Source organism: Gottfriedia sp. NPDC058432 (assembly GCF_042721555.1).
In the GTDB taxonomy this organism is placed as follows: Bacteria; Bacillota; Bacilli; order Bacillales; family Bacillaceae_G; genus Gottfriedia.
Genome location: NZ_JBHXLC010000001.1, coordinates 326,614 through 384,284 on the forward strand (window position 1 = coordinate 326,614; position 57,671 = coordinate 384,284).

Annotated in this window: 52 protein-coding genes, 2 tRNA genes, 1 riboswitch and 2 other annotated features (1 of these 57 running past the window's edge); of the genes, 46 read left to right on the forward strand and 8 right to left on the reverse strand. The window is 33.1% G+C overall.

Annotation, left to right across the window (positions count from 1 at the left end):
* Positions 1-29 precede the first annotated feature (29 nt).
* A complete protein-coding gene (gene racE, locus ACFWM3_RS01685) occupies positions 30-821 on the reverse strand; it encodes a glutamate racemase (protein WP_390309859.1) in 792 nt (263 codons plus the stop codon).
* A 230-nt stretch (positions 822-1,051) separates the two neighbouring features.
* A riboswitch (TPP riboswitch) is annotated at positions 1,052-1,161 on the forward strand.
* 88 nt (positions 1,162-1,249) lie between these two features.
* Between racE and ACFWM3_RS01690 the strand changes: the two genes are divergently transcribed.
* Genes ACFWM3_RS01690 through ACFWM3_RS01710 form a run of 5 tightly spaced genes read left to right on the forward strand, consistent with a single transcriptional unit; the run spans position 1,250 to position 4,812 of the window.
* Positions 1,250-2,242, forward strand: coding sequence for an ABC transporter substrate-binding protein (locus tag ACFWM3_RS01690; protein ID WP_390309860.1), 993 nt, complete (start codon positions 1,250-1,252; stop codon positions 2,240-2,242).
* A gap of 12 nt (positions 2,243-2,254) precedes the next feature.
* Positions 2,255-2,545 carry a thiamine-binding protein gene (locus tag ACFWM3_RS01695; RefSeq protein WP_056472450.1) on the forward strand — a complete coding sequence of 97 codons (291 nt, stop codon included), beginning with the start codon at positions 2,255-2,257 and terminating at the stop codon, positions 2,543-2,545.
* On the forward strand, positions 2,545-3,312 hold the full coding sequence (locus ACFWM3_RS01700) for an ABC transporter permease (protein ID WP_056472454.1): 768 nt from the start codon (positions 2,545-2,547) through the stop codon (positions 3,310-3,312). The genes ACFWM3_RS01695 and ACFWM3_RS01700 overlap by 1 nt, the downstream gene beginning before the upstream one ends.
* Entirely contained in the window at positions 3,309-4,040 is a 732-nt protein-coding gene (locus ACFWM3_RS01705; RefSeq protein WP_390309863.1) for an ABC transporter ATP-binding protein, read from the forward strand. The genes ACFWM3_RS01700 and ACFWM3_RS01705 overlap by 4 nt, the downstream gene beginning before the upstream one ends.
* Positions 4,041-4,044: 4 nt before the next feature.
* A complete protein-coding gene (locus ACFWM3_RS01710; RefSeq protein ID WP_390309865.1) occupies positions 4,045-4,812 on the forward strand; it encodes a TatD family hydrolase in 768 nt (255 codons plus the stop codon).
* A gap of 287 nt (positions 4,813-5,099) precedes the next feature.
* Here ACFWM3_RS01710 and ACFWM3_RS01715 read toward each other — a convergent pair whose 3' ends face one another.
* On the reverse strand, positions 5,100-5,324 hold the full coding sequence (locus tag ACFWM3_RS01715; RefSeq protein WP_056472461.1) for a helix-turn-helix domain-containing protein: 225 nt from the start codon (positions 5,322-5,324) through the stop codon (positions 5,100-5,102).
* Between the two features lie 200 nt (positions 5,325-5,524).
* Between ACFWM3_RS01715 and ACFWM3_RS01720 the strand changes: the two genes are divergently transcribed.
* The 6 genes from ACFWM3_RS01720 to ACFWM3_RS01745 all read left to right on the forward strand — a co-directional run bounded on the left by ACFWM3_RS01720 (position 5,525) and on the right by ACFWM3_RS01745 (position 9,029).
* Positions 5,525-6,568, forward strand: coding sequence for a GerMN domain-containing protein (locus ACFWM3_RS01720; protein ID WP_390309867.1), 1,044 nt, complete (start codon positions 5,525-5,527; stop codon positions 6,566-6,568).
* A 185-nt stretch (positions 6,569-6,753) separates the two neighbouring features.
* Positions 6,754-7,494 carry a ribonuclease PH gene (rph, locus tag ACFWM3_RS01725; protein ID WP_056472467.1) on the forward strand — a complete coding sequence of 247 codons (741 nt, stop codon included), beginning with the start codon at positions 6,754-6,756 and terminating at the stop codon, positions 7,492-7,494.
* A gap of 24 nt (positions 7,495-7,518) precedes the next feature.
* Positions 7,519-8,139, forward strand: coding sequence for an XTP/dITP diphosphatase (locus ACFWM3_RS01730; protein ID WP_056472469.1), 621 nt, complete (start codon positions 7,519-7,521; stop codon positions 8,137-8,139).
* The gene (locus tag ACFWM3_RS01735; RefSeq protein WP_390309870.1) at positions 8,139-8,642 is read left to right on the forward strand and encodes a YfcE family phosphodiesterase; all 504 of its coding nucleotides are present in this window, start codon (positions 8,139-8,141) and stop codon (positions 8,640-8,642) included. Before ACFWM3_RS01730 ends, ACFWM3_RS01735 begins: the two co-directional genes overlap by 1 nt.
* 236 nt (positions 8,643-8,878) lie before the next feature.
* A tRNA-Gly gene (locus tag ACFWM3_RS01740) sits at positions 8,879-8,952 on the forward strand.
* 3 nt (positions 8,953-8,955) lie between these two features.
* A tRNA-Arg gene (locus ACFWM3_RS01745) sits at positions 8,956-9,029 on the forward strand.
* 583 nt (positions 9,030-9,612) lie between these two features.
* Here the strand turns inward: ACFWM3_RS01745 and ACFWM3_RS01750 are convergent.
* Positions 9,613-11,835, reverse strand: coding sequence for an MMPL family transporter (locus ACFWM3_RS01750; protein WP_390309871.1), 2,223 nt, complete (start codon positions 11,833-11,835; stop codon positions 9,613-9,615).
* A gap of 394 nt (positions 11,836-12,229) precedes the next feature.
* On the opposite strand from ACFWM3_RS01750, the gene ACFWM3_RS01755 reads away from it, so the two are divergent.
* The 8 genes from ACFWM3_RS01755 (at position 12,230) to yihA (ending at position 23,055) form a co-directional block, all read left to right on the forward strand.
* Positions 12,230-12,739, forward strand: coding sequence for a TetR/AcrR family transcriptional regulator (locus ACFWM3_RS01755; RefSeq protein WP_390309975.1), 510 nt, complete (start codon positions 12,230-12,232; stop codon positions 12,737-12,739).
* 175 nt (positions 12,740-12,914) lie between these two features.
* Entirely contained in the window at positions 12,915-13,472 is a 558-nt protein-coding gene (locus ACFWM3_RS01760) for a DUF4240 domain-containing protein (RefSeq protein WP_390309873.1), read from the forward strand.
* A 152-nt stretch (positions 13,473-13,624) separates the two neighbouring features.
* Positions 13,625-14,608, forward strand: a complete 984-nt coding sequence (locus ACFWM3_RS01765) for a hypothetical protein (protein ID WP_390309875.1) — start codon at positions 13,625-13,627, stop codon at positions 14,606-14,608.
* A gap of 426 nt (positions 14,609-15,034) precedes the next feature.
* The gene (tig, locus tag ACFWM3_RS01770) at positions 15,035-16,315 is read left to right on the forward strand and encodes a trigger factor (RefSeq protein ID WP_390309877.1); all 1,281 of its coding nucleotides are present in this window, start codon (positions 15,035-15,037) and stop codon (positions 16,313-16,315) included.
* A 353-nt stretch (positions 16,316-16,668) separates the two neighbouring features.
* A complete protein-coding gene (gene clpX / locus ACFWM3_RS01775; protein WP_056472482.1) occupies positions 16,669-17,940 on the forward strand; it encodes an ATP-dependent protease ATP-binding subunit ClpX in 1,272 nt (423 codons plus the stop codon).
* Positions 17,941-18,128: 188 nt separating this feature from the next.
* Positions 18,129-19,826, forward strand: coding sequence for an ATP-dependent protease LonB (lonB, locus tag ACFWM3_RS01780; protein ID WP_056472485.1), 1,698 nt, complete (start codon positions 18,129-18,131; stop codon positions 19,824-19,826).
* 323 nt (positions 19,827-20,149) lie between these two features.
* Entirely contained in the window at positions 20,150-22,474 is a 2,325-nt protein-coding gene (gene lon, locus ACFWM3_RS01785; protein ID WP_056472488.1) for an endopeptidase La, read from the forward strand.
* Positions 22,471-23,055 (forward strand): ribosome biogenesis GTP-binding protein YihA/YsxC, encoded by a 585-nt coding sequence (gene yihA / locus ACFWM3_RS01790; RefSeq protein WP_056472491.1) that lies wholly within the window; start codon positions 22,471-22,473, stop codon positions 23,053-23,055. Before lon ends, yihA begins: the two co-directional genes overlap by 4 nt.
* Before the next feature lie 380 nt (positions 23,056-23,435).
* Here yihA and ACFWM3_RS01795 read toward each other — a convergent pair whose 3' ends face one another.
* Positions 23,436-23,918, reverse strand: a complete 483-nt coding sequence (locus tag ACFWM3_RS01795; protein ID WP_056472493.1) for a LiaF transmembrane domain-containing protein — start codon at positions 23,916-23,918, stop codon at positions 23,436-23,438.
* Positions 23,919-24,136: 218 nt separating this feature from the next.
* Between ACFWM3_RS01795 and hemA the strand changes: the two genes are divergently transcribed.
* The 8 genes from hemA (at position 24,137) to ysxE (ending at position 33,970) form a co-directional block, all read left to right on the forward strand.
* Entirely contained in the window at positions 24,137-25,489 is a 1,353-nt protein-coding gene (gene hemA, locus ACFWM3_RS01800; RefSeq protein WP_390309881.1) for a glutamyl-tRNA reductase, read from the forward strand.
* A gap of 10 nt (positions 25,490-25,499) precedes the next feature.
* The gene (gene ccsA, locus ACFWM3_RS01805; RefSeq protein ID WP_056472500.1) at positions 25,500-26,333 is read left to right on the forward strand and encodes a cytochrome c biogenesis protein CcsA; all 834 of its coding nucleotides are present in this window, start codon (positions 25,500-25,502) and stop codon (positions 26,331-26,333) included.
* A 12-nt stretch (positions 26,334-26,345) separates the two neighbouring features.
* Positions 26,346-27,278, forward strand: a complete 933-nt coding sequence (gene hemC, locus ACFWM3_RS01810) for a hydroxymethylbilane synthase (RefSeq protein ID WP_056472503.1) — start codon at positions 26,346-26,348, stop codon at positions 27,276-27,278.
* Positions 27,271-28,035: a uroporphyrinogen-III synthase gene (locus ACFWM3_RS01815; protein ID WP_390309884.1), complete on the forward strand. Its 765-nt coding sequence runs from the start codon at positions 27,271-27,273 to the stop codon at positions 28,033-28,035. Before hemC ends, ACFWM3_RS01815 begins: the two co-directional genes overlap by 8 nt.
* Positions 28,036-28,066: 31 nt before the next feature.
* Positions 28,067-29,053, forward strand: a complete 987-nt coding sequence (hemB, locus tag ACFWM3_RS01820; RefSeq protein WP_390309886.1) for a porphobilinogen synthase — start codon at positions 28,067-28,069, stop codon at positions 29,051-29,053.
* 6 nt (positions 29,054-29,059) lie between these two features.
* The gene (hemL, locus tag ACFWM3_RS01825) at positions 29,060-30,346 is read left to right on the forward strand and encodes a glutamate-1-semialdehyde 2,1-aminomutase (RefSeq protein WP_390309888.1); all 1,287 of its coding nucleotides are present in this window, start codon (positions 29,060-29,062) and stop codon (positions 30,344-30,346) included.
* A 631-nt stretch (positions 30,347-30,977) separates the two neighbouring features.
* Complete coding sequence (gene spoVID, locus ACFWM3_RS01830; RefSeq protein WP_390309890.1) at positions 30,978-32,852, forward strand: stage VI sporulation protein D; 1,875 nt, start codon at positions 30,978-30,980, stop codon at positions 32,850-32,852.
* 86 nt (positions 32,853-32,938) lie between these two features.
* The gene (ysxE, locus tag ACFWM3_RS01835) at positions 32,939-33,970 is read left to right on the forward strand and encodes a spore coat protein YsxE (protein ID WP_056472520.1); all 1,032 of its coding nucleotides are present in this window, start codon (positions 32,939-32,941) and stop codon (positions 33,968-33,970) included.
* Positions 33,971-34,089: 119 nt separating this feature from the next.
* Here ysxE and ACFWM3_RS01840 read toward each other — a convergent pair whose 3' ends face one another.
* The gene (locus tag ACFWM3_RS01840) at positions 34,090-34,854 is read right to left on the reverse strand and encodes a sporulation protein (protein ID WP_056472523.1); all 765 of its coding nucleotides are present in this window, start codon (positions 34,852-34,854) and stop codon (positions 34,090-34,092) included.
* Between the two features lie 227 nt (positions 34,855-35,081).
* Positions 35,082-35,317: a binding site (T-box leader), on the forward strand.
* A gap of 55 nt (positions 35,318-35,372) precedes the next feature.
* Between ACFWM3_RS01840 and ACFWM3_RS01845 the strand changes: the two genes are divergently transcribed.
* The 13 genes from ACFWM3_RS01845 (at position 35,373) to ACFWM3_RS01905 (ending at position 50,337) form a co-directional block, all read left to right on the forward strand.
* Positions 35,373-38,015, forward strand: a complete 2,643-nt coding sequence (locus ACFWM3_RS01845; protein ID WP_390309892.1) for a valine--tRNA ligase — start codon at positions 35,373-35,375, stop codon at positions 38,013-38,015.
* Between the two features lie 105 nt (positions 38,016-38,120).
* Entirely contained in the window at positions 38,121-39,422 is a 1,302-nt protein-coding gene (locus ACFWM3_RS01850; RefSeq protein ID WP_390309894.1) for a bifunctional folylpolyglutamate synthase/dihydrofolate synthase, read from the forward strand.
* Positions 39,423-39,446: 24 nt separating this feature from the next.
* Entirely contained in the window at positions 39,447-41,162 is a 1,716-nt protein-coding gene (locus ACFWM3_RS01855; RefSeq protein ID WP_390309896.1) for a diguanylate cyclase, read from the forward strand.
* Between the two features lie 171 nt (positions 41,163-41,333).
* On the forward strand, positions 41,334-42,299 hold the full coding sequence (locus tag ACFWM3_RS01860; protein WP_390309897.1) for a hypothetical protein: 966 nt from the start codon (positions 41,334-41,336) through the stop codon (positions 42,297-42,299).
* Positions 42,300-43,032: 733 nt separating this feature from the next.
* Positions 43,033-43,593: a Maf family protein gene (locus ACFWM3_RS01865; protein WP_056472540.1), complete on the forward strand. Its 561-nt coding sequence runs from the start codon at positions 43,033-43,035 to the stop codon at positions 43,591-43,593.
* A gap of 21 nt (positions 43,594-43,614) precedes the next feature.
* The gene (radC, locus tag ACFWM3_RS01870; protein WP_056472543.1) at positions 43,615-44,301 is read left to right on the forward strand and encodes a RadC family protein; all 687 of its coding nucleotides are present in this window, start codon (positions 43,615-43,617) and stop codon (positions 44,299-44,301) included.
* 130 nt (positions 44,302-44,431) lie between these two features.
* Complete coding sequence (locus tag ACFWM3_RS01875) at positions 44,432-45,472, forward strand: rod shape-determining protein (protein ID WP_390309899.1); 1,041 nt, start codon at positions 44,432-44,434, stop codon at positions 45,470-45,472.
* 171 nt (positions 45,473-45,643) lie between these two features.
* On the forward strand, positions 45,644-46,498 hold the full coding sequence (mreC, locus tag ACFWM3_RS01880; protein ID WP_390309900.1) for a rod shape-determining protein MreC: 855 nt from the start codon (positions 45,644-45,646) through the stop codon (positions 46,496-46,498).
* 7 nt (positions 46,499-46,505) lie between these two features.
* On the forward strand, positions 46,506-47,024 hold the full coding sequence (gene mreD / locus ACFWM3_RS01885) for a rod shape-determining protein MreD (RefSeq protein ID WP_390309901.1): 519 nt from the start codon (positions 46,506-46,508) through the stop codon (positions 47,022-47,024).
* Positions 47,025-47,071: 47 nt separating this feature from the next.
* Positions 47,072-47,758: a septum site-determining protein MinC gene (gene minC / locus ACFWM3_RS01890; protein WP_056472554.1), complete on the forward strand. Its 687-nt coding sequence runs from the start codon at positions 47,072-47,074 to the stop codon at positions 47,756-47,758.
* A gap of 2 nt (positions 47,759-47,760) precedes the next feature.
* Positions 47,761-48,555 carry a septum site-determining protein MinD gene (gene minD, locus ACFWM3_RS01895; RefSeq protein ID WP_056472557.1) on the forward strand — a complete coding sequence of 265 codons (795 nt, stop codon included), beginning with the start codon at positions 47,761-47,763 and terminating at the stop codon, positions 48,553-48,555.
* Between the two features lie 158 nt (positions 48,556-48,713).
* Positions 48,714-49,484 (forward strand): peptidoglycan DD-metalloendopeptidase family protein, encoded by a 771-nt coding sequence (locus ACFWM3_RS01900; RefSeq protein ID WP_390309902.1) that lies wholly within the window; start codon positions 48,714-48,716, stop codon positions 49,482-49,484.
* Positions 49,477-50,337 carry a site-2 protease family protein gene (locus ACFWM3_RS01905; RefSeq protein WP_335409506.1) on the forward strand — a complete coding sequence of 287 codons (861 nt, stop codon included), beginning with the start codon at positions 49,477-49,479 and terminating at the stop codon, positions 50,335-50,337. Before ACFWM3_RS01900 ends, ACFWM3_RS01905 begins: the two co-directional genes overlap by 8 nt.
* 133 nt (positions 50,338-50,470) lie before the next feature.
* Here ACFWM3_RS01905 and ACFWM3_RS01910 read toward each other — a convergent pair whose 3' ends face one another.
* Positions 50,471-51,037: a glycosyltransferase family A protein gene (locus ACFWM3_RS01910; RefSeq protein WP_056472570.1), complete on the reverse strand. Its 567-nt coding sequence runs from the start codon at positions 51,035-51,037 to the stop codon at positions 50,471-50,473.
* 203 nt (positions 51,038-51,240) lie between these two features.
* On the opposite strand from ACFWM3_RS01910, the gene ACFWM3_RS01915 reads away from it, so the two are divergent.
* The 6 genes from ACFWM3_RS01915 (at position 51,241) to obgE (ending at position 55,910) form a co-directional block, all read left to right on the forward strand.
* A complete protein-coding gene (locus ACFWM3_RS01915) occupies positions 51,241-52,698 on the forward strand; it encodes an Rne/Rng family ribonuclease (protein ID WP_390309904.1) in 1,458 nt (485 codons plus the stop codon).
* A 61-nt stretch (positions 52,699-52,759) separates the two neighbouring features.
* Positions 52,760-52,837, forward strand: a sequence feature (ribosomal protein L21 leader region).
* 13 nt (positions 52,838-52,850) lie between these two features.
* Complete coding sequence (rplU, locus tag ACFWM3_RS01920; RefSeq protein WP_025672164.1) at positions 52,851-53,159, forward strand: 50S ribosomal protein L21; 309 nt, start codon at positions 52,851-52,853, stop codon at positions 53,157-53,159.
* 9 nt (positions 53,160-53,168) lie between these two features.
* A complete protein-coding gene (locus ACFWM3_RS01925; protein ID WP_056472574.1) occupies positions 53,169-53,504 on the forward strand; it encodes a ribosomal-processing cysteine protease Prp in 336 nt (111 codons plus the stop codon).
* Between the two features lie 16 nt (positions 53,505-53,520).
* The gene (rpmA, locus tag ACFWM3_RS01930; RefSeq protein WP_025672162.1) at positions 53,521-53,811 is read left to right on the forward strand and encodes a 50S ribosomal protein L27; all 291 of its coding nucleotides are present in this window, start codon (positions 53,521-53,523) and stop codon (positions 53,809-53,811) included.
* Between the two features lie 254 nt (positions 53,812-54,065).
* Positions 54,066-54,608 (forward strand): Spo0B C-terminal domain-containing protein, encoded by a 543-nt coding sequence (locus ACFWM3_RS01935; RefSeq protein WP_390309906.1) that lies wholly within the window; start codon positions 54,066-54,068, stop codon positions 54,606-54,608.
* Positions 54,609-54,623: 15 nt separating this feature from the next.
* Positions 54,624-55,910 carry a GTPase ObgE gene (gene obgE / locus ACFWM3_RS01940; protein ID WP_056472581.1) on the forward strand — a complete coding sequence of 429 codons (1,287 nt, stop codon included), beginning with the start codon at positions 54,624-54,626 and terminating at the stop codon, positions 55,908-55,910.
* Positions 55,911-56,334: 424 nt separating this feature from the next.
* Here obgE and ACFWM3_RS01945 read toward each other — a convergent pair whose 3' ends face one another.
* Both ACFWM3_RS01945 and ACFWM3_RS01950 read right to left on the reverse strand, forming a co-directional pair.
* Positions 56,335-56,877, reverse strand: a complete 543-nt coding sequence (locus ACFWM3_RS01945) for a transcription repressor NadR (RefSeq protein WP_056472585.1) — start codon at positions 56,875-56,877, stop codon at positions 56,335-56,337.
* Between the two features lie 8 nt (positions 56,878-56,885).
* Positions 56,886-57,671: the 3' portion of an IscS subfamily cysteine desulfurase gene (locus ACFWM3_RS01950; RefSeq protein ID WP_390309908.1), read on the reverse strand. It continues 369 nt past the right edge of the window; 786 of the gene's 1,155 nt are visible here — the last part of the coding sequence; the start codon falls outside the window, past its right edge; it ends in the stop codon at positions 56,886-56,888.

Sequence of the window (57,671 nt, forward strand, 5' to 3'; positions counted from 1 at the left end):
ACTTTGTTGGTTTTTTCATTTAGAATGGTCTATAGTTTTATATATTTTACGTTTTCCATCGGTTCTTGGAATAAAGATGACGCTATTTTACTAAAAATGGTTGGATCCCCAGTTGTAAAAAATTCATGTGAAGTGATTTCGGAGGTAGATAAGATATTTTGTTGATCTAGTATTGCACTTACCTCTAAAGCTGTTTCATCGCCAGAGCTAATAAGTTGGATCGATGGTCCCATCACTTTTTGAATGATTGGACCGAGTAATGGGTAATGAGTACACCCTAGTATTAGAGTATCAATATTTGAATCAATAAGCGGTGCAAGAGTGTGCTTAACAATATCAAATATTTCAGGTTTATTGTAGTCTCCATTTTCAACAATCCCAGCAAACTCTGGACATGCCAAACCTTCGATTAAAACTTTGTCGTTAATCCGCTTTAATGCAGAATGATATGCTTTACTATTAATAGTAGCATTCGTTCCGATGACACCGATTTGGTCATTTTGTGTTAATTTTATTGCTGCTCTGGCACCTGGGCGAACAACACCAATGACCGGGATATGAAGTTTTTCCCGCATTTCATTTAAGACGACTGAAGTTGCAGTATTACAGGCGATGACTAACATTTTTATATCTTTTTCCAGTAGAAAATTAGTCATTTCCCAAGTGAATTCCCTAATTTCCGTATATGGTCGTGATCCGTATGGACATCTTGCTGTATCGCCTAAGTATAAAATGTCCTCTTTAGGTAATTGTCTTATAATTTGTTTGGCAACTGTTAAGCCCCCAACACCTGAGTCAATGACTCCGATTGGTTTATTCAAAAAATCCCCTCATTTTACTTAAATATTGTTGATGTAGTATATTCTTTATTCATATAAGATTTTACTATAAGAAATGATATTTTTGTTTATCATTCTCTTTTTAAAAATGTTATAATTTCATAGTTTTATTACGCCTATTAACTGAGTATTAAAACAATTAAACGCAAGTTAAAAATAATTCGTAAATTCAACCATTATCTGTTATATTAATGAGGAAAAGTTTATATATGAGAAAAATGTGGAGGAGCCGGTGTTGCTGGCTGAGATAGCGTCCTTAAGATGTTGACTCTTAGAACCTGATCTGGGTGATGCCAGCGTAGGGAACAGTATCTCTTTTAAGATATGTTTTTTACAGCGCATTCACGTCCGGGTTAATATCCGGGCGTTTTCTTTTTGTATAAACAAAGAACAAAAAGGAGATATAGATAATGAAAAAATTAGTAGTATTTTTAGTGGCTATTTGTTTAATGTTAACTGGATGTGGTCAAAACAAAACTACCACTACTAAAAAGACAAAGCAATTAAAAAAGGTGACTGTCGTACTAGACTGGACCCCGAATACAAATCATACTGGGTTATTTGTTGCTAAGGATAAAGGTTACTTTAAGGAACAAGGACTTGATGTAGATATAATCAACCCGGGAGAAACAGGAGCAGACCAATTGGTGGCATCTGGTAAAGCAGATTTTGGGGTTTCTTATCAAGAGTCAATTACACAAGCAAGAGTTCAAAATGTACCGATTGTTTCAATTGCAGCAATTATTCAACATAATACTTCTGGGTTTGCATCACCAGTGAAAAAAGAAATTAAATCTCCAAAAGATTTCGTTGGAAAAACTTATGGTGGATGGGGTTCACCGGTTGAAAAGGCTATTTTAAAATCACTTATGTCAGAAGAAAATGCGAATGTTAATAAGTTAAATATCGTTAATATGGGCGATGCAGATTTCTTTACTGCAGTAAAAAGAGATATCGATTTTGCGTGGATTTATCAAGGATGGACAGGAATTGAAGCTGAGCTTCGTGGAGAAAAATTAAACATGATTTATTTAACAGATTATAGTAAAAAGCTAGATTACTATACTCCAGTTTTAGCTACGAATGAAAAAATGATTAGTAAAAATCCTAAAATTGTAAAAGCGTTTGTTGCTGCAGCGTCAAAAGGATATAATTTTGCGATTGATAACCCAAAAGAAGCTGCATCAATTTTAATAAAGGATAATCCGGATTTAGATAAAAAATTAGTTGAAAAAAGCCAAGAATGGTTAGCATCTAAATATAAAGATGATGCAAATCGTTGGGGTGAGCAAAAATTATCAGTTTGGAAAAACTATGCAGATTTCTTAGCTGAAAATAAATTATTAGAAGGAAACTTTAAGCCAAAAGAAGCATTTACGAATGATTTCTTACCAGCGAAATAAGGAGGAGTTAATATGCAAACTACTTTAATGAGTGTCCAAATTATACCGAAAACAAATAATATTGAGGATGTTATTCCAGCAGTTGATGAAGCGATTAAAATTATTGATGAATCAGGTGTAAAATATCAAGTTCAGCCTTTAGAAACAACTATGGAAGGTGACTTGAATCAATTGTTAAATGTTGTTCAAAAAATGAATGAAAGAATGATTGAAATAGGTTGCCATAATGTTATAACTCAAATGAAAATACTTTACCAACCACAAGGTATCACTATGGATGTATTAACGGAGAAGTACCGTTAATGAAATCTAAAAATATAAAAGGATGGCAACCAATCGTTGTCATCCTGCTTTTTTTAATCTGTTGGCAGCTAAGTATTAAAATTTGGAAAATCGAATCTTGGTTATTGCCAGGGCCGATCTCAATCTTTAAAGAAGGAATGAAATCATCTGATTCACTACTTCCTCACATTTCTTCTACAATTCAATTAACGATTATTGGTCTGTTAATTGGTAGTTTATTAGGATTTTTAATAGCATTTCTATTGCATTTAATACCTGGTGTTAGGGAAGCTTTTTACCCGTTATTAATTCTTTCGCAAAATGTACCAATTATCGTTTTGGCACCGCTTTTAATTATTTGGTTTGGATTTGGTGTATTACCTAAATTAATTATAATTTCTCTTGTTTGTTTTTTCCCTGTTACAGTTTCAGCGTTGGATGGTTTCAGACAAACACCAAGTGAACTAATAAATTATATGAAAATGGCAGGAGCATCTAAATCACAAATTTTTTGGAAAGTTGAGTTACCTTTTTCTCTACCTTCCATTTTTTCCGGCTTAAAGATTTCAGCAACTTATAGTGTTATGGGAGCAGTCATATCTGAATGGCTAGGAGCGAAATCTGGAATTGGTGTATATATGACTTTAGCTTCATCTTCATTTAGAACAGATCGAGTATTTGTTTCAATTTTTATCATTATGTTTTTAAGTATGCTTTTCTTCTTCCTAATAGTCGTAATTGAACGTTTTACTGTTAAATGGAAAGTTAAAGGGGAGAAACGGAAATGACATTACAAGTAGAACAATTATCAAAGAGTTATAGCGGGCATCAAGTGTTAGATAATATTTCGCTTTATGTAAACGAGGGTGAATTTGTATCAATTTTGGGTCCATCTGGTAGTGGGAAAAGTACGTTGTTTCATCTTATAGGTGGTTTACTAAAACCTGATTCTGGAGAAGTAAGGTTAAATGGGTCGATAATAAATGGAGAACTTGGTCATATTAGTTTTATGCCTCAGGATCATTCATTACTACCTTGGAGAACAGTATTAAAAAATATTGTTTTGTCACAGGAATTAAAACATAAACCTGATGAAAAATTGGCAAGAGACTGGCTTAAAAAAACTGGTTTAGAAAACTATGAGAATGCATACCCTCATGAATTATCTGGTGGAATGAAACAACGAGTTTCATTTTTAAGGTCATTACTAGCACCGCAGTTGTTTATGTGTATGGATGAGCCTTTTTCAGCTTTAGATGAGTTCACAAGACTTGAAATGCAACAATGGCTTTTATCAATTTGGGAAGAGCAACGACGATCAATATTATTGGTTACACATAATATTGATGAAGCGTTGTTAATGTCTGATCGAATCTATATATTTTCTGACAAACCTGCCAAAATCAAAGAAGAAATCATTGTGCCATTTCCAAGACCACGCAAAAAAGAATTATTATTAAGTGACGAATTTATGGAATATAAAAGAAAAATCTATTTGGCTTTAGAGAAGGAGTAGTACGATGAAAATGATAGATGCTCATATTCATTTAGATTCTTATGATACTAGTCAAAGAGAAGAAATATTAACTAATATAGAAAGACACGAAATCGAGGCGATCATTTCGGTTTCGATGGATTTAAAATCTAGTAAGAAAAATTTAGAGTTAAAAAAACAAAATAATAGTGTATATCCAGCATTCGGATTTCATCCTGAACAACAAATTCCATCTGATGAAGAGGTTGATAAATTAATTGAATGGATTAAGATGCATCAGGATGAAATGGTCGCAATCGGAGAGGTTGGATTACCATATTATAAGAATTTGGAAGAACAGATTAATTACGTACCTTATATTAGGTTACTAGAAAAATTTATCTCACTTGCAAAAGAGTTAAATAAACCGATCATATTACATGCAGTGTATGAGGACGCCGAAACCGTATGTAATCTATTAGAAAAATATTTTATTCAAAAAGCTCATTTTCATTGGTTTAAAGGAGACGATCATTCAATTAAACGGATGATAAAAAATGAGTATTTTATCTCAATTACACCAGATGTATTATATGAAAATGAGATTCAAGATTTAGTAAAAAAGTATCCTTTAGAATTAATGATGGTAGAAACTGATGGTCCTTGGCCATTTGAAGGGCCTTTTGAGAATGAGTGGACACATCCTAAATTTATGCATCAATCGGTTGCAAAGATAGCTGAGTTAAAAGACATAGATTTATTAGTTGCATATAAAACTTTATATGAAAATACTAAGAAGTTTTATAGTATCTAAAATAAGAAGATCGTTTTCTAAATGGAAACGATTTTTTTATTTTAAATAGTTAAAAAGAGTTAAAATAAAATCCCCCTATAGTAGAGTTTCTATCCTAATATACGGATAGGCTTTTTTATCTACTATAAGTAGGATATAAAGTGAAAATTTCATTTCAGATAAACAGATTCTTACAAGCTAGAAAATAGAGAAAAATAAAACTTAAGTTTCAATGTAAATACCAAAACCGGCATGTCGATTAGAATGCCGGCAGTATGTTGGTTTGTAGAAGTGTTTCTACAAAATAACTACAGTTCAAGCTCTCCCATACGAAGAAGCTCAATAACTGCTTGTGATCGCCCCTTAACCCCAAGCTTCTGCATTGCATTTGAAATATGATTTCTCACAGTTTTTTCACTTATAAAAAGTTCTTCAGCAATTTCTCTTGTAGTCTTATCTTGAACAAGAAGCTCGAATACTTCTTTTTCACGCTTTGTGAGTGTGTGCTTTGTTTGATAGTCTCTATCCTTCAACTGTGCTAACCCTCCTTGCTTGACCGAGCTGTTCTTCGGATGGGTATTCATTTAGTCTTTTTATCATATGAACGATAGGTCTTTTAGGTGAATATTTCCAGTAAATTTAGAGCTAGATTTAAATTATTTATTTTTTTCTATTTAGCTTGTTCTAAAAAATGTACATGCTCGTATAAATAATAAAAAAGCGTGGGGGGAGTATGGTGATGAAAAAAAGATTGTTAGTAACAGCAGCAGCGGTATGTGGAATTGCAACAATGAGTGGATGTAGTTTACTTCCAACAAAATCTTCAACTGACATTGATCCACCTAAAACTGTAGTTTATAAAAGTGATCAACCTTCAAAAGAAGTAGCAAAGAAGGAAGAAACGGTAAAAAGGGAATTATATTTAATTGACCGTAACGGGTATGTTGTACCGCAAACTTTCCAATTACCTAAGTCTACTAGCTTGGCTAAACAAGCGTTAGAGTACTTAGTAAAAGATGGTCCTGTTACAGATGAATTACCAAATGGTTTCCAAGCAGTTTTACCTCCGAATACAGAAGTTTTAGGTGTTCAAACTCAAAAGGATGGTACGATTATTGCTGATTTTTCACCAGAATTTAAGCAATACCGTGCTGAAGATGAATTAAAAGTGTTTCAAGCTGTTACTTGGACTTTAACTCAATTTGATAATGTGACAAAGGTGAAAATTCGAGTAAACGGAAAAGAGCTTGCATCAATGCCAGTAAATAAGGCTCAGATTGGTGATGGGTTAACAAGAGATGATGGAATTAACTTTGATAAGGGTGACATTGTAGATATTATGAACTCAAGACCAGTTACGTTATATTATGTTTCTCAAGGGGAAATGGGAGACACTTATTATGTACCTGTAACGGCAAGGATTTCTAATGCTGAAACGGATGCATATTCAGCAATCGTAAATGAACTTGTAAAAGGTCCATCCGAATATTCAAATTTAGTTTCCGATTTTGGAACTGATACGAAACTTGTTAGTCAACCTGTTTTCAAAGGCGGTAAGTTAGTACTTAATTTTAACGATGGTATCTATGGAAATATAGCAAAAAATATGATCAATAATGATGTATTACAGCCACTTGTTCTTTCTTTAACAGAGCAAAAAGGAGTTAAGTCTATTGAAATTCAAATCAATGGTAAATTAACTGCGCTAGACCAACAAGGTAAGCCTTTAAGCCAACCTGTTTCTAGGCCTAAGGATGTAAATACGAAAAAGTTGTAAGCTGGTAGTTAGGAAAAAATCATAATTGCCTTTTAAAAAATGTTAAAATATCAACCTTGTACAAAAATTATGATGATTTTTGTACAAGGTTTTTAATTTTATCTTTAAATTACACTTAATAAGTAGAAATGAAATCATATTTTTGTCTATACTAGTATTTGGAAGATTTTGTAGGAGGAACGAACATGACAAGAACAGATGGAAGATTAAATAATGAACTTAGACCAATAGAGATTATTACTCACTATACAAAACATGCAGAAGGTTCTGTACTTATAAGTATTGGTGATACGAAGGTAATTTGTAATGCAACAGTTGAAGACCGTGTACCACCATTTTTGAGAAATAGCGGAAAAGGTTGGATTTCAGCAGAATATTCTATGTTACCTAGGGCTACTCAAGAGCGTACAATTCGTGAATCATCTAAAGGGAAAGTAACTGGTCGAACAATGGAAATTCAACGATTAATTGGAAGAGCTTTAAGAGCAGTTGTTGATTTAGAGGCACTTGGTGAAAAGACAATTTGGATCGACTGTGATGTAATTCAAGCAGATGGAGGAACAAGAACTACTTCAATTACTGGTGCATTTGTTGCTATGATGCTAGCTTTTGATAAATTAATTAAAATGGATAAATTAAAATCGTATCCGGTAAAAGATTATTTAGCAGCAACTTCAGTTGGTATTTTAGATGAGCTTGGACCAGTACTAGATTTATATTATGTAGAAGATTCGGCTGCAAGTGTTGATATGAATATTATTATGACTGGAAAAGGGCAGTTTGTTGAACTTCAAGGGACTGGTGAAGAAGCAACATTTTCAAGAGAAGAATTAAATGAATTATTATCTTTAGGTGAATTAGGAATTAAATCTCTAATTGAAAAACAAAAAGAAGTGTTATTACAAGAAGGTATTAAATTTCAATAATTATTTCGAGGAGAGACTTTCAGGATGGAAACAATCATTATTGCGACTAATAATCAAGGCAAAGTGAAGGATTTTGAAGCGCTTTTTAACCCGATGGGATTTCAAATTAAATCTTTAAAAGACTTTCCTGAAATTCAAGAAGTTGAAGAAACAGGAACTACATTTGAAGAAAATGCGATTTTAAAAGCTGAGTATTTAGCAAGAGAGCTAAATACGCCTGTAATTGCAGATGACTCTGGATTAATAGTGGATGCACTTGATGGTAGACCAGGCGTTTATTCTGCTCGATATGCTGGATTACATAAAAGTGACGAAGATAATTTACAAAAAGTATTAAATGAATTAGAAGGCGTTTTTCCTGGCAAAAGAACTGCGCGATTTTATTGTGCTTTAGCTTTAGCAGTTCCTGGTAAAAAAACAATCACTGTTTATGGTACAGTTGAAGGGTATATTGCCAATGAAAAAAGAGGAACAAACGGATTTGGCTACGATCCAATATTCTTTTTGCCAGAATTAGATAAAACCATGGCTGAATTAACAACAGATGAAAAAGGTGGCTTAAGTCATCGTGCAAATGCAATTAAATCATTAATGAATGTTATAAATAAAGAAGATAAAGACTTGTTATTTAGAGGATCAAATTAATGAAAGTACTAATTGCAAGTGATAGCCATGGATTGACGAAACCATTGCAAGAAATCGCCGACCGATATCGTGACAGTGTAGATTTAATGATACACTGTGGAGATTCGGAATTAGAAGTAAATGCTAAGGAACTAAAGGATTATAATGTTGTAAGAGGAAATTGTGATTTCAGAGGAGAATTCCCTCAAGAATTTATTCACCGTGGGAATGAATATACAATCTATGCAACACATGGTCATTTACATGGAATAAAACAGTCATTACAAAAGCTGTATTATCGTTGTAAAGAGGTTGGAGCAACAATTGCTTGTTTCGGTCACTCACATGTATTAGGAGCCGAGGTAATTGATGGTGTGCTTTTTATAAACCCTGGCAGCATTTTATTACCGAGAATGCGTAAAGAAAAGACTTATGCTATTCTTGAAACAATTGGTAAGAAAGCTAATGTTACTTTTTATAATACAGATGGAACGGAGCTTATAACTACTTCATTTGAATTATAATGAATAAAGGGAGGTTAGTAGCTTAACATGCTACTAACCTTATCTAAAAACAAAAAATTTCTAAGTACTAAAAGCCGAAAAACCCTAATAAACTAAGGTAATTATATAACTTATAAATTTTTTCCTTTATTTTGGAAAAAAAGTTTTAAAATAGTGTTGACTTTAATTTGCATAGTGACTATAATAAATATTGTCGACAGGGTGATGTCGCAAAGAAATAAAAAAACAAAACATATGCGGGTGTAGTTTAATGGTAAAATAGAAGCCTTCCAAGCTTCGGTCGTGGGTTCGATTCCCATCACCCGCTCCATATGTCCTGGTAGCTCAGCAGGATAGAGCAACGGCCTTCTAAGCCGTCGGTCGGGGGTTCGAATCCCTCCCAGGACGTCCAAAAGACACTTGTTTTACGAAATGTAAAATAAGTGTCTTTTTTTTGTCTACATACCAAATGAATCGCTATATATCATCCTTCTAGGACCCCGAATGAAACGGTCAGTGCATCGATCAAAACCGGAAACGACTCGAAATTAGGCATAAGCTAGAAGGTTATTTTTGTTATGACGAAAAAGAAAAGTATTTTATAAATTTCAGATGATTTAAGCGGTTTGTTCTCGGAAAATCTTACCCCACGTACAACGGTCGATTTAGACCGAATGACTATCAAACAGGCACTCACAACGATTACTCGCCAATTGGAGATCAGCGGAAACCGATCACGATTGAACTAACAATTGAGTAGAGGTGAAGTTAATGCTGTATGAGTTTGTTTTAACAATGCTTCTTACTTTGGCAATAGTTACAACCATTATATTTGAAGTAACTAGACTTTTAACAAACAAGACAAAGAGAGAGAAAACAGTGTACGGAGTTCTTCACAAACTATACTAATTGCATTTTTTCTTACCTGGGTTCCATAGATGTACTCAAATAGATGAAGGAGGACTTATACCTTCTCTTAAAAAAACCGCTCCTATTTTATAGGAAGCGGGTTCTGTTTATATATCTTTTCACTTTTGTTGTCCATGCGTTGTATAATGCTTTCTCCTTCAACATCAATGTTAGGCAAAATTTTATCTAGCCATTTTGGCAAGTACCAGGCTGACTTACCCATAAGAGTCATAACCGCAGGTACGATTGTCATTCTCACAATGAATGCGTCAAAGAAAACACCGAACGTAAGAGACATGCCTATGGATTTAATGATAGTATCAGGTGCTAACATGAATCCAATAAATACAGACATCATAATTAATCCTGCTGCGACTACGACTCTCCCGCTCTCCCGCATTCCTTCTAAAATAGCTCTCTTTGGATCGCCAGTATGCGTATATACTTCCCGCATCTTGCTCACTAGGAACACCTCATAGTCCATTGCGAGTCCGAAAAGGATCCCAATGAGAATGACAGGCAAGAAGGCTAAGATCGGACCGGCAGCCGGGAAACCAAATATATTTTGGAAATGCCCATCCTGCACGAAAAATACCACGGCTCCCAATGTAGCATCAAGAGAAAGTAGAAACCCTAAAACTGCTTTTAATGGAATGAGCAGAGACCTAAACACAAGAACTAAAAGTATATATGCAAGTCCCACAATGAGGGCAGCGAAAACCGGCAAGGCGTCACTCAGCTTTTGTGAAATATCAATATTCATCGCTGCTGAGCCCGTTACCATTAGTTCAATTCCATTTTCTTTCTCTGTCTGGTTCGATTTGTCCCGGATTGCTTTTACCAAATCCTTCGTCTTTGTATCGTCTGGTCCTGTTTTTGGTGTGACGGAAATCATATAAATCTTTCCAGAAGGCCCAGGGATAGCTGGTGTCACACTTTTTACATCAGATAGTGTACCCAATTCTTTTGAAATGGTGTTCAAAGCATTTTGAGTTTCAGTTGTTGCTTGCTCTGATTTTGCCACTACCACTAAAGAGGCATGAAATCCTTCACCATAAGCTTCCGTCAATAAATCATATGCTCTTCTTTCTGTCGTTGCTGTGGATTTTGTTGTTCCATCCGAAGGCAGTCCAAGGTTCATATGGAAAAATGGAATCGTAATTACTGCAAGTAGTCCGATTGCGAAAATTGTAACAATAAGAGGACGCTTTGTGACAAATTCCCCCCATTTATTTGAACCAACATGTTTCTTACCTGCCCCACTAATCTTTTGTAAGAATCGATTTTGTTTAGATGGGGCAATTTTATCGCCGACAAGTCCCAATATGGCTGGTAATATAACGACGGAAACCAACACAGCTACGAGCACAGTAAAGGCCGCGGATACGCCCATCGTTGACAGGAATGGAATCTTTGTAACAGACAGTCCTAAAAGACCAATAATAACTGTTAATCCTGCAAAGATTACTGCACCTCCTGCTGTTCCCGTTGCGATAGCAACAGATTCTGGAACAGAATCTCCTTTTGCAAGCTGTTGTCTAAAGCGATTGATAATGAAGAGCGCATAGTCAATGCCCACTGCAAGTCCCAGCATGGCTGCTAAAGATAAGGAAACAGATTGGATTTCCACATAATTTGTCCCGAGCATGATTCCTAGCATTCCAATCGCTAATCCGATTATCGCAGTGAGAATCGACAGTCCAGCTGCTAGGAAAGACACAAAAGTAAAAGCCAAGACTATGAAGGCAACAAGTACTCCGACAATTTCAGTCATACCTGAAGTCTCTGAGTCAGAAAGTTGGATATCGCCTCCTGATAATTCCGTTTGAATGCCGGCATCCCTTGTTGTTTCAATACTATTTAAAATCTTATCCTTAGAAGCTTTTGTGACCTTTTCCGCTTTCACTTTGTACGTTACAACTGCATATCCGATTTTCCTATCTTTACTGAGGTTTTGCAACTGCATCGGTGCTGCCACAGAATCAACAGCTGAATCTTTTTTAATCTCATCTATAACTTTTGCAATTTTCTGTTGTACTTCCGCTGACTCCAAGGTTTCGTTTTTGGGTGCTTTAAACACCACTTTTACTTGGGCACCTGCTGGTTGCATCGCTTTAAACTCTTTTTCAATTACTTTTCCTGCTTTATCTGCCGGTGTATTCGGAATCCTCAGCTCACCCATGAAGGAGGAACCCATGTTGACTGCAAAAAGCACTAATGTAATAAGAATTGCGAGTGCGCTGAAAACAACCTTTTTCCTATGATTTACTGACCAATGTCCTAACTTATACAGATATTTTGCCAATTGAATCTCACCCTATTCTTATTGATAATTTGTCTTGTTCTTACGTTGTAATCTAGAAACGCATATACACCAAATCATAGATTATTCATATTAAAAAATTAAAAATGTATATTATAACTTGTATCTGAATATCTCTCCCTTTTAATAGCTTGTAGAATGGCGGCAAATCGCCAGTAGGAAACAAAGAAAATGGTACACATTGACAGCCATGATGTCCTTTTATACAATGACATTATCATTACACTAACAATTGTACTTACACGTGTAAGTATAGCAGTGAATTTTCATCTTTCAAGCACTATGTGATGATTTACACTTAAAACGAACAGAATGAGGGGATGTGTTAGCTTTGAGGAATTCAAGAGAAGATAGTGTACACTCTCAGAGATACATTATGGAGGCATTGAGCGCACTGTTGCATGAACATAAACTGCAAGATATAACCGTAACAGCTATTTGCAAAAAGGCTGGAGTTGCCAGAGTCACATTCTATAAATACTACCGCAACGTTTACGACGTTGTGCAAGCATCTGTGGATGAAATTGTTCAACAATTCTTGAAAGAGGTTGATAGTTTGGATCCGTATGATAGTATGCAGCTAATTATTGAATATATCATAGAGGGCTTTGTGTCTGCATATAAGCCGTCAGAAAACTTAATTGATGCAAATATATCAAGTATGCTGCTTGATTATTTGAATTATGCAATGGAAAAGGTCTTTCAAGCAGATATTACGCGCAATCATGACATGAGCAGAATGCAAATCCTATTTTTAGCAGGCGGTATCTTTAATATTGTTACCGATTGGATTAAAAGAGGGGCAAGGGAATCTCCCAAGGCACTTGCTGCAAAAATATACGAGATTCTTCCATATGGGACAACAGATACAAGGAATTTGGGGTAAGTGTTTTTTTGTGTTTTTAAATACTTTTAATTTAAGAACCTTAGAAATAAAATGATGAATTACGTTTACTATATAAATTAGTAAGGATTCCTTTCAATTATTAGAAATCTTAGATCATCATAAAATTTATACTAGATATGTTATTCTAGTATAAAAAAAGAGTGGAGTGATATAAATGAACGAAAAAGAATTTTGGAGTTTAATATCCAAAATGCATATTGTTGAAGAACCATATGAATGGGTAATAAATCATTTAGCTAAACAATCAGAGGAAGAGATAGCTAGTTTTGAAATTCAATTTGAAACTTTTTTTTCGAAAGCGTATACCACAAATCTTTTAGGAGCTGCATGGATCATCATGGATGGCTGTTCTGAGGATTCATTTGCACATTTTAGAGCGTGGTTAATCGGTCAAGGAGAACAAGTTTACAAGAAAACGTTAAATGACCCGGATTATTTAGCTGAATACATCTTTCCTATTTATGAAGAAGAGGGACTTACGCCAGAATTAGAAGATATGTTAGATCTAGCTTTACAAGCATATACAATCAAGCGTAAAGGCGATGATGATTGGGATGATCAATTGTGGAATGAGTTCAATTCACTAATTGAAAGCAAAGGCTATGATTATCCTGAACAACAATTAACGATCGATTGGAAGTCGAAAAACGAATTAAAAGCTAAGTTTCCAAAGTTATGGAAAAGATTTGGCAATAAACCATTAGGATACTAAAAAATAGCTAAATGCAGTAGTTGGAATAAATGGTAACTTAAAAACTGATTCATCCATATGCGTATCTTTAATATTTTAAATAATTTTAATTCATGATACACTTTTTCATAACTAGTTTGTGCAGGAAATAACAAATGTTAGGGGAGAGTAACATGGAAGACAATATTGTCTTTTTTCCTAAACTGAAGGATCGGATCATAAATTTAGGTAAAAAAGCATTAGAAGAAAAAAATTATAGTAAAGCTTTAATGTTATGTAATCAATTAAAAGAAATGAATGAGCATAATTCACAAACAGAACTTGCTGCAGTCGCGTGTCTTTTAGAAGGGAATCAGGCTAGGGAAGCTAAGGAGAGATGTGAGGATTTAGTTTTCGGGCCATTTGAGAGTGATGAAGCAATTGAAGTATACATAAGCATTTTATTCCAATTAAAAGAATATGAAGAATTACAAAAAAATATAAAAAGACTACTCACTCAAAAACGGATTGATGAAAATCAAATGGATAAGTTTCAGGCGATGCTCTCATTATCAAAGAAAGTAATTTCAGATCGTGAAGGCATTAAGGGTGAAGTTCTTAATTTACATATGATAGTTGAAAACTCTGAGCCCATTGATAAACAGCTCGAATTAATTAATGAATTAAGGGGATTGGATTGTAACCTTGTTATCGACCAAATTAGCGAAATATTAAAAAGCCCCAGAGCAAATCCGTTAATTCAAAGTTTTATTTTGTTTATTTTACAAGAACAATCAATCGATAAAGATTTTGAACTTAACAAAGTAAACCAAAGAATGGTTTGGAATACATCGGTTTCAGTCGAAGAACATAAAACATTTGTAGATGCTATATTAAAAAAATTAAGTGACGTATTAGAAAGTGAAGACCCTTCTGCTTTCGAAATCGCAAAAACACACTTCCAGCACTTTATTACAATTTACTTCCCTTTTATCCCAATACCAGCGGATATCAATACATGGGCAGCTTGTTTCTATTGCATCGTTCAACAATTTTTTGATCGTAGCGTAGATGAAGAGGAACTAAAAGACTTATTTAATGTAGAATATTTTCCTGTAAAAAGTGCAATTGCTTTAGTAAAACGCTTTGAAGATGAAGGATACTTTAACATAAAATAACATAGTTGGAAAAACATAGATGGTCCATTCGGTCTTCTATGTTTTTTAAGTTAAAAAAGGAATGGAAAATAAGTACTATAAAGGAAGTTTGGTTGATATGAATTCTAGGTCTTCTTCCTACGGGCGATGTAAGAAGACCTAGAATTCATAAGAGCAAACTTGACTAGAAGGATTAGGTCGCGGCCTACTATAAAAGTAATCTAAAAATAAAAATGATTTACTTCCTAAATTAAAAAATCCTAATATTTTCTCCTTATAAAAATAGGAAATATTGAAACAAAAAAGGAATGTGTTATAATAGAATGGTTGTAACGACTATTTACTTAATTATACATGCATTTTCTTTATTAAATATGGACAGGCATGTATAGTACGAAAATACGTAAACACATATATTTTTTTAGATAATTTTGGAGGGAACTAACAATGACTGCTAAATGGGAAAAATTAGAAGCTAACGTTGGTCTATTAACTGTAGAAGTTGAAGCTTCTGAAGTAGATAAAGGTTTAGATGCAGCTTTCAAAAAAGTTGTAAAAACTATCAATGTACCGGGATTCCGTAAAGGTAAATTACCTCGCCCAATTTTCGAACAAAAATTTGGTATTGAAGCACTTTATAATGATGCTTTAGATGTAATTTTACCAGAAGCTTACGGCAAAGCTGTTGAAGAGGTTGGTATTGAGCCAGTTGACCGTCCAGAAGTTGACGTTGAGCAAATGGAAAAAGGTAAAACTTTAATCTTCAAAGCAAAAGTTACTGTAAAACCTGAAGTAAAATTAGGCGAATACAAAGGCTTAGAAGTTGAAGAAATGGATGCAACTGTAACTGACGAAGACGTACAAGCTGAATTAACTACATTACAAGAGCGTCAAGCTGAGTTAGTAGTTAAAGAAGATGGTACTGTTGAAAACGGAAATACAGCTGTAATTGATTTCGAAGGTTTCGTTGATGGCGTAGCTTTCGAAGGTGGAAAAGGTGAAAACTATCCACTAGAAATCGGTTCAGGTTCTTTCATTCCTGGATTTGAAGAAGCTTTAATCGGCACTAAATCTGGTGTAGAAACTGATGTTAATGTAACATTCCCAGAAGAATACCACAGTGCTGAATTAGCAGGAAAAGCTGCTACTTTCAAAGTGACTGTTCATGAAATTAAAGCGAAAGAACTTCCTGAGTTAAACGACGAGTTTGCTAAAGACGTAAATGACGAAGTAGAAACTTTAGAAGATCTTAAAGCTAAAATCAAAAATGATTTAGTTGAATCTAAAAAATCTCAAGCTGAAGGTAGCTTACGTGATGCTTTAGTTCAAAAAGCAGCTGAAAATGCTGAAATCGAAATCCCAGACGTAATGTTCGAAAGCCAAGTTGACCGTATGGTTAAAGACTTTGAACAACGTATTGCACAACAAGGATTAAACTTAGAACTTTACTACCAATTCACTGGTACTAAAGAAGAAGATCTTCGTGCTCAAATGCGTCAAGATGCTGAAGCTCGTGTAAGAATCGACTTAACAATCGATGCAATCATTGAAGCTGAAAAAATCGATGCAACTGAAGAAGAAATGAATGAAGAATTAGCTCGTTTAACTGCAATGTATAACATTCCTTCTGAGCAATTAGTAACTATGCTTGGTGGAACTGACGCTGTACGTGATGATATTCAAATCCGTAAAGCTGTTGAGTTATTAGTTGATAGCAGAAAAAAATAAGCGTTAAATAAACAAATATTGACTTAAACAAGGCGCGAGATTTTTCGTGCCTTGTTTTTAAATAATGAAATATTTGGTAAAGAGAACTGTTTCCTTTAAAATACACATATACATATGTTAGAATCTGTTATACAGATTTTAAAAAATTATTGTGGCTATACTAAAAATAATTCTTCAAAAGAAGGATTATTAGCTTTAGATTAGAATATATATATTCTAAAAATTTAAACAATTTTAGAGTAGTATTTAATTGCTTTGTTTGTTTTGTATGCTATCATATAGCTACAAGATACATATTTTTGGGATTACATACATATTGAGTGTTTTTAGAAATTTTTAGAGGGAGTGAACATATGTTCAAATTTAACGAAGAAAAAGGACAGCTAAAATGTTCGTTCTGTGGGAAGTCACAGTCTCAGGTAAGAAAATTAGTTGCAGGACCTGGTGTATATATTTGTGACGAGTGTATTGAGCTTTGTACTGAAATTGTTCAAGAAGAGCTAGCAAAAGAAGAGGAAGTAGAGTTTAAAGACGTTCCGAAACCGAAAGAAATTTGCGAAATTCTTGATGAATACGTTATCGGTCAGGATAATGCGAAAAAAGCTTTATCTGTTGCTGTTTATAATCATTACAAACGTATTAATTCAAATAGCAAAATTGATGAGGTTGAGTTATCAAAAAGTAATATTGCAATGATTGGGCCAACTGGTAGTGGTAAAACATTATTAGCTCAAACTTTAGCACGAATTTTAAATGTACCATTTGCGATTGCGGATGCAACTTCATTAACAGAAGCTGGATATGTTGGGGAAGATGTTGAAAACATTCTTTTAAAATTAATCCAAGCAGCTGATTATGATGTAGAACGCGCTGAAAAAGGTATTATTTATATCGATGAAATTGATAAAGTTGCACGTAAGTCTGAAAACCCTTCAATTACACGTGATGTGTCTGGTGAAGGTGTTCAGCAAGCGCTTTTAAAAATTCTTGAAGGAACTGTTGCAAGCGTACCTCCTCAAGGTGGTCGTAAGCATCCTCATCAAGAATTCATTCAAATTGATACGACAAATATTTTATTTATTTGTGGTGGAGCATTTGATGGCATCGAACAAATTATCAAACGCCGTTTAGGTAAAAAGGTAATTGGTTTCAGTGGTGATTCTGAAAAGAGCGATTTAAGCTCAAAAGAAATTTTAAACCACGTATTACCAGAAGACCTATTACGCTTTGGTTTAATTCCAGAGTTCATTGGTCGTTTACCAGTTTTAGCTAATTTAGAGCAACTTGATGAAGCATCATTAGTTGAAATTTTAACTAAACCAAAAAATGCTTTAATTAAGCAATATCAAAAATTACTAGAGCTTGACCAAGTTGATCTTGAGTTTGAGGATAACGCATTAACTGAAATTGCTAAAAAAGCAATTGAGCGTAAAACTGGAGCTCGTGGACTACGTTCGATCATTGAAGGGATTATGTTAGATATTATGTTTGAATTACCTTCACGTGAGGATATTCAAAAATGTATTATCTCAGCAGAAACTGTAAAAACTGGTGCAGCTCCTAAGCTTGTATTAGAAGATGGAACAGAATTAGATTTAAAGAAAAAAGAAAATAAATTAGCATAAGTAAAAAACCAAATGCATTTGCATTTGGTTTTTTATTTTGACTTTATTTAAGTGAGTTTTTTTAATCTTTCTTAAATGATTAAAAACTTTACTCGGTAAACCTTGCCTTTAATTTTAAAAATTTGGTTTATCCTTCCATTTAGAGGGCGATACTAAAATTAATTTCTACTTCAGTGGAGGGGTAAATAATGAGTTTAACAACTATTATATTATTAGCTCAATTAGCATTAGGTACAATCGTTGCATTGTATTTTATTCATTTATTAAAAGGTCAACGAACAACTAAAGTTTCGATTGACAGAGAATCAAAAAAAGAAATGGAGCAGTTACGTAAATTAAAGTCAATCTCTTTAACTGTTCCGTTAGCAGAGAGAGTTAGACCAACTACTTTTGATGATATAGTTGGCCAAGAGGATGGAATAAAAGCGTTAAAAGCTTCACTTTGCAGTGCTAATCCTCAACATGTGATCATTTATGGGCCACCTGGTGTCGGAAAAACGGCAGCAGCTAGACTTGTATTAGAAGAAGCGAAAAAGAGCCCGAATACTCCTTTTAAACAAGATGCAGTATTTATAGAATTAGACGCTACAACTGCTCGATTTGATGAAAGAGGGATTGCGGACCCTTTAATTGGTTCAGTTCACGATCCAATTTATCAAGGTGCAGGGGCGATGGGGCAAGCAGGCGTTCCTCAACCTAAAAAAGGAGCAGTAACCGACGCGCATGGCGGGATTTTATTTATTGATGAAATTGGCGAGCTTCATCCAATTCAAATGAACAAAATGCTTAAGGTACTTGAAGACCGAAAAGTAAAATTTGAGAGTGCATACTACCAAGAAGAAAATCCTTCTATACCCGCACATATTCATGAAATTTTCAAACACGGTTTACCAGCGGATTTCAGGTTAGTTGGTGCAACAACAAGATCACCAGAAGATATCCCACCAGCAATTCGTTCACGTTGTTTAGAAATATTTTTTAGAGAATTAGAACAGGATGAAATTCAAGCAGTAGCTAAACGTTCTGCTGAAAAAATTGAATTAAGCCTCTCGGAAAAAGCTTTAGAATTAGTCGGTACATATGCAAAAAATGGTCGTGAAGCGATTAACTTAATTCAGTTAGCTGGCGGAATGGTTTTAACTTCTGGTCGAAAAGAATTAATAGAAGATGATATTGGTTGGGTTGTTTCTGTAAGTCGTTTATCACCAAGACTTGTTAACAAAATTCCAGAAGCACCAACTGTAGGATTAGTAAACGGTTTAGCTGTTTATGGTGCAAATATTGGTGCATTGCTACCGATTGAAGTAAGTGCAATGAAGGCAAAAGAAATCGGTAAAGGTTCAATTACAATTACTGGAATTGTTGAAGAAGAAAGCTTAGGTAATCAAGCTAAATCTATTCGAAGAAAAAGTATGGCAAAAGGCTCTTTAGAAAATGTTACGACAATCTTACGTAAAATTGGTGTACCAATCGATGATTTTACGATTCACATTAATTTTCCAAGTGGCGCATTAATTGACGGCCCATCTGCAGGGATTGCCATGGTAGTAGGCATTTTTTCAGCGGTTAATAATGTTCCAGTATTAAATACAATCGCTTTGACTGGCGAAATGAGCATTCAAGGTGATGTAAAACCAGTTGGTGGTGTTCCAGAAAAAGTAAAGGCAGCTGTTAAAGCAGGAGCAACTAAAATTATTGTACCGAAAGAAAACGATCAAGCTACATTACATCAATATAAAGATGTAGAAATATTAGCAGTAGATCGCATTGAAAAAGTTCTTCATGAAGTCTTTAAAGATAATTGGAAATTTGAAGTACCAACTCAAACAAAAACTGATTTCCAACAATTAACATTGTTTGAAGAGAATCAATCGCAATCTATGTAGATAAAAATAAGTGTTCGAATCATTTCATTTTGAATAAATAAAGAATACAAACTATTTTTGCATTCTATTTTTCAATGAAGTGATCGAACACTTTTTATTTTGTGGAAATACATTCTATATGATTTAATCTTATTACGAGTCTTACTGCGTATTTTTAGTAAAAATCAAGATTATCGCTAAAAACATTTATTTATGGTATGTTTCTAGGCAGTTGTTGATTGATTATATTGCTTCTTTATTTCTTTTAATGCATATCATTGTAAATGATATATATGTTAAGGTAAAATAACTAAATAGAATGAAAAACATGGAGGTGTAACGTGATGAATGTTACAAAAGAAAAAGTTGTACCCCTCCTACCTTTAAGAGGAATTAGTGTATTTCCTGCCACTATTGCACATCTAGATGTAGGAAGAACGAAATCGATAAAAGCTATACAAGAAGCTGATGAGTTAGATCATTTAATTTTTGTTGTTACTCAAATAGATGCAGATACTGAAAATCCAAAGATCGATGAATTATACCAATTTGGAACTTTAGCTAAATTAACACAAAAAATTACACTTCCAAATGGTACTGTTCGTATTACTGTCGAAGGATTACACAGAGGAAAAATCAAATCAATTATTGATCAAAATGATTTCTTAACTGCAAAGGTAGAAGAATATCCAGATGTAGAAGATGAATCTAAAGAGCTTCGTGCTTTAATGAGAACTTTATTGCAGCATTTTAAACAATACAGTAAATTATCAAAGCGAATTTTGCCAGAGACAATTGCATCAATTGTTAAGCAAGACCATCCAGGTAAACTTGCAGATGCAATGATCGATTCAATTCCATTAAGGGAAGAAGAAAAACAAAAAATATTAGCAACAATTGATGTTACTGAACGAATACATATTATCTTAAATTTCCTTCAAGATGAAAAAGAATTACTAAAGCTTGAGGAAAAGATTGGTCTACAAGTTAAGAAAAATATTGATAAAACTCAAAAAGAATATTTCTTAAGAGAGCAATTAAAGGTTATTCAACGCGAATTAGGTGATCGTGAAGGTAAAACTGAAGAAGTTGATAAGTTTTTAACAAAAATCGAAGAGGCAAATATGCCTGAAGAAACAAAGGAAGTAGTACTAAAAGAGTTAGCTAGATATGAGAAACTACCTCCTAATGCTGCAGAAGCAGGTGTAGTTCGTACATATTTAGATTGGATGGTAGCTCTACCATGGTCTAAGCAAACAGAAGACACACTGGATATACATCGTTCTGAAAAGATACTGAATAATGAACATGAAGGTCTTGAAAAAGTAAAAGAAAGAATATTAGAATATCTAGCTGTTCAACAACTTACGAATTCATTACGTGGTCCAATTTTATGTTTAGCAGGTCCTCCTGGAGTTGGTAAAACATCTTTAGCGAAATCAATCGCAAACGCTCTGTCTAGAAACTTTGTACGTGTATCTCTAGGTGGTGTAAGAGATGAATCAGAAATAAGAGGTCATAGAAGAACATACATCGGAGCTATGCCAGGTCGAATTATCCAAGGGATGAAGAAAGCAGGAACAAATAACCCTGTATTCTTACTTGATGAAATTGATAAAATGTCGAGCGATTTTAGAGGGGATCCGGCATCAGCAATGTTAGAAGTATTGGACCCTGAACAAAATCATACATTTAGTGATCATTACATCGAAGAGCCATTTGATTTATCTCAAGTTTTATTTGTAGCAACTGCAAATGATTTATCAACTATTCCAGGTCCATTACGTGATCGAATGGAGATAATTACTTTATCTGGATATACTGAACTTGAAAAAGTTAATATAGCTAAAAAACATTTATTCCCTAAAAAATTAGCAGAGCATGGCTTAAATAAATCTACTGTACAAATTCGCGAAAGTGCCCTGAGTGCAATTATTCGTCATTATACACGTGAAGCTGGAGTAAGATCGTTAGAGCGAGTTCTTGCGACACTATGTAGAAAAGCTGCTAAGTTGATTGTTTCAAACGAAAGACAAAAAATAATATTTACCGATAAAAACATTGAAGAATTTTTAGGTAAGAAAACATTCTCTTATGGTCAAATGGAAAGCGAAGACCAAATTGGTGTAGCGACAGGTTTAGCGTATACTGCATTTGGTGGAGACACACTTTCTATAGAAGTATCACTATATCCTGGAAAGGGTAAGCTAACTTTAACTGGTAAGCTAGGGGATGTAATGAAGGAGTCAGCACAGGCTGCGTTTAGCTATATTCGCTCAAAAGCAGAAGAGCTGAATATTGACCAAAACTTCCATGAGAAATATGATATTCATATTCATGTTCCTGAAGGTGCAGTTCCAAAAGATGGCCCTTCAGCAGGTATAACGATGGCAACAGCATTGATTTCAGCATTAACAAATAAACCAATCCGCAAAGAGGTTGGAATGACTGGTGAAATCACATTACGTGGTCGCGTATTACCAATAGGTGGATTAAAAGAAAAAATGCTTAGTGCGCATCGAGCAGGCTTAACGACTGTTATCATACCAAAAGAAAATGAAAAAGATTTAGAAGATGTACCACCAATGGTGAAAGAAGGTTTAACTGTTATACCTGTTTCCCATTTAGATGAAGTGCTTGTGCATGCAATAGTAGGAGTGAAAAAATGAAAGTAACAACAGCGGATATTGTCATTAGTGCAGTCCGACCAAATCAATATCCAGAAACACAGTTTCCTGAAATCGCTTTGGCAGGTCGTTCAAATGTTGGGAAATCTTCATTTATAAATAAAATGTTAAATCGTAAGGCATTAGCCCGAACATCATCAAAACCTGGAAAAACTCAAACATTAAATTTCTTCCTAATTAATGAACAGCTTTTCTACGTTGACGTACCAGGTTATGGTTATGCTAAAGTTTCCAAAAAGGAACGAGAAGCATGGGGGAAAATGATCGAAACATATATTACAACTCGTGAGCAATTAAGAGCTGTTATTTTATTAGTTGATCTACGTCATTCACCAACAGAAGATGATGTCATGATGTATGATTTCTTAAAGCATTACGGAATCCCAGTCATTATAGTAGGAACAAAAGCAGATAAAATCCCTAAAGGAAAATGGGATAAACATGCAAAAGTGGTTCGTGAAAAGTTAAAGATTGAAGAAGGCGATGAATTAATTTTATTCTCATCTGAAACTGGTATGGGTAAAGAAAAAGCATGGTCAGTAATTGATCGTATGTGTAAATAAAAAATGCTGGTGGCTAAAAGGCCACCAGCATTTTTTTGTGTCCAGGTCTCGAGCAACCTGTTAGTATTTTTAGTTTAAAATAATCCTTAATAAAAGCTTTTTTAGTTATCTTTTTTAATAAAATTTTCCTAGCAATAAATTAACAATTAGTAGAATTCAATTTACATTCCCTTAGCTTTGGAATATTTAATTGTTCATTTAAATTTGGAAAGGTTTCTAGTTCTAAAATATGTATAGTTATTGAACCAAAAGAAACAATTAGAATAGATAGAATTATAATTGAAGCATAATTAAATGATACAAATTTTTTCCAAAGTACAAGGAAGTATACAAAGATATTCCTCTTTTTAAAACGGCTAGTTATGTATAAAAAAGAATGTTTATTTTTTAGAAAATAGAAGATATAAACCGACAACAGCAATTAATATTGGCCAATATTGCTGGAAATAAGAGACTTGTGATTGAAGCGAACTAAGCATTGTTGCAAGCTTTTCATTAAAAAGGAAAAATAGAGACATAATAAATAATAGTAAACCTGGTAATAGCTCACCTTTTCCATTTCGAGATTGTAGCAACATTCCGATTGAAATGATGAGTGTAAGAACCGACCAATGGTTTGGCCAAGTTTGAAAATGTTCGATGGCATAAAAATGAATGCCAAATCCAAGGACGACTATTCCTGGAAATACATAATGGTATTCTCTTCCTTTAAAAGCTTGAACGAGAAGTGCAATTCCAGTAATCAAGATCGGAGTCGTCCAAAATGTAAAAATGTGTAAAGCTGGGACTTGCCATTTTGAAATAAGATAATAAATGCCAAAGCCAATTAATAGGATTCCAATAAATAATCGATTTTTTTTCATAACAACTCCTGTTTAACATTATTTGTAATCACTTTTATTTTAAAATTATTGTATAATAAAATTTGTGAACATTTAATAGTATAAATCGGATTAAAAATTCTACAAAATATTACATTTATGATAGCATATTGATGTAGAACATAGATATGATATTTTGATAAGTAAAGATAGATATAAAAACACAAGTTTGTACAAAGTTTTTAGGGGGGCTTTAGGGCATGCACATCATAACAATAGGGATTAATTATAAGACTGCCCCAGTTGAAGTGCGAGAAAGGGTAGCATTTGCTCCAAATGAACTACAGGACGCAATGAACTCATTAAAAAATGAAAAAAGCATTTTGGAAAACATTATTGTTTCTACTTGTAATCGTACGGAGATTTATGCAGTTGTCGATCAAATTCATACTGGTCAATATTATATGAAACGCTTTTTATTACAACGTTTTGGCTTAAAAGACGAGGAATTATCACCATATTTAATCATTAAAACCGGAGATGATGCAATCAACCATTTATTCACTGTAACAAGTGGTTTAGATTCAATGGTAATTGGTGAGACTCAAATTCTTGGACAAGTAAAAGATAGTTATTTACTTGCTCAAGAGAATAATGTAATTGGTACGATTTTTAATCAATTATTTAAGCAAGCAATTACATTTGCAAAAAAAGTTCACTCAGAAACTGGAATCGGTGAAAATGCTGTATCTGTAAGTTATGCTGCTGTAGAGCTTTCAAAAAAGATTTTTAGCAATTTAAAAGGCTGCAATGTACTGATTGTTGGAGCTGGGAAAATGAGTAACTTAGCTTTACAAAACTTGTATTCTCAAGGTGTAGGGAAAGTTACAGTTATTAACAGAACTGTTGAAAATGCAGTTAGACTTGCAGACCAATTTAATGGAATCGGAAAAGGGTTAGAATCACTTGAAAATGCTCTAAAAGAAGCAGATATAGTTATTAGTTCAACTGGATCAAAAGAATACGTGATTACGGAAAAAATGATTCGTCGAATTGAAAAATCAAGAAAAGGTAACCCGCTATTCTTAGTCGATATCGCTGTTCCAAGAGATATTGAACCATCAATTCATCATATTGATAGTGCATTCTTGTATGATATTGATGATCTTCAAGGAATTGTTGCAGAGAATTTAGCAGAACGTGAACGCGAGGGAGTAAAAATTAAAAAGTCAATAACTGAAGAAATTGATATTTTCCAATCTTGGTTATCAATGTTAGGTGTTGTTCCAGTAATCTCTGCATTACGTGAAAAGGCGTTAGATATTCAAGCAGATACAATGAGTAGTCTAGAGAGAAAGCTACCTCATTTATCCGAAAGAGATTTAAAAATTATTCAAAAGCACACAAAAAGTATCGTAAATCAACTTTTACGAGATCCAATTATGAAAGCTAAAGAAATGGGTACATCTAAACACTCAGAAGCACAAATTGCCCTTTTTAAAGAAATTTTTAGTCTAGATGAAATTTTCCAAGAATCTAAAGATGAAAAACACATGCAAACTAACAAAGAAAAAGAGACTATTTCTTTAAAACAAAATTTAGGTTTTTTATGAGGTTTAGCTAGTGGCGCTTTTGGAAAGTAGTTTTATCTATCATTTATTAATCTTATTGTTTGCATGGAGTATCGTTTTTTCTTTTATAGATTTTATAGATTCAAATAGGATGGCAAGTCGAGTAGCATTTTATTTGCTAGCGATTGTTTGGGTGTTTTCTTCTGTTTTAATGATTTACACTATTAGCCAATACAGTTTATACTCCTTTATTACTTCCAGGGAAGGGCTATATATTTATGTATGGATCATAATATCACTTTCAATGGTTATTAATTGGGTAGTAAAACTAGAGTACTTAGTTTTCTTTACAAATGTTGTTTCATTTTTAGTATTTTCATTATCAATTTTAATTCCGAAGGCGGGTAAAACAGCTACTTTAGTCGATCAGTTAAAATCGGAGTTATTATATATCCATATTGGACTTGCTTTCTTAGCATACGGTGCTTTTACCCTGTCCTTTATTTTTTCAGTTATGTACATTTTTCAATATGTATTACTAAAAAAGAAGAAATGGTCAACACATTTAAAGAAATTGGGGAGTTTAGGTAAGTTGGAAAAAATGTTTATTACATTTAACTTATTTGGAGTTCCACTAATGCTAACTTCCCTTATTTTAGGTGTTATTTGGGCGAGTATTCGAGTACACACATTTGTTTGGTATGATATGAAAGTAATAGGCTCATTTTTCGTTTTAATCATGTATAGTACATTTATGTATTTAAAGGTAAGCAACCGTTTCTATGGCAAATCTCTTTGCATATTTAACATCTGTTGCTTCTTAGTTTTGTTCGGAAATTATGTTGTTTCAAATCTATATTCAAAGTTTCATTTATGGAGTACGTAAGGAGATGTAACAATGCGTAAAATAATAGTTGGTACAAGAAGAAGTAAACTAGCATTAACACAAACTAAATGGTTTGTAGAGAAACTAAAAGAAGTAGCACCCGATTATGAATTTGAGTTAAAGGAGATCGTTACAAAAGGTGATGTAATACTTGATGTAACGCTTTCAAAGGTTGGAGGAAAAGGTTTATTCGTTAAAGAAATTGAACATGCAATGCTAACGAGTGAAATTGATTTAGCTGTACATAGTATGAAGGATATGCCGGCTATTTTACCTGAAGGTTTGATGATTGGATGTACTCCAAAACGTGTTGATCCTAGAGATGCGCTACTTTCAAATAGTGGAAAAGGTTTAATGGAACTTGAAGAAGGAGCAATTGTCGGTACAAGTAGTTTAAGAAGAAGTGCTCAAATTAAAGCAGTTCGTCCAGATCTACAAATCAAATGGATTCGTGGAAATATCGATACACGTATTCAAAAGCTAAAGGATAATGAATATGATGCGATTATTCTTGCAGCAGCTGGTTTAACTAGAATGGGTTGGGCTGAAGAAAGTATAACTGAATACATTGATGAAACAATCTGTGTACCAGCAGTAGGCCAAGGTTCACTTGCAATCGAATGTCGTGAAAATGATACAGAAATCCGTGAATTACTAAATAGACTGAATGATGAATTAACATATACAACAGTAGAAGCTGAACGTGTATTTCTTCATAAAATGGAAGGTGGTTGCCAAGTTCCTATTGCTGGATTTGCAACGATCGATGAAAAAGATGAAATCTCGCTAACAGCATTAGTAGCTAAACCAGATGGAACAATTATCTTAAAAGAAACTGTTAAAGGTACTGATCCTACTGAAATTGGTGAAAAAGCTGCAAATCTATTAATTGAACGTGGAGCAAAGGATATTATTGATTCTGTAAAAGAGGCAGCGGATGAATAATTCCTTAAATGGAATGAAAATATTAGTGACAAGGGCAGAGCACCAAGCTGATGAATTCAATCAATTAATTCATCAGTTTGGTGGTTGTCCTATTAATCTTCCACTTCAAAAAATAGTTAAAAGTGATATTTCAATGAATGAATTGGAAAAATTAGTACTTGATACAGAATGGATTTTATTCACAAGTGTTAATTCAGTAAATTACTTTGTACAAAACGTTACAAAGGATCTTAAACAAAAAATTCTTCAAAAAAAAATTGGTGCTGTCGGGGAAAAAACAAAGAATCGATTAATTGAAGAAGGATTTGAAGTAGCTTTCCTTCCAAGTCAATTTACTGGTAAAACATTTGCTTCTGAGTTAAGTTACATAGTAGAAAAAGGAACAAAATTTTTATTTTTACGTGGCTCTTTAGCGAGTGATAACGTACCAAAAATACTAGGAGAAAATGGTCATGTAGTTAATTTATTAACCGTTTATGAAACCATTGCAAATCTAGGGATTAAAAATGAACTGTTAAATTTATTAATAAATAAAAAACTTGATGTGATTACATTTTTGAATCCATTTAGTGTAGAACAGTTTTGTTTTTTGATTGGAAATGCATTTAGTATGGAAGATTTAAAGAACATTCAAATTGCTTGTATCGGCGAAGTAACCGCGCAAAAAGCTAGAGAAAAAGGTTTGAATAATATTATTGTTCCTAGTAAATTTACAACAGAGGCTTTAATTAAAAAAATAGTAGATGATATTGATTAATCAGTTCGTCTTTAAAAAGAAGGAGAAAAAAATGACTTATTCTATTCCGTTTGATCGTCACCGTCGTTTAAGAAGCACACAAGCATTACGCTCTATGGTTAGAGAGACACATTTACATAAAGAAGATTTTATTTATCCTCTTTTTGTTGTCGAAGGACAAGGGGTTAAAAATCCTATTAGTTCAATGCCAGGTGTATTTCAATTTTCGTTAGATGAATTAAAAAAAGAAATGGATGAAATTGTATCATTAGGTATAAAATCTGTCATATTCTTTGGTATTCCTGATGTTAAAGACGCAGTAGGTTCAGAAGCTTATTGTGCAACTGGAATTGTTCAACGTGCGATTTCACAAACAAAAGAACAATATCCTGAAATGATTGTTATTGCAGATACATGTTTATGTGAGTATACAGATCATGGACATTGTGGAGTTTTAGAAGATGGGTATGTTAATAATGATGAATCGTTAATACTATTAGCAAAAACAGCTGTAAGCCAAGCACAAGCTGGCGCAGATATTATTGCTCCTTCAAATATGATGGATGGATTCGTAGCAACAATTCGTCATGCATTAGATGAAGCTGGATTTGATAATATTCCAATTATGTCATATGCGGTAAAATATGCTTCAGCATTTTATGGACCATTCCGTGAGGCAGCTCAAAGTGCTCCAGGACAAGGTGATCGTAAAGCATATCAAATGGACCCTGCCAATCGTTTAGAAGCATTCCGTGAAGCAGAATCAGATACAGTTGAAGGTGCAGATTTCTTAATCATTAAACCAGCTCTTTCATATTTAGATATTATTCGTGATATCAGAAATAACTATCACCAACCAATCGTTGCTTATAATGTTAGTGGAGAATATGCAATGGTAAAAGCTGCTACTATAAATGGTTGGATTGAAGAAGAAAAGGTTGTAATGGAAAAATTAATTAGTATGAAACGTGCTGGTGCAGATATGATTATGACTTATCATGCTAAAGATGCTTGCAGATGGTTATCAGAAGGGAAGTAATAATAAATGAGATCATATAACAAGTCAATTGAAGCGTTTGAAGAGGCTAAACAAGTACTTCCTGGTGGAGTAAATAGTCCTGTACGTGCATTTAAAAGTGTTAATATGTCACCAATTTTTATGAGCCATGGAAAAGGTTCTAAAATATATGATATTGACGGAAATGAGTATATTGATTATGTACTATCATGGGGACCACTAATTTTAGGTCACTCAAATGAGCGTGTAGTTGAAGGCTTAAAGCGAACAGCAGAAACTGGAACTAGCTTTGGGGCACCAACATTAAAAGAAACAGAATTAGCTAAGCTTGTGATCGAGAGAGTACCTTCGATAGAAGTTGTTCGAATGGTAAACTCAGGAACAGAAGCGACAATGAGTGCTTTACGTCTTGCTCGCGGATTTACTGGTCGAAATAAAATTTTAAAATTTGAAGGCTGCTACCACGGACATGGTGACTCTTTATTAATTAAAGCTGGTTCTGGTGTTGCTACACTTGGATTACCAGATAGCCCTGGTGTACCTGAAGGTGTTGCATCTAATACAATCACTGTTCCTTATAATGATTTAGAAAGTATAAGATATGCTTTTGAACAATATGGAGATGACCTAGCAGCGGTTATTGTTGAGCCGGTTGCAGGTAATATGGGTGTTGTTCCACCAGTTGAAGGTTTCTTACAAGGCTTAAGAGAAATTACGACTCAATATGGTACATTATTGATATTTGATGAAGTTATGACTGGCTTCCGTGTAGGTTATAATTGTGCTCAAGGTCATTTTGGTGTAACACCTGATATCACTTGCTTAGGAAAAGTAATCGGTGGAGGATTACCAGTAGGTGCATATGGTGGTAAAGCTGAAATTATGAATCAAATTGCTCCAAGTGGCCCGATTTATCAAGCTGGAACTCTTTCAGGAAATCCTTTAGCGATGACGGCTGGTTTCGAAACATTAAGTCAGCTATCTAAAGAAGATTATGTAGAATTTAACCGTAAAGCTGATCTACTAGAAGCAGGTTATAAAGCTGCAGCTGAAAAATACAATATTCCACATTGTATTAATCGTGCAGGTTCAATGGTTGGATTCTTCTTCACAAACGAAAAAGTTGAAAATTACGAAACAGCAAAAACTTCTAATTTAGAAATGTTTGCTAAATACTATCAACTAATGGCTGAACAAGGTGTCTTCTTACCACCATCACAATTTGAAGGTCTATTCCTATCAACTTCACATACAGACGAAGATATTCAAAGAACGATTGCAGCTGCTGAATACGCATTTTCGCAATTAGTTTAATTTAAAGTGGTGTCCTCTTTTAGAGGCACCATTTTTTGTTATAGCAAAATAGAGTTAGTAAAGTTTTAGTAGAATGATTGTAGAGAAAAATAGAGAAGTTCAAGCCGCCAATAGATGTAGAGAATCGCAAATAAGATGACGATCTGTGCAAAAATAGATAAGGAGAAGTTGCAAATAAGATGACAACCTATGCAAAAAATTGAAGTGAATCTACAAAGAAAAGTAAACTGCAAATAAAATCCTCAAATCGCAAATAAAATCAGAGCATCACTAATATGATTAGCAAAACTGCAATAAAATCTCGAAGAAAAATCTATAAATATAATCCATTATAGTAATTGCGAATAAAAAGCATCCTATGGTTACCCGTATTAGTATTTAGTAATTAATTTTAATGACTTATATTGCCCATTTTTCTCTTTAGTTTTTCTGATACTATTCGTCCAGTGCTTCCCAAATCTTACTTTTGATTTTTCTTTTTCCCATTCCTTTATTACTGTTTTTCTTTAATCCTTCGATTATTAAACCTTTCTTAATATAAAATAACAATCTTTTCTTCATAAATTTTTCGTTTCTTTCATAAAAATGTAATGTCATAGACCAAATTGGACGATGAGAGGAGGACATTAAGGTGTCTTCAGAAAATCAAACAAACATTCGCTTTTCATTGAAAGAAACTGTCTGGTTCCAAAAAGGACAGGAAGTTAAAGAGGTAAGGTCACTCTCGTTAAATCCAGACATTACTATACAGCAATTTGAAGAATATGTTCAGGTGAAGGGTGTCTTAACCTTAGAAGGTAATTACACACCTGATTTGGCGAATCAAGGTGATTATTATTCATTAAGAGAACTAGCACCTTCAAGAATGATTGAAAATGTAATCGCTCTTGAAGATGGAAGTTGTGAATTGAGTCATCAGTTCCCTGTAGATATTTCAATACCATTAACTAGAATTACTGATCTTGAAAATCTATGTGTTTCTGTAGAGACATTTGATTATCAATTAGCTGAAAAAGGAAGTATTCAAATTGCTGCTGATTTATGTATTTCTGGTCTACACGACCATAATAGGGCAGTAGAAACTTATCAAGAACAAAGAGGCTATGAGCAATATAATAACTACTCATACGAAAATGAATATCGCTCAAGTAATGAGGGAAATGAAGGATATGAGTATCAGCCAGAAAGAGAACAAGAAGAACAATTCCAGTTCTTTCATCAACCAACTTCGGAACAGGAAGCAAGTGAACAAAATAATCTTTACGGCAGTGATTGGATTCAATCCCTTGAAGAGAATGATGACCAAGAAGAACAAGACTCATATCCTGGGCAACCTACTTACTTAGAGGTTTTTCAGCCTGAAGAAGTAGTTGAAGATCGAGTCGAAGAAGTTGAAAATGAAGTGGAACATTATTATGAGTTAGTAGAAAGCAATGAACAAAGTTTTGAAGAGGAACAACAAGTAGAAGAACAATTTGATGTTGAAATTATGGCTCAGTCAGAACAGTTAGAAGAACAATCAGAAGCCCAAGAGGAAGAAGAATATGAAGACGTATTTAGAGGCTTTAATATATCAGCCGAAGCAATGGAGCCACAAGTGTTTGAACCACAAGCAATGGAACCACAAGCAATGGAACCACAAGCAATGGAACCACAAGCAATGGAGCCGCAAGTAATGGAACCACAAGCAGTGGAACCGCAAGTAATGGAGCCACAAGCAGTGGAAACAACCCCGAGCTTCTTAATGAATAATAATGATGCAGAAGCTAGTCAAAGTGTAAATGATGCACAGGAATCTAACAGTGTAAATAATACGTATAATGAGCGACCTAGTTTCTTGAATAATGATTTTAATGTACACGGCTATTTAAACAATTCATTAAATAGTAGACCTAGCTTCTTAGATAATGATTTTAGCACTTTACAAAATGCTAGTAATGAAAGTAATGCTCAAAAAGAAATAGAAAAATATGAAGAACTATATAATCGTACTTTAGAGCAAAACTATCAACCATATGTTAACCAACAATTTCAGCAAGCACCATTTGCATATAATCAAAATCAGCAACAATACTATCAAAATCCATTCCCTCAAGTAAATCAAGAAAATTCTTTCGTGAGTCCAAATGATGATGTTCGTCAAACACCACCTTATTATGCGGATTATTATCAAGCTCAAGTAGAGCAACAAGAAGCACCACCTGAATTACCAAAAGTAGAAATAAAAGCTGAATCAGTTGTAAACAAGGAAGTAAAAGAAGAAGTAAGCGAAGCAAGAAGTGTTAAAAGTGACAATCTACTTTCAAGTTTGTTTACAGGCGAAGGAAGAGAAGATTCTTATACAAAATTAAAATTATATTTAGCTCAAAATGGAGATACAATTGAATCCGTAGCTAAAAAATATAACTTACAAACTCAGCAGTTAAATCGTGTTAATAACTTGAATGATGAATTTTTATCAGAAGGGCAAATCATTTATATTCCCGTAACTGCAATAAAACAATAACAATATGGTGAGAGCTTTGTATTAGTTAAGACACTTGTCTACTAATACAAGGCTTTTACGCATTTAGAAAGTGAGAGTGACGCATCTTGTATAGAAAACCTAAAGATGAAATAAGCGTCATTTTAGCACAGTATCATATTGTCCCAAATTATTTTGAAACTGTTGGTAAAGTAGTTAAAATCTATACGAATCAAGGTGTATTCGCACTAAAAGAGGCAAATGTGAATCGAGTTTATAGAAATAATTTGATTGATAATGTTCGTTCTTTACAAGATAAAGGCTTTCGAAATGTTGTGCCAATTTATCATACCCAGAGCGGGGATTATATTGTTGAATTTAATACGAAGCATTACTATTTAATGCCGTGGATTGAGAGTGTTGATGAAAAGTCAGATGAGAATTTACATTTTCAACGAATGTTTACTTCACTAGGTAAAATGCACAACAGTACACAAAAAGAGAAAAAGGTAGATAAAGATCAATTACAAATCCATTATGATACGTTAACAAAAAGATGGAGTAAAGATAAAGATGTATTGGAAAATTTCATTGAAGCTGCTGAAGATAATTGGTATATGTCACCTTATGAACTAAGCTATTGCACGTATTTTCATAAAATATTAAGTGCACATCAATTTGCTAAGGGTCAGTTAGATGAATGGTTTAAAAAAATGAAGGAAACTGAAAATACAAGAGTTGTCATGAACCATGGAAATTTATCTATTTCGCACTTTCTTGTAAATAAAAGAGGTGAAGGTGTCTTTATTAATCTAGAAAATGCACAAGAAACTACACCAATTCAAGACTTAACTAACTATTATAAGAATTCTTTTAAAACCTATCCTATTCAGCAATCTGATCGTAATAATTGGCTTAATATGTATGAAAAGAATTTTTCATTAAGAGAAGAGGAAAGAATGTTATTTTTAAGCTATATGGCATATCCAACTCAGTTTGCTTCCAAAATTTCTAAATATTTAAAGCGATCCGAGGTTAATAATGAAAAAGACAATGTAAGAGATTTATTAAATGCATACTGGCATATGATTAATATTGAATATTTTGTCTCTAAAATTCAAGAGGATATTGAAGCAGCGAAATCTATAGATGATTTATGAATTCAGACTGCTTAATTAAGAGAAAATAAAACATCTATCCAAAAAATGTATCACCGCATTAATGGTAGCAACAACTAATGGTGTTGGAGAATACATGGATAGATGTTTTTTTATATTTATTATTTTACATGACGTTTAATAGCATTAACTACACTCTTACGTACAAAATCCTTGTCCGTAATATGATCCTTTGAAAAAGAGATTCGAACATTATTTTCATCAGTACCAAATAACTTAGAAAACTTACTTGTTGTTTCTTTTTGTTTTTGATTAAGTTGAAGAATTAAGTCGACTGTTTTGTCAAAGCTTAAATAATTAACCTCAACCTCTTCTAATTTTCCACGGAATTCGCCATTCATTGGATAAAATTCAAATTCTTGAATAATTTTTCCATATTTCTTTTTGTTTTCACTATCTCTTAATACAAATCCTTCTTCTTGAAGTGCTTGGATTACCGTTTTTAAGCCAACTGAAGGAACTACTTGAACGCCATCAGCATCATATTGGTCAACAGCTTTTTCTATTTCTAAATGAGTTTTAATCCAAATATGGGATTTGTGAAGTGATACCGGTGTATTTTCAGATAAGGTGAAAAAGAAAGGAATAACAACTTCTTCATTTGCATTTATTATACGATCAACTGATACGATAAATTTTTGTAAAGTACCATTCTTATTAATAATCTTATCATTTGATTCAACTTGATATTCAGTCATTACATGTAAAAAGACGGAATCTAGTTCTTGCTTAACTCGTCCACCTTTTATATATAATTCACCTTTTACTCGTTCACCAGCTTGATATTCTTTTTTTTCAAGCTTTGTATCGATTCTCGTTCCACCGATTCCGAGAACACGAGCTAATGTATTTTTAAATAAACCCATGAATATCCCCCTAAAAATTATATCTACATACTTTATAATTATCGCATAATTAAATAAGTACTAGTATACCAGAATGTTAAATAATCATTACAATTATTTTTCGTATTTTTTTTATATGTTAAAAAATATGGTACTATATTGACACTTATTGAATAATCTACAAAGAAATAAGAAATACTGTTGACTAAGCTTAAGTAAATTTTGTAGACTATTACATATATTCATAATGAAATGCATTGATAGGGAAGAGTACAACGAACTAGTTCTTCAGAGAGGAAACCATTTGGTGAGAGGTTTCTAGAAAATAGAGTTGGAATGTCGCCCTTGAGCAGTGGCTTCGAAAGCTTTTTGTGATTAGAAGTTACCGGATGATCCGTTATCTTTTTTAAGTGTGTCAGCTAAACACAAGTTTTTTCTGACAAAAAAAGGTGGTACCGCGAATTCAACTCCATTCGTCCTTTTCAAGGATGAGTGGAGTTTTTTTATTTTTCAATAATTATTAGAGGAGATGAATCCGAATGGAAACTACAAAAAAATCATTACCAACAAAATATGATCCAAATTTAGTTGAAAAAGATCGTTACCAATTTTGGTTAGATGGGAAATTCTTTGAAGCACAAGTGGAATCAGAAAAGCCAAAATATACAATCGTAATTCCTCCACCAAACGTAACTGGAAAATTACACTTAGGTCATGCATGGGATACAACATTACAAGATATTTTAACTCGTACTAAACGAATGCAAGGTTATGATGTACTTTATTTACCTGGTATGGACCACGCTGGTATTGCTACACAAGCAAAAGTTGAAGCAAAATTACGTGAAGAAGGCTTATCAAGATATGATTTAGGACGTGAAAAATTCCTAGAAAAAGCTTGGGAGTGGAAAGAAGAATATGCTTCTCATATTCGTTCTCAATGGGAAAAAATCGGTTTAGGTTTAGATTACTCTCGTGAACGCTTCACATTAGATGAAGGTCTATCAGATGCAGTAAAAGAAGTATTCGTTAAGCTATACAAAAAAGGATTAATCTATCGTGGTGAATATATCATCAACTGGGATCCAGCAACAAAAACAGCTTTATCAGATATCGAAGTTATTTATAAGGATGTTCAAGGTGCATTCTACCATATGCAATACCCATTAACAGACGGAACTGGAAACATTCAAATTGCAACTACTCGTCCTGAAACAATGCTTGGAGATACTGCAATTGCGGTTCATCCAAAGGACGAAAGATATAAATCAATGGTTGGTAAAACAGTTACACTTCCTATCGTTAATCGTGAAATTCCAATTATTGCTGACGATTATGTTGATATGGAATTTGGTACTGGAGTTGTAAAAATTACTCCTGCTCATGACCCTAATGACTTTGAAGTTGGAAACCGTCATGACTTACCTCGCATTCTTGTAATGAATGAAGATGGGACGATGAATGAAAAAGCAGGAAAATACAATGGTATGGATCGCTTTGAATGCCGTAAACAAATCGTTAAAGATTTACAAGAGATGGGTGTTCTTGTTGAAATCGAAGAACATATGCATTCTGTAGGTCATAGTGAACGTAGCGGAGCGGTTGTTGAGCCTTATTTATCAACTCAATGGTTTGTTAAAATGCAACCACTAGCTGATGCTGCAGTAGCATTACAAAATTCTGATGATAGCGTAAAATTTGTACCAGATCGATTTGAAAAAACGTATCTACGTTGGATGGAAAATATTCGTGACTGGTGTATTTCACGTCAATTATGGTGGGGACATCGTATTCCGGCTTGGTACCATAAAGAAACTGGTGAGATTTATGTAAATCAAGAGCCACCAGCTGATATTGAAAATTGGAATCAAGATAACGACGTTTTAGATACTTGGTTCAGTTCAGCATTATGGCCATTCTCAACTTTAGGTTGGCCAAATGAAGAAAGTAAGGATTTCCAAGCCTATTTCCCAACTAATGTATTAGTAACTGGATATGATATTATTTTCTTCTGGGTATCAAGAATGATTTTCCAAGGAATTGAATTTACAGGTAAACGTCCATTTAACGATGTTTTAATTCATGGCTTAGTACGTGACGAGCAAGGACGTAAAATGAGTAAATCACTTGGTAACGGTGTTGACCCAATGGATGTTATTGAGAAATATGGAGCAGATTCATTACGTTACTTCTTAACAACAGGAAGTTCACCAGGCCAAGATTTACGTTTCAGTATTGAGAAAGTTGAAGCGACTTGGAACTTTGTAAACAAAATTTGGAATGCTTCTCGTTTTGCTTTAATGAATATGGAAGGTTTCACATATGAAAATATTGATTTAACGAAAGAAAAATCTGTTGCTGATGAATGGATTTTAACTCGCTTAAATGAAACAATTGAAAGTGTAACAGCTTTAATCGATCGTTATGAATTTGGTGAAGTAGGTCGTGTACTTTATAACTTCATTTGGGACGATGTTTGTGACTGGTATATCGAAATGGCAAAGATTCCTTTATACGGTGACAATGAAGATGCAAAAAATATGACTCGTTCAGTTCTAGCACACGTATTAGAAAGTACAATGAAGCTTTTACATCCATTTATGCCTTTCGTTACTGAAGAAATTTGGCAATCTCTACCTCACCAAGGTGAATCTATTACAGTTTCTGCTTGGCCAACAGTTAGAGAGGAATTAACAAATAAAGAAGCTTCTGAAACGATGAAAATATTAGTTGAGTTAATTCGTTCAGTTCGTAATATTCGTGCAGAAGTAAACACGCCAATGAGCAAAAAAGTTCAACTAATGATCTCTGCAAAGGATGAAACGATTGCAGCAGCATTAGAAGAAAACCGTTCTTATATTGAGCGCTTCTGTAATCCAGAAGAATTAACAATTTCTACTAACTTAACTGCACCAGAAAAATCGATGTCAGCAGTAATTAGTGGGGCAGAACTTTATCTTCCTCTAGAAGGATTAATTAATCTTGAAGAAGAGAAAAAACGTTTAGAGAAAGAATTAGAAAAATGGACTAGTGAAGTTGAACGAGTTCAAAAGAAATTAAGTAACCAAGGATTTGTAGCGAAAGCTCCTGAAGCAGTTATTGAAGAAGAGCGTCGTAAAGAAAAAGATTATCTTGAAAAACAAGAATCTGTAAGAGCTCGAATTGCAGAACTAAGTAAATAAGTAGTTTAAGCAGTTGATTTAATTGACTGTAATAAAAGTTAGTAAGATAAAAACGGCGAATTGAGTTAATGATTCGTCGTTTTTTACTATAAAGGTAGGGTTATGATGGTTAATACATATGAGGAAGCTCTGAAATGGATGTATAACAGAACAAAATTTGGCATTGTACCTGGATTACAAAGAATGGAAGAAATGCTTGCTAGATTAGGAAATCCCCAGTTAAGTGTTAAAACAATTCATGTCGCAGGTACGAATGGGAAAGGCTCAACAATTACGTTTCTTCAAAGTATTTTATTAGATGCAGGGTATACTGTAGGAACTTTTACATCACCATATATATTAGATTATCGTGAACAAATCATGTTTTGCGGTGAAATGATTAGTGAACAAGAATTTATTCAACTAGTAAACTGTATGATTCCAGTTGTTGAAGAAGTTGAACAGTTACCTTGTGGTGCTCCAACTGAATTTGAAATCATTACGGCAATGGCTTTTTACTATTTCGGTAAAATTAAAGAACCAGACATATTTTTAGTAGAAGCTGGTTTAGGTGGGTTAGAGGATTGCACAAATGTTATGACACCCTTAATTAGTATTATTACGAGTATTGGCCATGATCATCAACAAATTCTTGGTGAAACAATAGAAGAAATTACTAAGCACAAGGCAGGAATCATTAAAAAGGGAATTCCAATTGTTACAGCAGAATTGAAAGATAAAGCTTTAACGATTATTCAAAATACTGCAATCAAGAATGAAGCTGATTATTTTGAATATGGAAAGCATTTTTTTGCTTCTCCTTTGAAAGATTCACTTAATGAAAAATTTAATTACCATGGCATTGACAAGTTAATTGAAAATATTGAGTTATCAATGCTTGGGCAACATCAAATTAGGAATGCTTCTTGCGCAATTTGTGTTGTTCAATTATTACAAACTAAATATGAGATGAAATTTAGTGAAGAGAATATCAAAAGGGGATTAAAAATAGCTCATAAAGCAGGTAGATTAGAAAAAATAGCATCTAATCCTGTCATTTATATTGATGGCGCACATAATGTTGAAGGAATTCAAAGTTTAGTGGAGACGATGAATAGCCATTTTCATGATAAGAAAATAAAGATTCTGTTCTCTGCCTTAAAAGATAAAAAAGTTGAAGAGATGTTAAAAGAATTACGAGAAATAACAAATAATATTGTAATGACAACTTTTGATTTTCCTAGAGCGATGAATAAAGACGAGTTAATTTCGAATGCTAATACACTCGATATAAAATATGAAAGTGATTTATCTACTGCATTAGAGAAGATTATAAAGGATAGTCAGGAAAACGAGATATTGTTAATAACCGGTTCTTTATATTTTATCTCAGTAGTCAGAAGATACTTGCTAAAAAAATTCGCTTAGAATTGTAAAGGAGGGCCCTTAATCTTGATTAGTAAGCATAGTAATAGGTTGATTTGGATCGCATGGATTGTTCTAATGCCTATCATAATTTATTATGCTAATTTGGTTAGCCCTCTTAGAGATATAGATCGTTCGAGTTTTTTGATTATAATCGCGTTATTTCTAATTGTAGCAAATATGCCAATTAAAATTAATGATGCTACATTTTCTTTTATTTTCGGAATCTCAATATTAGTTTTTTTATCATATGGTTTAGTTGCAGAACTTTTAATTAGTCAATTAGCCTATATAATTTTATATATAAGATTAAGTATTACAAAAAAAACTCTCTACCGAATGCCGCTTAATTCGATGATGTTTGCACTTTGTTCCATTGGAAGTGCGCTTCTTTATTATTTAGTTGGAGGAAAGATTGAACCTATCGGGACTAAGGAAATATTGAGTAACTTAATTCCAATCCTCATTTACACACTTACATCTTTTTGGATTAATCAAATCGTTATTTATTTTATTACAATTTACTTGTATAAAAGAGAAATGAAATTGATTAATAGGGAATTTAAGTGGGATTTGTTTATTTATCTATTAATGTATCCAATCGGAATAAGTCTATATTTAATGTTAGAGACAAAAGGATATATTACAATCATTTACATAACAATCTACTATATTATTTTAATGATTATTTTAAACTCTTTATCCTCTGCTTTAAATATGAACAAATATTTAAAGAAAACGATGAATATAAGTCAAAAGCTGTCTCAAAGAATGGAAGAAGAGAAAGTAATCGATGAATTTTTTGAACAATTAACTACTTTAATTCCAGTTTCATATGGAAATTTATTTATAGTTGAAGATAAATCGCTTAAATTAAAAAGGTATTTTCAAAATAAATGTGATGAAAAAATATTCAGTTGTCCTTACTTTGAAACGCATGAAGGCTCAATATCTGAAAAAGTATTTTTTGAAAAAAGAAGATATAGTTTTAATAGACGATCACAATGGTACACAAATGATCATTTAATATTTTTAGAAGCAGAAAGTTTATTATCAATCCCCGTTATAAAAAATCAAGAAGTAGTTGGTGTACTTACAATAGCATCAGAACAAAAAAATGCTTATAAAAAATACCAAATAGTGCTGATTGAAATACTTGCTTTATATCTCGCAATTGCGATTGAAAATGCAAGGTTTTACTTACAAACAAAAATCAAAAGTGAAACTGATTCTTTAACCGGCCTATATAATTTTGAATATCTCGAATCTAAAATAAAAGATGAATTTGAACGTTTGAAAACATTCAGGATAAAGTCAATTTCATTACTTCTACTTGATTTAGATTATTTTAAAAGAGTGAATGACATGTACGGTCATCAAGCAGGTAATGAAGTATTATTAGAAGTTGCTAGACGAATTAAAATGGTAGTGAATCAATCTGGTTTAGTTGCTCGTTTTGGTGGAGAAGAATTCTCAGTTCTACTAGTAAATCATAATGAAAGAGAAACATATAATTTAGCAGAAGAAATTAGAAAATCGCTTGAAATTATTCCATTTTACATAACAAATCATATGACTAACGAAGATCAAAAGATTAAATTAACAGTAACAGCAAGTATAGGTGCAGCAGTTGCACCATTTGTGGCGAGTGAACCGTCAGACTTAATTCGATGTGCTGACAAAGCTATGTATTCAAAAGCAAAAAATGCTGGTAGAAATAAAGTGGCAATGTATAGCAAATAACCACCGGGAATCCTACGGTGGTTTTTATTTTGTATAGATAAGAAATGGGCAATTTTTTGTAATTTTTTGTTGCACGATACCTGGTTGTCCTCGACAAATGTCGGCGTGTTTTTCTGGAATTATATGTTAGTATTTTTTTACGTTTTAAAATAAAGTAGTAGGAGGATTCATATGGACAAGTCCTCAAAGATATCAATAAAAATTAATGGCGAGGAAAAAGCATTTGAAGAAGGTGCCGTGACATCCCAAGATCAGGTAGAGAAGGATGGGGAATTTGATTGGGTTTTACCAACTCCTGATGGGTTAGGTAAAAAAGTAATCGTTTTAGATGATGTTAAAAAGAAGAAAAAGATTAAGCCAGAGCAAAAGGTGAAAGTGAAAAAGAAGATTTCTTTTTTCACAAAGAAGTCACCTTCGAAAAGTATTATTATTTCGATAATAGGTGCAAGTTTAATAGGACTATGTTTTGGGTTTGTATTTTTAGGGATATTTAAACAATCAAAGCCAGATAAACTTAACCCAACAAAAAATAGTGTATCGGTTTCTGGTACAGCAACGACTCAAGTACAAATGAAGATTCCAGTGGTGAAGGTTGATTTGGCACAAGTTGGAATGTATAAAAGTATGGAATCAGCGAAGAAAAATGAAAAAGAATTATCTACAAATGGCTTAACCCCTGTCATTTATGAAAAAAATGATAAATTCTTTGTCATTATTGCAATGAGTGGGAAAGATAGCACGTTTTTAGCAGATGAAGTTAAGAAAAAATTAAAAAGTACTTATTTAAAAGAAGAAACAGTTGGTGGGCAAGTTTACAAAGGCCCAAAACAATCAGTAGATATGTATAAAGCTGAAGTGGAAACATTTAATTTTATGTTATCGTATTTAACAGAAAAAAACTTTAATAATGAGAAACAACTTGAACAAATAAGCTCAACGATGTTAATTTTGAGTAAACAAAAAGATTACATTAAAAATAAGCAATTACTAAGTGGACTTAAGCATCTACAAAACATCGAAAAAGTTATGTCTTCAAGTAGTAAGCAAAATCTAAATAAAGTAACCCTATCAGTCCAAGATGATTTGCTATCATTATTTAAAATATTAAAAGAACAAAAAAATACACTGACAAATTAAATTTTGTTAGTGTATTTTAGTTTGTTGAAATAAAACGGCCAATAGAGAAAAAGTACTTTAAGTGGACATTTATTAATGATGAAATGAAATTTTTATTTTTTGGATGATCTATTTATGGTTGTAAATGTTAATATGTTTGAGCAATTTTATGATTCTAATAAAACTAGTAATGTTTTTTTCAGGAGTTAAAAATATTATGAGCTAATTTATAGAATAGCGTATTAATTGATTAGTTTAATTAATATTCGATAGTAATTGACCTACAATCTGATTAATAAACAACTGTAGGATACTCTAAGTAAAGGCTTTTTGATTAGGCTTTATTGCAGACTTTTTTTGATGAACAACACTCTACTCTTTTACGAAAACTTGGTAAGTTAATTGACTTTTTTACAACTTGAAAATACTGCCAAAATATTTTTGTTTGTGTATTATTTATTACAAATTAAATGAAAGAAATTAATATATATCATTAAAAATTTCTTATTGTAATTTATATCTATTCAAATTTAAAGCAAACTTTATTCTGAAAAGACGGGATTTAGACATAAAATATTTAAAAATGAAATTTTATTATTAGGGTATTTTAATACTTAACAAAACTTTCAATTTTATTACATTTTAATAACGAATAGACAACTAAAAGTGTTTTTTACTAATTTGTGTTATAGTGATTACTTGGGTAGGATAGTCATGTATCCTTCCTTTTAAAAAAAAATAATAGGTGAATGAAATGAAAAAACTTATATTAGCCTCTGCATCTCCTCGAAGAAAAGAACTTCTTAGCATGTTAAATATCCCTTTTATCATTGAAACTAGTGATGTTGAAGAAGTAATGGAGCAGAACCTGCAGTCTTCTGAGATTGTAATGAAATTGGCGGAAGAAAAAGCAATAGATGTATCCAATAAATTTCCAAACGCAGTCGTAATAGGTGCTGATACAATCGTTACTTATAATGATAAAAAACTAGGTAAGCCTACCTCAAAAGAAGATGCATTTGCAATGTTAAAAATGCTATCTGGAAAAACACATGAGGTTTTTACTGGAGTTTCAATTATTAATGAAGGTAAAAGTAGTAGTTTTTATCAATGTACAAAAATTACCTTTAGTGAACTAAGTGACCAAGAAATAATTGATTATATCAATACGAACGAACCAATGGATAAAGCTGGTTCTTACGGCATACAAGGATATGGTGGTACATTTGTAGAGAAAATAGACGGCGACTATTACTCTGTTGTTGGACTTCCGATCAATAAAGTTAAGAAAAAACTAAATGAACTAAATTTTTAACTTTTGATTTGAGGTGGTACTTTGCCAAATTCGCTTCTCATTAAAGATTTTCCGAAAGATGAAAGGCCTAGAGAGCGATTGTTAAAATTTGGTCCCGGAAGTTTGTCTAACCAGGATTTACTTGCGGTTTTATTAAGAACAGGGACAAAAAATGAATCGGTTTTAAAAGTTTCAAACGAACTTTTATTGAAATTTGATGGACTAAGATTATTAATGAGTGCTTCCGTTGAAGAAATATCAAATATTAAAGGAATCGGCGAAGCAAAAGCTGTACAGCTGATCGCTGCCTTTGAATTAGGAAAAAGGATTAACCGACTTCAATATGACGAAAGATTTATGATTAAAAGTCCAGATGATTGTGCTAAATTTATGATGGATGAAATGCGATTTCTTGAACAAGAGCATTTTGTATGTTTATACTTAAATACGAAAAATCAAGTTATTGCCCGCGAAACTATTTTTAAAGGTAGTTTAAATGCTTCAATTGTCCATCCTCGTGAAGTTTTTAAAGAAGCTTTTCGTAGATCTGCAAGCTCGATTATTTGTTTACACAATCATCCAAGTGGGGATCCAACTCCAAGTCGAGAAGATATCGAAGTAACAAAACGATTAGTTGAATGTGGAAAAATAATTGGAATTGAATTACTAGACCATATCATAATTGGTGAACATAAGTACGTCAGTTTAAAAGAAAAAGGTTACGTTTAAGGGTGTTCATTAGTAGCTAATTGTTTTATAATGTAAGTTATGGATAAAAACCTGTTATTTACTAACGATAAGAGAATATAGTATAGATACTTTAAATATAAAGTTGTACGTTTTAGAAAGGAAGATACATATGTTTGGATTAGGTGGATTTACTCGTGATTTAGGAATAGACTTAGGTACTGCGAATACTTTAGTCTTTGTAAAAGGAAAAGGAATAGTAGTTAGAGAACCTTCAGTTGTTGCTTTAAAAACAGATACGAAACAAATTGTTGCTGTAGGGAGTTCAGCAAAACTTATGATTGGTCGTACTCCGGGGAATGTTGTTGCAACTAGACCAATGAAAGATGGGGTTATTGCTGACTTTGAAACAACAGCAACAATGATGAAACACTACATTGATCAAGCTCAAAAGAGTAACGGATTTTTCTCACGTAAACCTTATGTAATGGTATGCGTACCATCAGGCATTACTGCTGTTGAAAAAAGAGCTGTTATTGATGCAACAAGACAAGCGGGTGCACGTGATGCATTCTTAATTGAAGAACCGTTTGCTGCAGCAATTGGTGCTAATTTACCGGTTATGGAACCAACTGGAAGTATGGTTGTTGATATTGGTGGAGGAACAACTGAGGTTGCAATTATCTCATTAGGTGGAATCGTTACTAGCCAATCGATTCGCACTGCTGGTGATGATATGGACGAAGCGATTATCCAATATATTAAAAAGAACTATAACTTATCAATTGGTGAACGTACTGCCGAACAGTTAAAGCTTGAAATTGGTTCAGCTATTAAAACTGATTCAGATGAGCAAATGGATATTCGTGGTCGTGATTTAATTTCAGGTTTACCTAAAACAATTACAATCCATGGAGAAGAAATTGCAGCAGCTTTAAGTGACACAGTAGAAGCAATTGTTGAATCTGTAAAAAATACATTAGAGAAAACGCCACCTGAATTAGCAGCGGACATTATTGATCGTGGAATCGTTCTTACTGGTGGTGGAGCACTTCTTCGTAATATTGACAAAGTAATTGCTCAAGAAACAAATATGCCTGTAATAGTTGCGGAAGACCCTCTTGACTGTGTTGCAATGGGTACAGGTAAAGCATTAGATAATATCGATATTTTCAAAAAGAATTATTCTTCTTCAAGCACTTCATATCGATAAGGTTGATTGGTAATAAACAAATTTGGCTAGTTTTCTAAAAAGTTGAACTAGCAAATAAGTTCTTTAATAAGAAGATTAATTAAAATTTGTAATCCTCACTACAATTAGTGAGGATTACATTCATGAAATCGTTAGAACAAAAAAGTTGAATTGTTATAAGAGGGTGTAAGAATGCCACAATTTTTTCAAAATAAACGTTTAATGATTGTCTTAGCTGCTATTATCTTATTAGTGGCACTTCTAGGTTATTCTTTAAGAAGTAATAGAAACCTTTCCATTCCTGAGCAGTTTATTAAAGATACAGTAAGTTTGACTGAAAAAGTATTTAATAAGCCCGCACAACTTATTGCGGGTTTATTTAACAATATGGCGGACTTAAAAGATACATATGAAGAAAATCAAGTTTTGAAAAGTAAGCTCGATAAATATGTTGAATTATCTGTACGTGAGAAAGCATTAGAAAAAGAAAACAAAGAATTAAAAGACACGATTGGAATCAAAAAAAGTTTAAGTGATTATGATACATTCCAAGCAACAGTAACAATAAGAGATCCTGATAAATGGCAACAAATCATTACTATTGATAAAGGATCTATAGGTGGAATTGAAAAAGAAATGGCAGTTATCACATCTAAGGGCTTAATTGGTAAAGTTAAAAATGTTTCTAAATTTTCATCAACTGTACAATTATTAAGTTCTTCAGATCGAACAAATCGAATTTCTGCTAAAATTCAAGAAAAAGATACGGTTTTTGGTTTGATAGAAGGCTATGATGTTGAGAAGCAAGCTTTATTATTCAAACGAATTCCTTCAAATGCAAAAGTAAAAAAAGGACAAATAGTTGTGACTTCAGGTCTTGGTGGTGTTTTCCCAGCTAATCTACCAATAGGTAAAGTTGAGGAAGTTGTGCCTGATGAACATGGGCTAACACAAACAGCTTATATTAAACCGCAAGCAGATTTTAATGACATAAATCATGTACTAGCTGTTAAGCGTTCAATTGATCAGCCACAGAAAGGAGAGTAATTAGTAAATGAGTAAGTATGGTTTACCTCTCCTTTTAACATTTCTGTTTATATTAGAAAACATTTATGTATCAACTGTATCGCCAAACATTCTTGGTCATAATGCGATAATTGTTCCACATTTTTTATTTTTTGGTTTATTATTTATTACATTATATTACAATCCGAAGAAGGCACTTATTTATGGTGTTATCTTTGGATTCGTTTATGATATTGTTTATACAGAGGTTATAGGTATATATTTAGCTGCTTTTCCGTTATTTATCTTTTTAATAAGTCAAGCAATTAAAATACTTTACGCGAATTTATTCGTTCGAAGTATTCTTGTTTTAATATGGACAGCGGCTTTAGAATATTTAGTATACGGATTAAATGCGTTATTCGGATTTACTAATATGAATAATACATACTTTATGAATCATCGATTATTTCCGACACTATTACTGAATGCACTATTTATATTAATTTTTGCATATCCTTTCTCATCATTATTAAGAACGATTAGTGAAAATAATGATGAAAAATAAAGGATTTTTCGGGTGCATGTCGAATTATACAATCGGGGTGAACACTTATCATGGAACAGAGGCAACAATATGTTACAATAAAAGGAACGAAAGATGGTCTAACACTGCACCTCGATGATACATGTTCTTTTCAAATTTTAGTAGATGAAATTGAAGAAAGACTGTCTACCCACTTGTTTGAGAGCAATGATCGTCCCTTACTTGCAGTTCGATTAAAAATAGGAAATCGTTTTTTATCTCCTGAACAAGATGAAATTATTCGTTCAATTGTTCGTAAAAAGAATAATCTTGTGGTTGAAACAATCGAAAGTAATGTAATTTCGAAGCAAGACGCTATTGAATGGATGAAAAGGGAGGAAATTGTACCTATTTGTAGAATGGTAAGATCCGGTCAGATTCTCCAAGTGAAAGGTGATTTACTGTTAATCGGTGATGTTAACCCAGGTGGAACTGTTATTGCGGGTGGAAATATCTTTATTATGGGTGCACTAAGAGGTACTGCTCATGCCGGTTTTAATGGTAATAAGGAGGCAGTTATTGCGGCATCAATAATGAGACCAATGCAGTTGAGAATTTGCAGCATAATGAACAGAGCACCGGATCATTATGGTGATGAAGGCAATGAGATGGAATGTGCGTATATAAACGAAGATAGCCAAATCATTGTCGATCGCATACAATTTCTGACTCATCTTAGACCTAGTTTGACAAGGTTAGAAAGGGGCATGATGTAACTGTGGGAGAGGCTATAGTAATTACATCTGGTAAAGGTGGAGTTGGTAAAACAACTACATCAGCAAATTTAGGAACAGCATTAGCGATGTTTGGAAAAAAAGTGTGTTTAATTGACACTGATATCGGCCTACGTAACTTAGACGTTGTCATGGGATTAGAAAATCGCATCGTCTATGATTTAGTGGACGTTGTTGAAGGTCGCTGTAAAACGCATCAGGCACTAATAAAGGATAAGCGTTTTGAATGCCTATATTTATTACCTGCTGCACAAACAAGCGATAAAACTGCTGTTTCTCCTGAACAAATGAGAGAGCTTGTTGATGAATTAAAAAAGGACTATGATTATATATTAATAGACTGCCCTGCTGGTATTGAGCAAGGTTATAAAAATGCAGTAGCAGGTGCAGATAAGGCGATTGTTGTCACAACTCCTGAAGTTTCTTCAATTCGTGATGCAGATCGTATTATTGGATTATTAGATCAAGAGGATATTGAACCTCCTAAACTAGTAATCAATCGTATTAGAAGTCATATGATGGAAAATAGAGATAGCTTAGATGTTGATGAAATTACTTCAATGTTAGCTGTAGATTTAATTGGTATTGTCCAAGATGATGAAAACGTTATTAAAGCAACTAATAGTGGTGAACCTGTAGCTATGAATCCAAATTCAAAAGCTTCTATTGCATATAGAAATATTGCAAGAAGAGTGCTAGGGGAATCTGTACCATTACAATCATTAGAAACTGAAAAGAGCATTTTCTTTAAAGTGAAAAAGTTATTTGGTATCCGATAACACTTCGTAAAAAACGAAGTGTTTTTCTTTTATCCATTTTTCAATTTTCTCCCAAAATCCTGCCTAATACCTTTGTCCATTTTTCAAATTATCTACTCATAAGTTGTCCTACCCGTTCATATAAATTAATTAACTAGTTTGCGAGGAGAGGTGACACTTTGAGTAAGCGCGTAGATGATATAAGAAAGCGGATCGCTAAACGGCGTGAACAAGAAGAAAAATGGGGAAATCCGAATCAAGCAATGAGCAAATTTCCGGTAAAAGAAGTGCAAAATACTGAGGGCGGATACACTTATACTTATGATGATTTGGTAGAAGAGCAAGGTAAGAAAATAATGAATAATTCTAACTTTATGTTTAGAAGTTTATTATGCGCGATCATTGTACTAGCTTTAGCCATCATCTTAAAAAGTAACTCACCTATGGCATCTCAAGTTCGGCATGGTCTATCCCAAGTTTATGAAAGTGAATTTCAATTTGCCTCATTACAGAAATGGTATGAAGATCGGTTTGGAAGTCCAATTGCTTTTTTACCGCAATTAAATGATCAAAAAGAGAATGTAGGAAATGATAATTATGCTGTTCCTGCAAGCGGTAAAGTACTACAAAGCTTTAAAACGGACGGCCAAGGGATATTGATTCAAACTGAAGCTAACCAAAAAGTAGAGTCAATCAAAAAAGGTCGGGTCCTTTTTGTAGGAAAGAAAGATAATTTAGGAAATACGGTTATTATTCAACATGCCGATGGTTCAGAATCTTGGTACGGAAAATTAGGAACAACTAACGTAAAAGTATACGACGAAGTGGATAGTAAAAAGGTTATCGGAACGGTGTCATCTAATGATGAAGGGAATCTAGGGACTTATTATTTTGCAATTAAAATGGGGGAAAAATTTATTGATCCGAAACAGGTGATTCCATTTGAATAAATGGCTAATTCTTCCTTCAAAAATTTCAGTTCATCCACTGTATTTGTTAATTGCATGTATTGGTATTATGACAGCTAATTTTTGGTCAGTATTGTTTGTATCCATTATTATTTTTTGCCACGAATTAGGTCACGCCATTGCTGCTACTTCATTTAATTGGAGAATTAATAAAATTACGCTACTTCCGTTTGGTGGAGTTGTAGATCTTGATGAACATGGAAATCGACCAACTTACGAGGAGTTTATTGTTACAATCTCTGGTCCCATTCAACATTTAACTTTATATATAATCGCTAACTTTCTATTTCAAATGAATTTAATGCCAGAAAACCTTTATACGCTTTTTATCAACTACAATCTTAGTATTCTTTGTTTTAATTTATTACCAATTTGGCCATTAGACGGTGGAAAATTAATACATCATTTATTTTCATTGATCTTTCCGTTCGTTAGAGCCCATATATATAGCTTGTACTCATCATTTGTATTTTTAGTGTTATCCTCATTACTTACAATCATAATTCAGCCTATGAACATTACTATTTGGGTTTGTCTATTATTTTTAATCGTTTCCTTATGGGGTGAATGGAAAAATAGGCATTTTGTTGTTATACGATTTTTAATGGAACGATTTTATGGAAACAAACAATATATCCAAAAAATTAAATCAATCTCCTTGAATAAAGAAACAAAATTATTTGAAGTTTTTTCTAACTTTCAAAAAGGGTATAAATACAACGTCGTCTTTTCCCTTGATAAAAAAAATCAACAAATGTTAGATGAAAATGAATTATTACATGCTTACTTTACTGAGAAGAAAGCAACCTATTCGCTTGAAGAACTAATTAGTTAGATTGCATTTACTTTAAACTTTTCCCAACAACTTTGAGAAATTTTACTTAATCCCAAAAAATATAAGAGTTTGCACAAAAAAAGATGGTCTCTAGTTGAGGCCATTTTTTTAAATTTGTATTATTCAATTCTATTTATACATACCACGATGAGTCTTTTGGAATATAGTCATAGTAATACAATATAGAAGGGATCCTTTTTTGAATTTTTATATCGTTTGAAACTCGTCTGCCCCATTCATCGTCTTCACCAAAACTAATATTAAGAAACTTATGTGCCGAGGCAATCTTTTTTGAATAGCACATTAAATGATTTGGTTTTCGATAATAATAATGATCATCTTCCCCATGGGCAAACTCTTTCCCATACTTACAAACTTTTGAATATTGGTTATTAAAATTTACTAAAACGTCAAATACAATACAGTCAACATTTGGCGTTTCATTTATTGCTGAGCACAATAATTCGATATAATTTGGTTCTATCCGATCATCGTCATCTATAAATACTACATAATCTCCTTTTGCTTGCTCAATTAGAACATTTCTTTTTTCACCAATGCTTCTTTTTTTATTTTCTAAAAGTACTAATATTTCAACAGGATATGTTTTACTCTGTTTATCTAATTCATTAATAATATTATTTAAATACCCCATTCTTTCGGGTACAGTTGGAATAAGAATTGATAGAATTATATCCATATAATCGCTCCTATCTAAATCAGGATTAAGTAAAAGAAAGGGAAAAATAATGTCTCTTTAAAGAACAATGTAAGAGAAATCTAAATATAATATTCAATTTCTAATATTCATGTGAGTAGACTAACTAATCGATTATATTAACTAGCTTTTTTCTAATTAAATGAATAAAATGATAGGTACTATACATAGTTAGGAAGATGAATTTGAAGAAAGTTATTATGAATGTTAAACATTCAGAGAAAAGAATTGCTGTAACTGAAAATGACCAGCTAGTAGAATGGTTTTCTTCTGCTGATAAAAATACACATGTGGGAAATATATATGTAGGACAAATCCAAGAGGTCATGCCGAAATTAAATGCCATTTTTGTAAATATTGGTTTAAATAAAAATGGCTTCATGAGATTGGAAGATACAATCGAGGGTAAAGAATCTGAAATCAATAAAGATGAATTAATACGAAAAAAGTTCCAAAAAGGACAATATATTTTGGTTCAAGTAATAAAGGATGCGTTTGATGAGAAAGGTCCTAAGCTAACAAATAATCTTGAATTTTCTGGTGATTACGTAGTATATTTCCCTCTTACAAAACAAGTTGCTGTATCAAATAAAATAAAAAAAGAATCGAAACGAAATAAATTATATTCATTAGGTCGGGATTACACTAGTGATAGTGAGGGGCTAATTTTCAGATCTTCATGTGAAAATGCCGAATCGGATGAGATTTTAAATGAGTTAAAAGGATTTCAAATAGTTTATGAGTCGTTTAAAAATCAAAGTTTTAAAAAAATCACTTGTGTATGGGAAGCGAATTCCCTGTTTACTAAGTTTTTTAAATTGCATCCTAAAGATACAATCAGTGAATTAATAATTGATGATTTAGCTGCTTATAAAAATTATTTACCTGAAGATCTTCAAATAATTAGTTATAGAGGAAATGAAAATATTTTTGTAGCATTTAAAATAGAAGAACAAATAGAGAAATCCTTTAAACAAATTGTATGGTTAAAAAATGGCTCATTTCTACTAATCGAGCAAACTGAAGCTATGACAGTAATCGATGTAAATACTGGTAAATTTAGCGGGAAAAATAATCGTGAAGAAACCGTGTATCATACAAATCAATTAGCTGCAATTGAGATTGTTCGCCAATTAAGACTTCGTGATATTGGTGGAATGATTATTGTTGATTTTATTAATATGAAGTCCATTGAACAGCAAAAAAGTATAGGTGATTTATTAAAGGAAGCGTTTAAAAATGACCGAGCATATACAAAGCTATTTGGGTTTTCAGGACTTGGTTTATTCGAACTTACACGCAAAAGAACAGCTCATTCACATATCGAAGCAACACATCAAAAGTGTCCTGAGTGTAATGGTAGTGGGCTTGTAAAAAACACTGTTCAGACAGCCTTTGAGTTAGAAAGAGAGCTTTGGGAACTCTCAACAAGTCGTGATATTGAGGCATTACTTGTTGAATGTAGTGAAGATGTTGCAAAAGCGTTAAATGGAGATCAATATAATCATGTTCAAAGACTAGAAAAAGCAATGTTTATAAAAATCTGTTTAAAAATTATATCTTCAAAAACACCATTTTATAATATAGCTAGAACTGGAACGACCAAGGAAATAACTAGCTATTTAGAAACTGACATTAACTGAAGTAGTTGTTGACATTCGACATATGTCATGGTAACATCATAATGTTATTGTTTGTAGCGCACCCGTGCTACAACCGCGCATAATAGGTATTAAATTGCTATTATTAGCATGCCTATTGGTGGCGAGTCTTAGACTATTGAGGAGGTGCAATTATGTACGCAATTATTGAAACTGGTGGTAAACAAATCAAAGTTGAAGAAGGTCAAGCAATCTACATCGAAAAGCTTGATACTAACGCAGGTGAAACTGTAACATTCGACAAAGTTTTATTCGTAGGTGGCGAAAACATCAAAGTTGGTAGCCCAACTGTTGAAGGAGCTACTGTAACTGCAAAAGTTGAAAAGAACGGTAAAGCTAAAAAGATTCTTGTATTCAAATACAAATCTAAAAAGAACTACCGTCGTAAGCAAGGTCATCGTCAACCTTACACTAAAGTTGTTATCGAAAAAATCAACGCTTAATTTTAAGTAATGACTAAAATAACAATTGAACGTTTAAAAGATGGACGTATAGGTTCCTTTAAAATAAGTGGACATGCATTTTTTTCTGATGCTGGGACTGACATTGTTTGTGCCGGTATATCAGCAGTTTCAGTAGGAACTGTAAATGCTTTGGAAGCAATTTGTCGTATAGATTCTGAATTAAATACAGTGATTGATGAAAAGAAAGGTTTCTTGAAGTATCAATTACCGATTGATTTAAATGAAGATAATATGCAAAAAGCGCAACTTATCCTTGAAGCGATGATCGTATCTTTACAAACTATCGCTGCAAGTTACGGTGACTATGTCACTATAAACGAGTAAAACAGGAGGTGTAACCATGTTAAAATTAAATCTTCAGTTATTTGCTTCTAAAAAGGGAGTAGGTTCTACAAAAAACGGTCGTGACTCAATGTCAAAACGTCTTGGCGCTAAACGTGCTGACGGACAATTCGTAACTGGTGGTTCAATTCTTTACCGTCAACGCGGCACTAAGATTTATCCAGGTGTAAACGTTGGTCGTGGTGGAGATGACACATTATTTGCGAAGGTTGATGGCGTAGTTAAATTCGAACGTTTAGGCCGTGACCGCAAACAAGTAAGTGTATACCCTGTAGCTCAAGAAGCTTAAGAAACTAACTTAGAAACTCTAACCTTTTAGGTTAGAGTTTTTCTGTACTTAAGATCTATTTATTTATAATAAATTGCTTTTCAACATAGAAAAAAGTGTTGTTATAGCAACCTCTCAAACAATATGCTCCGAGACTCGGCATTTTACAAGCTAAACACTAGTTTGAGACATTCAAAATGATCAATCAAAATGCCGAGTCTAACTTTTTTATACCTTCATAAATACCAAAAATGTAAACCTATAGGAGAAATACAATGCAGGAGAAATGGGACGTTCTAGAGGTATTAAGGCATTCGCGTCATGATTGGTTAAACCGAATTCAATTAATAAAAGGATATATGGCCACAGGTCAATCTGACCAGCTAGAAGAAACGATTACGAAAATTGTTGCTGATTCTTTAAATGAAGCTAAAATTTGTTCGTTACAAATTCCAGAGTTTGCAGAATTTATCATTACCTATAACTGGAAGCCTCGTACAATTGTACTAGATTATGAAATTTTAGGGGAACCATGTTCGCTTAAAAATCTAGACGAAGTGATGACAGTATGGATTCAAAGTTTTTTAGAAAAACTAGAATCTTGGGTACATATTTATGAGGAAAATTTTGTTAGTTTAACAATTGAAATAAATGATAAAACAGTTAGTTTCTTTTTTGACTTCAGAGGTAAACTAACAAAGAAAGAAGATATGTTGAAGTGGATTGTTTCATCATCAAATGACAGCTCAAAAATTAGAATGATGTCATATTTTTGCGAGACAGAAGAATGTAGTATCGAATTTAAATTGGAAAAATAAAAGAGTGGTGGATTTATGTTTATTGATCAAGTCAAGATATATGTAAAAGGTGGAGACGGTGGAAACGGTATGGTAGCCTTCCGTCGTGAAAAATATGTACCAAAAGGTGGCCCTGCTGGTGGAGACGGTGGTAAGGGAGCTAATGTTGTATTTAGAGTAGATGAAGGCTTAAGAACATTAATGGATTTCCGTTATAAACGTCATTTTAAAGCAGATCGTGGTCAACACGGTATGTCTAAAAATCAACATGGTAAAAATGCAGAAGATATGATTGTAAAAGTACCACCTGGGACGATCGTAACAGATGCTGATTCAGGTGAATTAATAGCAGACCTTACAATGGATGGTCAAACAGCTATTATTGCAAGAGGAGGCCGTGGAGGCCGTGGGAATAGTCGATTTGCATCGCCTGCAAATCCGGCTCCAGAAATAGCTGAAAATGGTGAGCCAGGTAAGGAAAGAAACATTAAACTGGAACTTAAAGTGTTAGCTGATGTTGGTTTAGTTGGTTTCCCAAGTGTTGGTAAATCAACATTATTATCAGTTGTAAGTTCTGCTAGACCAAAAATTGCTGAATATCATTTTACAACAATTGTTCCTAATTTAGGTGTTGTAGAAACTGAAGATAATCGTAGTTTTGTTATGGCCGATTTACCAGGGTTAATTGAAGGGGCACATCAAGGTGTTGGACTTGGGCATCAATTCCTACGTCATATTGAAAGAACACGTGTAATTGTTCATGTAATTGATATGTCAGGTCTTGAAGGCAGAGACCCATATGATGATTACTTAACAATTAATCAAGAGCTAAAAGAATATAATTTACGTTTAACTGAACGACCTCAAGTAGTCGTTGCAAATAAAATGGATATTCCAGAAGCTGAAGAAAACTTAAATAAGTTTAGAGAACAAGTTGGAGATGAAGTTCAAATTTTCCCAATTTCTGCAGTAACACGTCAAGGTTTACGTGATTTATTATTTACAGTTGCAGATTTAGTGGAAACAACTCCAGAATTCCCACTTCATGACGAAGAGGAAGACAAACCATTACGAGTTCTTTATAAATATCAAAAAGAAGAACCTACTTTTGAGATTACTCGTGAAAGTGATGGAACGTTCGTCGTTAAAGGTGAAGAGCTTGAAAAACTATTCAAAATGACTAACTTTGAACGTGAAGAGTCAATTCGTCGATTTGCACGTCAAATGCGTGGTATGGGGATCGATGAAGCATTACGCCAACGTGGTGCTAAAAACGGAGATATCGTTAAAATTTCTGAATACGAATTCGAATTTATCGATTAAAAATTTCTATATAAAAAGAGGGTGTCCAACACCCTCTTTTTTTTATTTCAAAAATAAAGTGCTGGAAATAAGGATTGGGGAATCGCAAATAAATCGCGAACTGCAAATGAATTTCGAAAATCGCAAATAAGATAAAGTTTTACCCATGCTAGTAAAGGTAATGGCTTAAAATTGTACAAAATAATGACCATTAAAAAGGAAGGGAGCAATTTTACTCTAATTCTTCCTATTTTGACTATAAAATGGCTAAAATGATCAATAAAAAAATCTAAAATATTAACTACAAATTAAAGTCTGGCTTAGATACCCTGCTCTAATAAAAAAGGGATGCCCATGTGTTCCTTACTCTGACACATGAGACATCGCCCTTACCGTATAATCAAAGAAATCTACCAATACCATTTCAAACCTCATAACCCTATACTTACGGTATATCTACCAAAAAACCTTCATTTTTTAATTGTAAGATCGCACTTTCTAGCTGTTGTTCACTATCTGCTTCGATTGTATGAAGATGTGTTCCATTTGTTAAATTAGACAGTGGGACAGAGCTAGTTTCTCCCATTTTTTGAAGAAATAAGGTTATATCATAACGGTTTGCAATTTGTAATTGGGCTGTGATATATCCATAGACAGGATGTTCAACCATTACATCCTTAACTGTAACACCGTGATCGACTAATATTTCTAGTTCTTTTTGAGTTTCTTCTGCTGTATGGTGACAAATAATTACTTTTTTAATTTTGTCAGTTTCCTTATTAGGATGTATATAAATATAACCTTGAGCAGTTGCTAGTATAGGCTCATTTTTCGCTTTTAAAAGTGTAATATCACCTACAACTACTTGTCGACTAACATTTGCTCTTTTAGCTAAGGAATTACCTGATAGGGGTGACTCAGACTCCTTTAACCATTGTAAAACTTTCTTTCTTCTTTCTTCCCCTAAAAGTTTTTTATTCATTTTAATTTCCTCGATTAAAAATTTTGATTAATGATTAATTTTAACACAGACGAAAATTTGATTAAGTCATCTTCTGTTGTATGTTTTCCGATTGAAACTCTGAAGAATTGTTTTGCCTCATGAGGGTCTCTTCCAATGGCTAACATCGTTTCTGAAGGTTTCTGCATGCCAATGGCACAAGCGCTTCCAGTTGAAATGGCAAATTGATGTCGATTACATTCAAGCATCACAAACTGACCTTCAAGTCCAATAATCCTCATTCCTATTATATTTGGAATACATTCGCCATCGTTACCTTCAAATTTTACAAGATGGTTAACATCTTGTAATTGTGATTTTAAAACATTTTTTAAATCGTGACATCTCTTTTGCTCTTCGTCTTGATTTTTTATTATATGACCAGCTGATGTTACGAATGATGCAATTGCTGGAACATTAACAGTTCCGGGACGAATTCCACTTTCATGTGATGTACCGGGATAGATAGGTTGACAAGTTAATTTAGGATTTAAATAAAGGGCTCCAATCCCTTTTGGTCCATATAATTTATGACCTGAAATACTCAAACTAGAAATTTCATATTTTGAGACATCTATTGCTATTTTTCCAAATGATTGTACACAATCGCAATGAAGTAAAATATTAGACGAACTAAATAAATTTGCAATCTCGTTAATCGGTTGAATTGCTCCAATTTCAGAATTTACATGTTGAAAAATACCTAATACAGTATCTTCACGAATTGCATTTTCAATCACTTCTAATGAGATAATCCCGCTATTTGTTACCGGCAAATAAGA

Excerpts from the sequence above, each read along its gene's own strand:
- ACFWM3_RS01765 (WP_390309875.1), top strand. The coding sequence starts at position 13,625 with ATGGAAGACAATATTGTCTTTTTTCCTAAACTGAAGGATCGGATCATA.
- obgE (WP_056472581.1), top strand. The coding sequence starts at position 54,624 with ATGTTTATTGATCAAGTCAAGATATATGTAAAAGGTGGAGACGGTGGA.
- yihA (WP_056472491.1), top strand. The coding sequence starts at position 22,471 with ATGAAAGTAACAACAGCGGATATTGTCATTAGTGCAGTCCGACCAAAT.
- ACFWM3_RS01700 (WP_056472454.1), top strand. The coding sequence starts at position 2,545 with ATGAAATCTAAAAATATAAAAGGATGGCAACCAATCGTTGTCATCCTG.
- ACFWM3_RS01865 (WP_056472540.1), top strand. The coding sequence starts at position 43,033 with ATGAAAAAACTTATATTAGCCTCTGCATCTCCTCGAAGAAAAGAACTT.
- rph (WP_056472467.1), top strand. The coding sequence starts at position 6,754 with ATGACAAGAACAGATGGAAGATTAAATAATGAACTTAGACCAATAGAG.
- ACFWM3_RS01910 (WP_056472570.1), bottom strand. The coding sequence starts at position 51,037 with ATGGATATAATTCTATCAATTCTTATTCCAACTGTACCCGAAAGAATG.
- ACFWM3_RS01840 (WP_056472523.1), bottom strand. The coding sequence starts at position 34,854 with ATGGGTTTATTTAAAAATACATTAGCTCGTGTTCTCGGAATCGGTGGA.
- hemA (WP_390309881.1), top strand. The coding sequence starts at position 24,137 with ATGCACATCATAACAATAGGGATTAATTATAAGACTGCCCCAGTTGAA.
- ACFWM3_RS01710 (WP_390309865.1), top strand. The coding sequence starts at position 4,045 with ATGAAAATGATAGATGCTCATATTCATTTAGATTCTTATGATACTAGT.
- ACFWM3_RS01850 (WP_390309894.1), top strand. The coding sequence starts at position 38,121 with ATGGTTAATACATATGAGGAAGCTCTGAAATGGATGTATAACAGAACA.
- rpmA (WP_025672162.1), top strand. The coding sequence starts at position 53,521 with ATGTTAAAATTAAATCTTCAGTTATTTGCTTCTAAAAAGGGAGTAGGT.
- ACFWM3_RS01925 (WP_056472574.1), top strand. The coding sequence starts at position 53,169 with ATGACTAAAATAACAATTGAACGTTTAAAAGATGGACGTATAGGTTCC.
- ACFWM3_RS01760 (WP_390309873.1), top strand. The coding sequence starts at position 12,915 with ATGAACGAAAAAGAATTTTGGAGTTTAATATCCAAAATGCATATTGTT.
- ACFWM3_RS01730 (WP_056472469.1), top strand. The coding sequence starts at position 7,519 with ATGGAAACAATCATTATTGCGACTAATAATCAAGGCAAAGTGAAGGAT.
- tig (WP_390309877.1), top strand. The coding sequence starts at position 15,035 with ATGACTGCTAAATGGGAAAAATTAGAAGCTAACGTTGGTCTATTAACT.
- ACFWM3_RS01875 (WP_390309899.1), top strand. The coding sequence starts at position 44,432 with ATGTTTGGATTAGGTGGATTTACTCGTGATTTAGGAATAGACTTAGGT.
- ACFWM3_RS01815 (WP_390309884.1), top strand. The coding sequence starts at position 27,271 with ATGAATAATTCCTTAAATGGAATGAAAATATTAGTGACAAGGGCAGAG.
- ACFWM3_RS01705 (WP_390309863.1), top strand. The coding sequence starts at position 3,309 with ATGACATTACAAGTAGAACAATTATCAAAGAGTTATAGCGGGCATCAA.
- ACFWM3_RS01860 (WP_390309897.1), top strand. The coding sequence starts at position 41,334 with ATGGACAAGTCCTCAAAGATATCAATAAAAATTAATGGCGAGGAAAAA.
- rplU (WP_025672164.1), top strand. The coding sequence starts at position 52,851 with ATGTACGCAATTATTGAAACTGGTGGTAAACAAATCAAAGTTGAAGAA.
- ACFWM3_RS01695 (WP_056472450.1), top strand. The coding sequence starts at position 2,255 with ATGCAAACTACTTTAATGAGTGTCCAAATTATACCGAAAACAAATAAT.
- ACFWM3_RS01690 (WP_390309860.1), top strand. The coding sequence starts at position 1,250 with ATGAAAAAATTAGTAGTATTTTTAGTGGCTATTTGTTTAATGTTAACT.
- clpX (WP_056472482.1), top strand. The coding sequence starts at position 16,669 with ATGTTCAAATTTAACGAAGAAAAAGGACAGCTAAAATGTTCGTTCTGT.
- ACFWM3_RS01845 (WP_390309892.1), top strand. The coding sequence starts at position 35,373 with ATGGAAACTACAAAAAAATCATTACCAACAAAATATGATCCAAATTTA.
- lonB (WP_056472485.1), top strand. The coding sequence starts at position 18,129 with ATGAGTTTAACAACTATTATATTATTAGCTCAATTAGCATTAGGTACA.
- ACFWM3_RS01795 (WP_056472493.1), bottom strand. The coding sequence starts at position 23,918 with ATGAAAAAAAATCGATTATTTATTGGAATCCTATTAATTGGCTTTGGC.
- mreD (WP_390309901.1), top strand. The coding sequence starts at position 46,506 with ATGAGTAAGTATGGTTTACCTCTCCTTTTAACATTTCTGTTTATATTA.
- lon (WP_056472488.1), top strand. The coding sequence starts at position 20,150 with ATGAATGTTACAAAAGAAAAAGTTGTACCCCTCCTACCTTTAAGAGGA.
- hemC (WP_056472503.1), top strand. The coding sequence starts at position 26,346 with ATGCGTAAAATAATAGTTGGTACAAGAAGAAGTAAACTAGCATTAACA.
- ACFWM3_RS01735 (WP_390309870.1), top strand. The coding sequence starts at position 8,139 with ATGAAAGTACTAATTGCAAGTGATAGCCATGGATTGACGAAACCATTG.
- hemL (WP_390309888.1), top strand. The coding sequence starts at position 29,060 with ATGAGATCATATAACAAGTCAATTGAAGCGTTTGAAGAGGCTAAACAA.
- ACFWM3_RS01755 (WP_390309975.1), top strand. The coding sequence starts at position 12,230 with ATGGAGGCATTGAGCGCACTGTTGCATGAACATAAACTGCAAGATATA.
- hemB (WP_390309886.1), top strand. The coding sequence starts at position 28,067 with ATGACTTATTCTATTCCGTTTGATCGTCACCGTCGTTTAAGAAGCACA.
- ACFWM3_RS01935 (WP_390309906.1), top strand. The coding sequence starts at position 54,066 with ATGCAGGAGAAATGGGACGTTCTAGAGGTATTAAGGCATTCGCGTCAT.
- mreC (WP_390309900.1), top strand. The coding sequence starts at position 45,644 with ATGCCACAATTTTTTCAAAATAAACGTTTAATGATTGTCTTAGCTGCT.
- ACFWM3_RS01720 (WP_390309867.1), top strand. The coding sequence starts at position 5,525 with ATGGTGATGAAAAAAAGATTGTTAGTAACAGCAGCAGCGGTATGTGGA.